The organism is Lentzea flava (genome assembly GCF_014648475.1).
GTDB classification, from domain to species: Bacteria; Actinomycetota; Actinomycetes; order Mycobacteriales; family Pseudonocardiaceae; genus Lentzea; species Lentzea flava.
Window position 1 is genome coordinate 786471 of sequence record NZ_BMRE01000001.1, and the last position, 54024, is coordinate 840494.

Consider the following 54024-nt stretch of genomic DNA (forward strand, 5'->3'; position numbering starts at 1 on the left):
GCCGCGGACGTCGCCTCGAACACGATGTCCGGCAGCTCGTCCTGACGCAGCAACCACTCCGCGCCGTCGACCGACACCTCCAGGCCAAGCGACGCCGCGCGCCTGAGCCCCTCGCTGGCCGGGTCGATGCCCACCATCCAGCGCGGCTGGAGCACCGGCGAGCGCAGGAGCTTGTAGAGCAGGTCGGTGCCGATGTTGCCGGACCCGACGATGGCCGCCTTCACCCAACCACCTCAATCGAATTTCAGGTCTGCGGAGCCGAGTCCGGCGAACTCGGCGTGGAACTCGTCACCCGGCCGCGCGTCGATCGCCCGCGTGCACGAACCGGGGAGCACGATGTCACCGGCCAGCAACCGGACACCGAACGAGGCGACCTTCTGCGCGAGCCACGCCACCGCGATCGCCGGATCGCCCAGCACCGCGTCGCCCCGGCCTTCCGCGACGACCTCACCGTTGCGGCGCAACGTCGCCTCGACGGCGCCGATGTCCAGTTCGGACGGTCGCACGCGCTCGGAGCCCAGCACGAAGCCCGCCGACGAGGCGTTGTCCGCGATGGTGTCCTGCAGACCGATCTTCCAGTCGATGATCCGGCTGTCGATCAGCTCGATGGCGGGCGCGACGAACTCCGTGGCGGCCAGCACGTCCTCGACCGTGCAGCCCTCCCCCGGCAGGTCGGCGCTCAGCAGGAACGCGATCTCCACCTCGACCCGCGGGTACAGGTACGCCGAGGCGTCCGCGGTCCCGGTCAGCTGCATGTCGTCGAGCAGGTGGCCGTAGTCGGGTTCGTCGACGCCCATCATCTGCTGCATCGCCAGCGACGACAGGCCGACCTTGTGCCCGATCACGTCGCGGTTGCGGTGCCGGACGTTGAGCAGCTGGATCTCGTAGGCGTCGACCACGTCGATCTCGGGAAACAGCTCGACCAGCGGTTTGATCGGCACGCGGTCGCGTTCGGCCACACGCAGCAGCTCGGCGGCCGCTTCTCTCTTCTGGATCGTCAGCACGTGGCCTCCCCTGCATCTCTTGATCTGGCGGCGACGTGTTGCCCTGCGCGGCGGCCCGAGAAGACGCAGTCGGCGAGCGCGAGCCCGCTGACGTAGGACTCCGAGCACACCCCGACCGCCGACCGGCCCGCCGCGTACAGGCCGGGAACTCCCTGCACCTGCCCGGTTTCCTCGTCCACGACGAGCCCGCCGAGCGTGAGCATCGGGCACGGGTAACCGAACCCGGCCCTGATCGACACGTTGATCAACGAGTACGGCGGTGTCCCGAACGGTTCGGGCACGCCGATACCCGCCTTCGCCGCCACGTCCTCGATGGTCGGCGCCGTGACCAGGCCGCGTTTCAGGAAGTAGCGGACCTGCCAGCGCTGGAACGGCGCCGTCTGCGTCTTCACCTGGGCCCGCGCGACGCGCAGGATGTCGTCGTCGATCAGCAGCCACGCCTTGCCATCGCGCCGAACGATCTCGCTGCCGATCGCCGCGCCGTATCTCGTCGGATCACCGAAGCTCCGGCCGGCGGAGTCGACGAGCACACCACGCTGCAGCGCACTGGGCGGCGTGATGAACCGCCACACCGAGATCCTGTCCATCCGCGCGGTCGTCCCACCAGCGGCGACACCGAGGCGGATACCGGTGCCGTCATCGCCGGGCGTGCCGAGCGCGAGGCCACCCCGGTACACCGGGCCGAGCCGCCGCACGCTCTCCCGGTCCGCGATGAACCCGCCCGCCGAGATGACGACTCCCCGCCGCGCGGTCACCGTGATCGACCGGCCGAACCGGCGTTCCAGCCACCCGGCCAGCGCGAACAGCCTTCTACCGGCAGGCGGGTAGTAGATCCACGGCTTGGCGCCTGCTTTCGACAACAGGCGATGCAGGGATTGCGGCACACCGGTCAGCGTCCGGCAGCGCACGCCCGTCACCCGGCCGTCGGTGGTGATCAGCTCTTCGGCACGGGTCTGCGGCATGATCCGCGCGCCCGCCCGCCGGGTCGCCTCGGCCAGCCGGGCGAAGAAAACCTTGCCCGAAGTGCCTTTCGCCTTGGTCCGATGACCGCGTGGGGCCGGGTCGGGCCAGGCGTCTTCACTGCCGGACTGGTAGAGGTAGTAGTCGTCCGTCGGATACGACGTCTTGAACGGGCACACGCTCGCGCCGAACGGCACGCCCTGGTCTTCCAGCCAGGCCAGCATCTTGGCGCTGTCCTCGCAGAACCTCCGGAGCGTCGCCTCGGACACCGCGTCCCGGACCTCGTGCTTGAGATACGAGAACATCGCCTCGGGCGTGTCGGTGACCCCGGCCTCGACCTGCTGCCGCGTCCCACCACCCGCGTAGACGACGCCGCCGGACAACGCGGTGGCACCACCGCCGGCGAACCGGTCGAGCACCACCACGGACGCACCGGCCGCCGCGGCTTCGAGGGCGGCGCACGCGCCGGCCGCACCAAAGCCGATGACGACCACGTCAGCGGTGACGTCCACGCATCCCTCCCGAAACATGTTCTCGGTGAGTCGACTTGCCTGGAACTCCTACACCATAGCGCCAAACCGGCTCAGAACTATAACCTGTTCTAGTCTGACATCCGGGGAGGTGCGATGTACGACGTGATCGTCGTCGGCAGCGGCGCGGCGGGCATGACAGCCGCGCTCTGCACCGCTGGGAACGGCCTGCGCACCCTCGTCGTCGAGAAGGCCGAGCACTTCGGCGGCTCGACGGCGCGGTCCGGCGGTGGCATCTGGGTGCCGAACAACCACGTCGTCGCCGCGGCCGGTCAGCCCGACTCACCGGAGCAGGCCAGCGCGTACCTGGAGCACATCGCCGGGGACGTGCCCGCCGACCTGCGCGAGGCGTTCCTCGACGCCGGACCGGCGATGCTGGCGTTCGTCTGCGCGCACACGCCGTTGAAGTTCCGCTGGGTCCGCGACTACGCGGACTACTACCCGGAGGCGCCCGGCGGCCGGCCGCGCGGCCGTTCGGTCGAACCGCTGCCGTTCGACACCAAGCTCCTCGGCGAGGAGATCAAGGACCTCGAACCGCCGTACGTGCCGACACCGGCGGGCATCGTGATCACCCAGACCGACTACCGCTGGCTCACGCTGATCGGACGGCATCCACGCGGCCTGCTGACCGCGGCCAAGGTCTTCGCCCGCCGGTTCCTGCCCGGCAGACGGCTCACCATGGGGCAAGCACTGGCGGCAGGCCTTCGAGCAGGACTGAAAGCGCTGAACGTGGAGGTCCGGCTCAACACCGCGATGACCGACCTGCACTTCGAGAACGGCCGGGTCGCCGGAATCGTCGCCGGCGACAAGCTGATCACGGCCAGGCACGTCGTGCTCGCGTCGGGCGGTTTCGAGCACAACGAGCAGCTGCGCAAACAACACCAGGACATCGGTACGGAGTGGACGGTCGGAGCGAAGGCCAACACCGGTGACGGCATCGAGGCCGGGCTGCGCGCGGGCGGCACGCTGGGGTTGATGGACGAGGCCTGGTGGGGCCCGTCCGTCCCGTTGCCGCGCGGTCCGTACTTCCTGCTCGCCGAACGCTCGCTGCCCGGATGCGTGCTGGTCGACAGCACCGGACGCCGGTTCGTCAACGAGGCGGCGCCCTACATCGACGTGGTGAAGGCGATGAACGGCAAGACCTGGCTGGTGTTCGACCACGCCTACCGCAGCCGCTACCCGTTCTGCGGCATCCCGCCGCGCCGCCCGCTCCCCCGGCGCTGGCGCGACGCCGTGCTGACCGCCCCCAGCCTCGACGAACTGGCCCAGGAAGCCGATCTCCCCGAACTCGTCGAGACCGTGCGGCACTTCAACACCCTCGCCGTGGACGGCACCGACACCGACTTCCACCGCGGCGACAGCGCGTACGACCGCTACTACGGCGATCCGCGCAACCACCCGAACCCGAACCTGGCGCCGCTCATGACCGGCCCGTTCTACGCGGTCAAGATCGTGCCCGGCGACCTCGGCACCAAGGGCGGCCTGCGCACCGACACCCACGCGCGGGTGCTGCGCGAGGACGGTTCGGTGATCGAAGGCCTGTACGCGGCGGGCAACACCACGGCGTCGGTGATGGGACACACCTACGCGGGCGCGGGCGCCACCCTCGGACCGGCTATGACGTTCGGTTATCTCGCCGGACTCGACATCTGTGGAGGAATGCGATGACGCAGGACAGCGTGCGGACGATCGACACCGGCGCACCTCCAGCGCGGTTCGCGCGCGGCTGGCACTGCCTCGGCCTGGCCGACAGCTTCCGCGACGGCAAACCCCACGCCGTCGAGGCGTTCGGCACGAAGCTCGTCGTGTTCGGAACTGAGGACGGCAAGCTCAACGTGCTCGACGGGTACTGCCGGCACATGGGCGGCGACCTCACCCAGGGCACGATCAAGGGCAACACCGTCGCCTGCCCGTTCCACGACTGGCGCTGGGCGGGCAACGGCAAGTGCGTCGACATCCCCTACGCCAAACGGGTTCCGCTGCGGGCGCGCACCCGGTCGTGGATCACGTTGGAGGAGAACAAACAGCTCTTCGTGTGGAACGACCCGCAGGGCAACCCGCCGCCCGCGCACGTCACGATCCCGCGCATCGACGCGGCATTCAGCGACGAGTGGAGCAACTGGACCTGGGACTCGGTGGTGATCGACGGCGCGAACTGCCGCGAGATCATCGACAACGTCGTGGACATGGCCCACTTCTTCTACATCCACTTCGCGTTCCCCACGTACTTCAAGAACGTGATGGAAGGCCACATCGCCTCGCAGTACCTGACCACGCGCGGGCGGCCGGACGTCGCGATGGGCTCGAACTACACGGGTGACGTGGAGGTGCGGTCGGAAGCCTCGTACTACGGGCCGTCGTACATGATCGACTACCTGTGGAACGACTACAAGGGCCTGGAGATCGAGACGGTGCTGATCAACTGCCACTACCCGATCACGCCGACGTCGTTCCGGCTGCAGTGGGGCGCGATCGTGAAGAAGCTGCCCGGTGTCTCCGACGAGCACGCCGACAAGATCGCGGCGAAGTTCGCGCGCGGCATCGGGGTCGGGTTCCTGCAGGACGTGGAGATCTGGCAGAACAAGACGCGGATCGACAACCCGTTGCTGTGCGAGGAGGACGGGCCCGTCTACCAGCTGCGGCGGTGGTACGAGCAGTTCTACGTCGACGTGGAGGACGTCACCGACGACATGGTGCGCCGCTTCGAGTTCGAGGTCGACACGAGTCGTGCCATCGAGGTGTGGGAGAAGGAGGTCGCCGAGAACCTCGCCAAGAGGGAACCGGCACCTCAGGAGCAGGCGACGTGAACGAGCGCGACGAGTTCCTCGTCGGCGGGATGGTGCCGGTGAGGTGCGACTGCGGGAACCGGGTGCTGGTCAAGAAGAACAGCCCGCAGCACACGAGCGTGCAGTGGCTCGCCGACACCAGTTCCTGTCCCGAGTTGTGCGGGCCGCGGTCGGCGTTCGTGCCGACGTGCCTGCGGTTGCGCGACAGCATCGAGAAGGCCGTGCGCGACGGAACGCTGGAGGTCGCCGATGGCTGAGGTGCACCGGCTGCGGGTCGAGGCCGTGATCGAGGAGACCGCGGACGCGCGCTCGTTCGTGTTGTCCGGAGTGGACTTCGCGGTGAAACCCGGGCAGTTCCTGACCGTGCGGGCGGGTGACGTGGCGCGCTGCTACTCCCTGTCCAGCGCGCCGGGTGAGCCGTTGAAGATCACGGTCAAGCGGACGCCGGACGGGTACGGCTCGCACTGGATGTGCGACCGGCTCAGCGCGGGGTGCGAGCTGGACGTGCTCGCTCCGGCCGGGGTCTTCACGCCGTCCTCGCTGGACTCCTCGCTGCTGGCGTTCGCGGCCGGGAGCGGGATCACGCCGGTCATGTCGATCATCCGGGCGGTGCTGACGCAGGGGTCCGGCCGGGTGTTCCTGGTGTACGCCAACAGGGACGAGGACTCGGTGATCTTCGCGCGTGAGCTCGACGAGCTGGCGCGGGCGCATCCGGATCGGCTGGTCGTGGTGCACTGGCTGGAGTCGGTGCAGGGGTTGCCGCACGTGGGTGCGTTGCGGGCGTTCGTGCGTGAGTGCGACGAGGCGTTCGTGTGCGGGCCGACGCCGTTCATGGAGGCCGCGCGCAAGGCCCTGCACGACGTTCCGGTCGTGCACATCGAGAAGTTCGTGTCGTTGTCGAGTGATCCGTTCACTTCGGTCGAGCCGCTGGCGGACGATCGGCCGGACGCTGTCGTCGAGGTCGATCTGGACGGTGAGCAGCACCGGTTTCCGTGGCCGGCGCGGACGAAACTCCTCGACCTGTTGCTGGAGAAGGGGCTCGACGCGCCGTACTCGTGCCGTGAGGGGGCGTGCAGCGCGTGTGCGTGCCGCCTCGTCGAGGGCGAGGTCAAGATGCTCAACAACGACGTGCTCGACTCCGAGGACATCGCCGACGGCATCGTGCTGGCGTGCCAGTCGGTTCCGGTCACCGACGTCGTGAAGATCACCTACGAGTGAGGGGCGCCTGATGCCGATCGACCCGGACGTCGCGATCGGGGCGGAACTGCCCGAGATCAAGTTCTCCTGGACGCAGTCGGACGTGCTGCTCTACCACCTGGCCCTGGGAGCCACGGAACTCCGGTACGTCTACGAGCGGGGGCTGCGGGTGCTGCCGACGTTCGGCGTCGTCGCGCCCCGGTTCCACGAGACCGCGCCGCCCGCCGTGTCGTTCCCCGGTATCGACATCGACCTGGCTCGGGTGCTGCACGGGACGCAGGAGATCACCGTGCACGAACCCGTCCCGGCCGAGGGCGAGGCCGTGCTGCGGACGCGGATCGCCGACGTCTGGGACAAGGGGAAAGCCGCGGTCATCGTGCAGGAGTCGACAGCCGTGACTCCGGACGGGACTTCGCTCTACACCACGAGGTCCAGCATCTTCGCACGTGGTGAGGGCGGGTTCGGCGGGTCGCGCGGGCCTTCCCAGAAGGTCGAGATGCCGTCGCGTGAACCAGACGCGGTGATCGAGACGCCCACGTTGCCGCAGCAGGCGTACCTGTATCGGCTGTGCGGAGACAGGAACCCGTTGCACGCCGATCCGGAGTTCGCGCAGCGGGTCGGCTTCGACCGGCCGATCCTGCACGGGCTCTGCACGTACGGCGTGGTGTGCAAGGCCGTGATCGACGCACTGCTCGACGGGCCGGAGCAGGTGCTGTCGTTCGGCGCGAAGTTCGCGGGGGTGGTGTTCCCCGGCGAGACGCTGACGACGCGGGTGTGGCGGGACGGTTCACGGCTCCTGCTGACGACTTCCGCCGCGGACCGCGCCGTGCTCACCGACGCGGTGCTCAACCTTCGCTGACCGGCGGCCGGCGCTCCAGCGCCGCGAGCCGCAGCTCCAGCTGGTCGATCCGGTGCCGCAGCAGGGTCACCTGCGCTTCGAGCCCGATCTCGCGCTCGGCCCGGCGCTGGATCCGCGGCGACTTCGCGGCGCGCTCCACCACGGCGTCCAGCGGAACCAGCCGCTGCGGGCCGTTCGGTCCGTCGACCAGGCGGGACTCGATCTCACCGTTGCGATACCAGGAACGCAGGGCAGAGCGGGACACCCCGGTCTCCGCCTCGGCCTGCGCGAGCGACACCCACGGCGTGTCCTCCAGCTGCGCGAACAGCTTCAGCTCATCCTGCCAGCGAGCGAGCCGGTCTTCCCATTCGCCTGACATTGGCACACCACCCTGTCAGTGACACAGCATTGACAGGGTCAATCATAGGCGCGCACGCTGGCTTCATGTTCGAGAGATTCACCGGGGAGGCCCGCCAGGTCGTCGTCCGAGCGCAGGAGGCCTCGCGGGAGTTGCAGCACAACTACATCGGGACCGAGCACGTGCTGCTCGGCCTGTTCGACGCGCCGGCCAGCGTCGCGGCCAAGGTGCTCCACCGCGTCGGGCTCACCAAGGAGACGGTGCGGGCGGACGTGGTCGAGATCGTCGGCGCCGGCACCGAGCCGAAGAAGGAGGGGCACATCCCCTTCACGCCGCGGGCGAAGAAGGTCCTCGAGCTGTCGTTGCGGGAGGCGCTCAGCCTGAACCACAACCACATCGGGCCGGAACACGTGCTGCTCGGGCTGATCAGGGAGGGCGAGGGCGTCGCTGCCCAGATCATCGTGCGGCACGCCGAGGACCTCGACCGCGTGCGCAGACTCGTGCTGGCCGAGATGACCGAACCGGCCACCCGCACGCAGAAGTCCACCACGGCGGCGGAGGAGGCGTTCTCCGCCGCGGAGGCGCTGGCCGGCGCGGGCCCGGTCGGCAGCCACCACCTGCTGGAGGCCCTGGTGAGGTCCGAGGGCAGCATGGCGGCCCGCGTGCTCGCCGACCTCGGCGTCGATCCGGAGGCCATCGCCGCGAAGATCGACGAGCTCGACCCGGAGAGCACCACCGACGCCACCCCCGAGGAGGTCGCGGCGCGCAGGATGGAGCTGCGGCTGACCGAGGACGAGGTGCACCTCGTGTTCCGCGACGAGCAGACCCTCGACCTCATGCGGCGCGTCACCGAGCTGACCGGCGGTCCTGTTCGCGGCACCGGTCCCGTCGCCGGCGACTTCGTTCCACTGTGGACGTCGACCAACGAGCTGCTGCACAAGCTGCTCGGGTACCTCCAGCCGGAGCAGGAGAACGAGCCCAAGGGGCTGCTGACCCTGGTGCGCAAGGTCATGCGCGACCGGCTACGACGCGCCTAGCACGAGACCGCTCGTCGGGACGCCGGTGCCGGCGGTGACCAGGACGTGCTCGACGTCCGCGACCTGGTTCACCGCGGTGCCGCGCACCTGGCGCACGCCCTCGGCGATGCCGTTCATGCCGTGCAGATAGGCCTCGCCGAGCTGGCCGCCGTGCGGGTTGAGCGGCAGGTCACCGTCCAGTTCCAGAGCACCGGACGCCACGAAGTCCTTGGCCTCGCCCCTGCCGCAGAAACCCAGCTCTTCCAGCTGGACCAGCACGAACGGCGTGAAGTGGTCGTAGAGCACGGCGACGTCCACATCGGACGGACCGATGCCCGACCTCTCCCACAGCCCGCGTGCCACCACGCCCATCTCGGGCAGCCTGGTCAGGTCGTCGCGGTAGTAGCTCGTCATCGTGAACTGGTCGGGACCGCTCCCCTGCGTGGCTGCCTTGACGTGCGCGGGCTTCTGCGGCAGATCGCGGGCGCGGTCCGCCGAGGTGACGACCAACGCCACCCCGCCGTCGGTCTCCTGGCAGCAGTCGAGCAGCCGCAGCGGTTCGGCGATCCAGCGGGAGGCCTGGTGATCGTCGAGGGTGATCGGCCTGTTGTGGAACCACGCGTGCGGGTTCGTGGCGGCGTGCTTGCGGTCGATCACCGCGATCCGGCCGAAGTCCTCGGAGGTCGCGCCGTACTCGTGCATGTAGCGGCGGGCGAACATGGCGACCATCGCGGCCGGAGTGCCCAGGCCCATCGGGTACGACCAGCTGTTGTCGATGTTCGCGGCGGCCGCCGTCTGCACCTGGCCGAACCGGTGGCCCGAGCGTTCATTGAACGCGCGGTAGCACACGACGACCTTCGCCGCGCCGGTTTCGACGGCCATGGCGGCCTGCTGGACGGTCGCGCACGCCGCACCGCCGCCGTAGTGGACGCGACTGAAGAACGTCAGCTCCGGGATGCCGAGCTCACGGGCGACCGCGATCTCGGCGTTGGTGTCCATGGTGAAGCTGACCAGACCGTCCACATCGGAGGGTGTGAGACCGGCGTCCCGCAGAGCGGCGCTGACCGCCTCGGCGGCCAGCTGGAGCTCGCTGCGCCCGGAGTTCTTGGAGAAGTCGGTCGCGCCGATGCCCACAATCGCGGCGTTCATGCCGGAACCTCGATCTTCACGATGCCGGTGACGTGGTCGCCGTGCCCGGTCCTGCCGACGACCTCGATGGTCAGGTCCTGCTCGTCGCGTTCGACGACCTGGCCGAAGAACTTCAGCGTGTCGTAGGCGTAGCAGGGCGCGCCGAGCCGGATGTTCACCTGACGCACCAGCGCTTCCGGGCCCGCCCAGTCCGTGACGTACCGCTGCACCAGCCCGGTCGTGGTGAGGATGTTGATGAAGATGTCCTTCGAGCCGCGCTTGATCGCGAGGTCGCGGTCGTGGTGGACGTCCTGGAAGTCCCGCGTCGCGATCGCGGTGCTGATCACGAACGTCGGCGTGGCCTCGACGTGCCACTCTGGCAGGGAATCACCGGTCCGCACGGGGCCTCCAGCTCGGCATCGTCAGTTCGTCGTCGACCTTCGTGAACACGACCTCGACCGGCAGCCCGATGCTCGGTTCGCCGTCCAGTTCGCCGAGCATGCGCACGCCCTCGTCCAGCTCGACCAGGGCGATGACGAACGGGGTCTGCTTGCCGGGCACCTGCGGGTGGTGGTGCACGACGTAGCTGTAGACGACGCCGCGGCCGTCCGAGACGAGGTACTTCGGTTTGGTGGCACCGCATTCCGGGCACATCGGGCCCGGTGGGTGGCGCAGGAGGCCGCAGCCGCCGCAGCGTTGGATGCGGAGCTCCTGGTTTCGGCAGCCCTCCCAGAAGTACTCGGTGTCGCGGTTGATCGAAGGGCGGATCGCCTGAGCTTTCTGCGGCTCGGGCTTGGTTTCCTGTTTCTCCGCAGGGCGGAACTTCAAGACCCGGAACCGCATCTCCGCCACGGCCTCGTCCCCCACGTACCAGGTGCTCCTGGTCGTGACGAACCACCCTTCTCCCAGCGCCGTCTTCTTCGGCCCGGTCACATCCTCCAAGCTCGACGTCACCGAAACGTGCTCACCTATGCGCAGGTAGCGGTGGTAGGTCTGGTCGCTGTTGGTCGCGACCACCGACGTGAAGCCGGCCTCGTCCAGGATCTTCATCATCGCGCCGAGCGGGTCGTCCGGCGCGCGCTGGCCGTGCAGGCCGCCCATCGTCCACACCTGGACCATCGCGGGCGGCGCGACCTCGGTGTAGCCGGGGTGCCGGTCGCCGATCACCTCCAGCCAGTTGTTGATCATCGGCAGGTTGACCGGGTCGCGGGCCAGCCTCGGCGCCGATTCGCCCTGTTCGGCGATGCGCGCGGCTTCCTTCTCGATGGCAGTTTTGTCAGTCACCGCACCACCCTGGGAAGTCCGAGGCCGATGTTGGCGATCAGCTCGCGCTGGATCTCGTTCACTCCCCCGCCGAACGTCAGCACGAGGTTGCGCCGTGCCTGAACGTCCAGCCACCGCACAAGTTCGGCGTCGGCACCGTGGCGTCCGACGAGCTCCTCCAGCAGCCGTCCGACGCGCTGGGTGCGGTCCGCGGCGAACACCTTGGTCGCCGACGCGTCCGCGACGGACACCTCGCCGCCGGCGACCTGCCAGTTCAGCAGCTCGTTCACCCGGTGCACCGCCCTGGCCTCCGCCAGCGCCCGCCGCACGTCCGGTTCGTCGAGGAGCTCGCGTTCGGCTGCCCAGCGGTGGACCCGTTCCAGCAGGGCACCGATCCGGCCGGACGGGCCGAGCATCACGCGCTCGTGGTTGAGCTGGGTGGTGATCAGCCGCCAGCCCTCGTTCTCCTCGCCGACCCTGCGACTTTCGGGTACCCGGACGTCGTTGTAGTAGGTGGCGTTGACGTGGTGCGCGCCGTCGCACGTGATGATCGGCGTCCACGAGTAGCCGGGATCCTTCGTGTCGACGATGAGGATCGTGATGCCCTTGTGCCGCGAGTCCGGCGCTCCGGTGCGGCAGGCGAGCCACACGTAGTCCGCGTCGTGGCCGCCCGTCGTGAACGTCTTCTGCCCGTTGACGATGTAGTGGTCATCGACCCGAACCGCCTTGGTGCGCAACGCGGCCAGGTCCGTGCCCGCGTCCGGCTCGGTGTAGCCGATGGCGAAGTGGAGGTCGCCGCTGAGGATGCGCGGCAGGAAGAAGTCCTTCTGCTCCTGGGTTCCGAACGCCTGCAGCGTCGGGCCGACGGTCTGCAGCGTCACGTACGGCAGCGGCACGTCGGCGCGCGCGGCCTCGTTGACGAAGATCTGCTGCTCGACCTGCCCGAACCCCTTGCCGCCGTACTCCACCGGCCAGCCGACGCCGAGCCTGCCGTCGCGGCCGAGCCTGCGCACGAGTTCGCGGTAGGTCGCGCCGTGGCGTTCGGTGAGCATCGCCTCGCGTTCCTCCTGGGACATGAGGTTCGCGAAGTACTCGCGCAGCTCGTCCCGTAACGCACGTTGGTCGGCGGTGAGGTCAATGAACATCGATGGCCCCCAAGCGGTGCTCCACTCCGCCGACGAACCGCGTCAGCTCCTTGGCCATGCCGTAGTAGCGGTGCATCGGGTAGGTGATGTCGAGCCCCAGACCGCCGTGCAGGTGGTGGCAGGTGTGGACGGCCGGGAGCGCTTCTGCCGCCAGCCAGTAGGCGGCGGTGGCGAGGTCGCTGTCGTCGAGGCTCCAGCAGGCGGTCAGCGCCGCGAGGTGGAGGGTGCGGGAGGCGATGTAGACGTCCGCGACCTGGCACGCGGCCGCCTGGAACGCCGACAGCGGCTTGCCGAACTGGTGGCGGGTGCCGACGTGCTGCACGGTGAGGTCGAGCGCTCCCGCGAGGACGCCGTCGGCCACCGCGCACGCGCCTGCCAGGGCGAAGCGGCGCAGGTCCTCGGCCGCGCCGGGCAGTTCCTCACCGCGAGCGCCGTCGAAGCGCACGGTTCCGTCCGAAATGGACACGCCGGGTTGCGCAGGGTCCACCACGTGGACGCCGGTGTCGGTGCTCACGAGGATTCGCCGTGCCTCGGCGGCGTGCGGCACGTTGATCTTCACGCCGAAGATCCCGTCCGGCCCTGCCTTGGTGCTCGGAACGGCCGGCAGCGGCGCCGACGGTTCGCTCAGCGCTGCCGTGAACACGCCGTGCTGCTCGGTGACCAGCGGCAGCAGCTCGTCCTGTTGCTCTTCAGTCCCGTGCGTGACGATCGGCAGCACTCCCAACGCGAGTGTGGCCAGCGCGGGAACGTCCACCGCCCGCCGACCGACCTCGGTCAGCAGCACGGCTGTTTCCAAGACGCCGAGCCCGTCGCCACCAAGCCGTTCCGGAACGGCCAGGGACAGCAAACCCGCCTCCCCCAAGGCCTTCCAGGGGGTGTCGCTCTCGCGGCCCAGCACGTCGGCCGCCAGCGCGGCGATCTCCCGCTGGGTCTCGTCGAGCTCGAAGTCCATCAGCTCTCCCTCGGTAGACCGAGAATCCGTTCGCCGGCGAGGTTCATCAGCACCTGCGTCGTCCCGCCCGCGATGCTCAGGCACCGCGTCAGCAGGAACTCGTGGACCAGGTCGTTGTGCACACTCGCGTCGGGACCGAGCAGCTCGACCGCGAACTCCGCGACGTCCTGCCGCTGCCGCACCCCGACCAGCTTGCGCACGCTGGCCTCCGCGCCCGGCTCCTGCCCGCCCAGCACCCGCAGGTTCGCCCGCAGGTCCAGCGCCGCCACGGCAAGCCCCTGTGCCACCAGTTCGCCCAGCCGTTCCTGGCGGCCGGTCGCGGCAGGGGAAGCCAGCACCCGTTCCAGCGACTCGCCCAGCGACGACCCCATCGCGACCCGTTCGTTGGCGAGCGTCGTGCGCGCCAGCCGCCAGCCGTCGTTCACCTCGCCGACCACGCAGTCGTCGGGCACGAACACGTCGTCCAGGAAGACCTCGTTGAACCGGGCGTCGCCGGTGATCTCCCGCAACGGCCGCACGTCGACACCTTCTGACCGCATGTCCACCAGGAAGTACGTGATGCCCTTGTGCTTGGGCACCGACGAGTCCGTGCGGGCGAGGCAGATCGCCCAGTCGGCCTGGTGCGCGAGCGACGTCCACACCTTCTGTCCGGTGATCCGCCAGCCGCCGTCGGCCCGCACGGCCCTGGTGCGCAACGACGCCAGGTCCGAGCCCGCCTCCGGTTCGCTGAACAGCTGGCACCAGGTGATCTCGCCGCGCAGCGTCGGCCGCACGAACCGTTCCTGCTGCTCGGCGGTTCCGTGCCGGAGGATCGTCGGGCCCGCCCAGCCGCCGATCACCAGGTCCGGCCTGCGCACCCCGGCCCGCGCGAACTCGTCGTCGATCACCAGCTGCCGTGCCGGGTCGGCGTCCAACCCGTACGGACGCGGCCAGTGCGGCACCAGGAAACCGCTGTCCGCCAGCCGTTCCCGCTGCTCCGCCGGTGCCAGCCCGGCGATCTCCTCGGCGAACGCCCGCACCTCCGGATCGCCCGCGATCTCCATGGCGTGGGAGCGACGCATGCCTTGCAGCGCCAGCTCCGCGACCCGGCGCCGCCACCGGGTGATCCCACCGGCGAGCTGCTGCAACGCGAGAGCCCGGCGCAGGTAGCGGTGGGCGTCGTGCTCCCAGGTGAACCCGATGCCGCCCAGCACCTGGATGCAGTCCTTGGCGTTGCGCACCGCCGCGTCCAGTGCCACGGCCGCCGCGACCGCCGCCGCCAGCGGATGTTCGTCTTCACCGACCGATCCGGCCGCGTCCCACGCGACCGAACTGGCCTGCTCGGCCCGGCACAGCATCTCGACGCACAGGTGCTTCACGGCCTGGAACGACCCGATGGCCCGCCCGAACTGCTGACGCTGCTTGGCATACGAGACCGCGGTGTTCAGGCACCACGCGGCGACCCCGCTCGCCTCCGCGGCCATCAACGTGACCGCGAGGTCCGTGGGGTCGCCGACCTCGGCACCGGGTTCGGTCACGACCACCGACCCCAGCGACCGCGAGAGGTCGACGGCGTCGAGCTCGGTCACCTGCGCGACGGGCGCGAGCCGCCAGGAGTCCGTTCTGACCAACACGTGCGTGGCTTCGGCCGCACCGACCACGTGTTGAGACGAGAACCCGAACCCCGCGATTCCCTCGAACTCCGGGACCAGGACGGACACCAGCGCCGTGGGCAGCAACGGCCCCGGCACGAGGTTCTCCGCGGCCCGTTCCAGCATCACCGCGAGATCGACGACGGTGCCGCCCTCCCGCACCACCTCGAAGAACCCGACCCGGACGAGGTCGGCCCACTCGCCCTTCGCGGCGTCCACGCTGTCGCGCAACGCTCGTTGTTCCCCGGTCGCGGCGATCGGCATGCGGCCTCCTCCAAGATGTGAAGGAGTTTATAGAACGTGTTCTAATTCGGGCAACAGATCATGGCCGCCAAACCGATCGAGTACGATGGAGGGGCAGCTGCAACACGTTCCAGGAGGATCATCTCCGTGTCACCTTCGAAGTCGCGCACGGACGCGCTGATGGCGGGCGAGGAGCTCAGCTCCGCTGCCCAGCGCGAACGGCGCAAGCGGATCGTCGACGCGACCATCGCGCTGGCGTCCAAGGGCGGGTTCGACGCCGTCCAGATGCGCGCCGTCGCCGACCGCGCGGACGTCGCACTGGGCACGTTGTACCGCTACTTCCCGTCGAAGGTCCACCTGCTCGTGTCGAGCCTCGCGGTGGAACTCGAACGCGCCCAGGAGAAGATGGACCGCACCACGGTCCCCGGCGACAGCGCCTACGAGCGCGTGCTGTTCGTCCTCGGCCGCATCACCAGGGGCCTGCAGCGCAACCCGCACCTCACCGAGGCGATGACGCGCGCGTTCACCTTCGCCGACGCCTCCGCGGGTGCCGAGGTCGACCGCGTGGCCTGGCTGATGGAGAGCATGTTCACCCGCGCCATGAGCGACGAGGACCCGACCGACGAGCAGAAGGCCATCGCCCGCGTGATCGGCGACGTGTGGCTGTCCAACCTGGTCGCCTGGGTCACCCGCCGCGCCACGGCCACGGACGTCGCGAACCGGCTCGAACTCACGGTGCGCCTCCTGCTCAAGTGAGTCGTTCTGAGGGATGACCTCACAGTCACACCACCGAACGATGCCCGTGCACGCGTGACGCCCTAACGTCTGTCCTATGAAGACGCTCGTCGTGCTGGCGGTGCTGGCCGTGATCGGCACGGGCACCGTCGTCCTGGTCAACCACTTCGGCGGCTGGAACACGCTGATCGGCAAGGCCTGGGCCATCACCTACGAGGTGACGACCGAACCGGCCGCCGACGGCCCGGTGCGGATCGAGTACCTCGAGAACCCGGACCGGTACAAGAAGCAGACCCCGCAGACCGTCACCAAGGCCGTGCCTGTTCCGTTCACGCACGAGGTGGTCATCAACGCCGGCGAGAAGGCGGGCGTCACCGCGTCGCCGAACGGCGACCAGGTGGCGTCGTGCCGCATCCTGCTCGACGGCGAGAAGGTGCTGGCCAGTGCGAAGGCCGCGCCGGGGCAGAAGGTGACCTGCGAGACGGTGACCACGACGTAGGGCGCTCGATGATTCAGCCCAGTGAACGGCCAGCTGCAGACAATCCGGGCAAACTGCCGAGATACATCGGATCTCTTTGTACCGGGACTCACGTTACCGGCCGGATTCGGCACATTGGGCGTTGACCCATCGGAGCAATACTGCTTGTGTGACCCCGAGCACAGGGGGTCACATGACAACCAGCAGGCGGCAGTTCTTCGGTCGGGCGGCGGCGGTCTCGGCCGGAGTCGCACTGACCTCACCACTGGCGGAGGCGATCGCCGCACCGGCCAACGACACCGGCCTCGTCGACGTGGCGTTCCGGGTCAACGGTGAGCGGCGCAGGCTCAGCCTCGATCCGTGCGTGACGCTGCTCGACGCGCTGCGGGAACGACTTCAGCTCACCGGCACGAAGAAGGGCTGCGACCGCGGCCAGTGCGGCGCGTGCACGGTGCACGTCGACGACCGGCGCGTGCTGTCGTGCCTGACGCTCGCGGTGACGGTGCAGGGCAAGGACGTCACGACGATCGAGGGCATCTCGGACGGTGACGAGCTGCATCCCGTCCAGCGGGCGTTCATCGAGCACGACGGGTTCCAGTGCGGGTTCTGCACGTCCGGCCAGATCATGTCGGCGGTCGAGGTCGTCGAGGAGCGCGAGGTCCGCACGGACGACCAGATCCGGGAAGCCATGTCCGGCAACATCTGCCGGTGCGGCGCGTATCCGAACATCCTCGCGGCGATCAAGCAGGCCAGGGAGAGCTGATGCGCGCGTTCGACTACGCCACGGCGTCCACCGTCGACGACGCCCTGAAGCTCGCGCGGCCGGGGTCCGCGTTCCTCGCCGGCGGCACGACGCTGGTCGACCTGATGAAGCTCGACGTCCTGACGCCGGACCGGGTGATCGACGTCAACTCCCTGCCGCTCAAGGGCATTCGGCTGCACGCGGGCGGGCTGCGGATCGGTGCGCTGGAACGGATGAGCGACGTGGCCGCGCATCCCGTCGTCAGAGCAGTCCACCCGATGATCTCGAAAGCGCTGTTGCTCAGCGCGTCCGGCCAGCTGCGGAACATGGCGAGCATCGGCGGAAACCTGATGCAGCGCACGCGGTGCGACTACTTCCGCGACGTCACCTCGGCGTGCAACAAGCGGCGGCCCGGCAGCGGGTGTCCCGCGCTGACCGGCGTGAACCGGGGGCACGCGATCCTCGGCACCAGCGACTCGTGCGTCGCGACCCACGCGAGCGACGTCGCCGTCGCGTTCGTCGCGCTCGGAGCCCAGGTCGTGCTGCGCGGCAAGGACGGCGGCAGAACCGTTGCGCTGGAGGACTTCTACCTCCTGCCGGGCAGCACGCCGGATCGCGAGAACGTGCTCGGACCGGGTGAGCTGATCGCCGAGGTCGTCGTGCCGGTGCTGCCCTGGGCCAGGCACTCCACCTACCTCAAGATCCGTGACCGGCAGTCCTACGAGTTCGCGCTCACGTCCGTCGCGGCGGCGGTCGACGTCAAACGCGGTGTCGTCCAGGACGTCAGGCTCGCGGCAGGCGGCGTGGGGACGAAACCGTGGCGGCTGCGCGCCGTCGAAGAGGCGCTGAAGGGCGGTGTGGCGGTGGAGAGAACGTTCGCCGATGCGGCCGAGTCCGCTGTGGACGGTGCAAGGCCGCTGGCGCACAACGCGTTCAAGACCAGCCTGCTCAAGCGCTCGATCGTCAGGGCCCTGCTCGACGCGGCGGGTGTGCGATGATCGGACAGCCCGTCGACCGCGTCGACGGCCGCATCAAGGTCACCGGCGCCGCGCCCTACGCCGCCGACACCAAGATCCCCGGTGTCGCCTACGGCTACCTGATCACGAGCACCATCGGCAAGGGATCCGTCACCGCGATGGACACGGACGCGGCGCTGGCGTCCCCCGGCGTGCTGGCCGTGTACACGCCGTTCAACCCGCTCAAGCTCTTCGCGTACGTCCAGGAGCAGAACGACGAGCGCTTCCCGCCGTTGCAGGACCGGGAGGTGCGGTTCTTCGGCCAGGCCATCGGGTTCGTCGTCGCGGAGACCTGGGAGCAGGCCCGTGACGCCGCCGGCCTGGTCACCGCCACCTACCAGCAGCAGCCGCCGGTCACGGAGTTCCCCGGCCGCACCGTGCGGAAGTTCGAGGAGGTGGAGGAGGTCGTCGGCACGCAGGACCTGGGCGACATCACCTTCACCGCGAGCTACACCACGCCGTTCCAGCACCACTGCGCGATGGAACCGCACGCGACCGTAGCGACCTGGAACGGCGACCACCTGACCGTCTACACGGTCTCGCAGGGCGCGCTCCTGGTGCAGCGCAGGCTGTCCGAGACGCTCGGCATCGACCCGGCGAAGATCCACGTGCTCAGCCCGCACGTCGGTGGCGGGTTCGGCGGCAAGTGGGGCAACTGGGCGCAGGTGCCGCTGGCGTGCGCCGCGGCCAGGGCGCTGGGCCGGCCGGTCAAGGCGGTGCTGACCCGCGAGCAGGTGTTCGCGATGGCGGGACATCGGCCGATGACCAAGCAAACCCTCACGATGACGTGCACGGCCGACGGCAAGCTCACGTCGATCGTCAACGACGGCGTGACGAGCCGCGGCCTCGGCGGCAACTGGTCGGAGTCCGTCGCGAACTGGACGCTCACCACCTACGCGAGCCCGAACATCCGCGTCACCAAGATGATCGTGCCGCTCAACCTGGGCGCGGCGACCGTGATGCGGGCACCGGGCGAGGCCAACGGCTCGTTCGCGTTGGAGAGCGCGATGGACGAGCTCGCCGGGCAGCTCGGGATCGACCCGGTCGAGATGCGGCTGCGCAACTACGCCACCCTGGTGCCCAACACCGGGAAACCGTGGTCCAGCAAGCACCTCGACGAGTGCTACCGGATCGGGGCCGAGGAGTTCGGCTGGGCGAAGCGGCCGAAGAAGGTGCGCGCGACGGTCGATGGCGACTGGCTCGTCGGCACCGGCATGGCCACCGCCACCTACGGCGCGGGCCGCGGCCAGGCGTCCGTCAAGGTCCGGCTGCACCCCGACGGCACCGCGTCCGTCTCCGGCACCGCCGCCGACCTGGGCACCGGCCAGTACACCGTGTTCGCGATCCTGGCCGCCGACGAGCTGGGCCTCCCGGTCTCGCGCGTGCGGCCCGAGCTCGGCGACTCCACCTCCCCCGCCGCGGCGAACGCCGGCGGGTCGACCTCGACGGGCACCAACGGACCCGCGGTGCAGCTGGCGGCCAAGGCCGTGCAGACCGAACTGATCACCCTCGCGGTCACGAACCCGCGTTCTCCGTTCCACGGCAAGGATCCCGCGTCGGTCGTCTACCGCGACGGCAGCGTGTCGTCCGGCGGCGTGACGATGAGCTTCGGCACGCTGCTCACGACGTGCGACGTCGGTGGCGTCGAGGCGGTCGGCACCTCGCCCCGGCTCGTCGACCCGGAACACGGCTACCGCTCGTTCGGCGCGCACTTCTGCGAGGTGCGCGTGCATCGGCTGACCGGTGAACCGCGTGTCACGCGCTGGCTGTCCGTGTGCGACGCGGGCACGATCGTCAACGCCAAGGCGGCCCGCAGCCAGATCCAGGGCGCGGTGGTGATGGGCATCGGACAGGCGCTGCTGGAGGCCACCGAGGTCGACCACGCCACGGGCCGTTTCGCCAACGCCAACCTCGCCTCCTACCTCGTGCCGGTGCACGCGGACATTCCGAAGATCGACGTCCGGTTCCTGGACCGCCCGGATCCGCTGGTGAGCGGGCTCGGCGCCAAGGGCATCGGGGAGCTCGGCATCGTGGGCGTGGCCGGCGCGATCGCGAACGCCGTTCACCACGCGACGGGTGTCCGGGTTCGCGATCTGCCGATCACATTGGACAAGCTGCTCTAAACGTTGTCGACGTGCTCCACACCGGCGTTGCGGTAGTTCTGCACCGCCGTCTTCACCTGGGCCGGGCTCAGCACCTGGTCCTTGGCGAAGTACACGTAGTCGACGTCCTGCTGGTAGGCCCGCTCGGCGCTGCTGCCCTGCAGGCCGCCCGAGATGAACCACAGGTTGAAGTTGATCGACATCGGCGTCTCCGGGTAGTACCTGTCGCCGTGGTCGGCGACGAGCACGCCGTCGATGAAGTACTTCACGCGGCCGCCGCCGACCTGGAAGACGAGGTCGTGCCATCCCGAGTAGCTGACGCGCTGCTCGTTGTGGACGTTGTCGGACACCCACGGGTCGGCCTGGTAGGTCTCCCACGTGGTCTCGAACATGATGTTCGACGGTTCGCCCCAGCCGCCGTTGGGCAGGTACTCGAAGTCGATCTCGCCGTAGTTCGGGTCCATCGGCGCGTTCAACGGCGTGATGGTGAAGAACGTCTGCACGACGTGGTCGCCGTCCGGGCCGAAGACGGGCGCGTCGCTGAACTTCACCCTCGCCGCGTAGGTGCCCTCGAAGAACTTGCGCTGGTGGAACACCTCGGTCTGCTTTGCGGCGGAACCGTTGTTCCACGAGTCGAGGCGCAGCACCTTCGACCCGTCGACGGTCGGGAACGTCACGCGCGACGGGTCCCACTCGGCGCCCGGCACACCGGGTCCGCCGCCGCCCGACCTGACCGTCCAGCCGCGCTGGCCGATCCGCGCGTCGCTGGAGCTGGTGTAGCTGAAGTCGTCGAACATGGCGGGGCCGTTGGGGTTCGGCGGGGTCGACGTCGTGGTCGTCGTGGTCGGCGGGCTGCCGCCGGGCGGGGTGCCCCACAGCAACGTGCCGCCGCGGTACACGGTCACCTTGGACCACGCCGAGTAGGTGCTCTCACCGCGGAACGAGTAGTCGTCGGACTGCGTGATCGGGCCCCAGTTGGTGCGCCAGAACCGCAGCTGCAGGTCGCCGGAGTCGCCGCCGGGAGCCAAATTGCCCGCGCCGCCGGTGAAGCCGACCTCCAGGTAGCGGTCGGCCGCGCCACCGGTCAGTGTGCCGAACGTGCCGGTGACGTTGGCGCAGCCGCGCACCGCCCAGGAACAGGCGAACCGGTAGCCGACGTCCGGGGTCTCGCTGCGGAAGTAGTAGCGGATCTTCACCTCCGCCAGCGGCACGGTCGTGGTGCCGGAGTTGACCAGCTTGAACCAGGGTTCGGCCTGGTCGGTGGTCGCACCGGACGCGCTGGTCCGGTACTGGGCGGTGATCGCGTCGGCCGCGAAGGCGCTGGGCGCCACCGCCAGCGCGGCCACCGCCACGGCCGCGCAGGACACGGCTAGGAGTGCTCGCAAGGTTCTCTCCTCACTTCGGCAGGGATGGACAGTGCGGCGAGCCTTGATGCGTGGTGACGCATCCGCGTGGTGAAGCCCTTCCACTCGGGACGCTGCGACCAGAGGGTGTCGGCCAGTGCGACGAGACGGGGAAAGGCCAGGTACTCCAGGTGTTCCCTGGTGCGGGCGTGCTCGGTCCACAGCTGGCACTGGGCGCCGAGCACGCCGTCGGGCAACGGCACGTGGTACACGTCGCGGCTGGTCACGACGTGGCCGGGCTGGCCGGGTGGTTCGTGCGCGCCGTCGGACTGCGGGTAGTCGAGGTAGGTGGACGTGTGCGGGGCCATTACGACGGGTTGGCCGCGTTCCAGCGCGGCGGCCGCCTGTGATTCGTCCTTCCACGGCATCACGACCGCGCGGGGATCACCCGTCGGTTCCCACGCGGCCGGGGTGCGGCCGCGGTCCAGCAGGTATTTGCCCGCCTGCCGGAGAAACCTGCCGTGGACGTCCTCCGGCAGCAGGCACTCGTCGCCGCCGAGGTGCACGTACTGGCCGGGAAACACCTCCAGGACCTCGGCCAGCACCTCGCGGACGAACCCGAGTGCGTGCAGGCCGAACGCGGAATCGCTGATGCCCCAGCGCGTCCAGACCGGCAGCGGCTCGGGCGCGACACCCAGGTCCGGGTAGGCCGCGAGGGCCGCGCGGGCGTGACCGGGCATCTCGATCTCCGGCATGACCCGGATGCCGCGTGCGGCCGCGTGCGCGACGAGGCTTTCCAGTTCACCGCGGGTGTAGGCACCGCCGTGCGGGACGCCGTCGCCGTTGGTCTCCGCCCGCCAGCCGCCGACCGAGGTCAGCAGCGGGTGGCTCGGGATCGGCAGGCGCCAGCCCTGGTCGTCGGTGAGGTGCAGGTGCAGGACGTTCAGCTTGTGCAAGGCCATCAGGTCGACGACCCTGCGCAGCACGTGCACCGGCTGGAAGTGCCTGGCGACGTCGAGCATGAACCCCCGCCACGGCAGCCTCGGCACGTCGCGGATGTCGACGCCAGGCACCGTCCAGTCCACATCGGACACCCGGCTGGACTTCAGCGCCTCCACCGGCAGGAGCTGGCGGATCGTCTGGACACCGTGCGCCAGCCCGGCCGCGGTGCCCGCGCGCAGCAGGAGGCCGTGTTCGTTGACGGTCAGCGCGTAGCCCTCCGCGCCGAGCCCGACGAGTCTGGCGTCGAGCGCGATGACGACCTGTCCGTGGTCGGCGATCGGCAGCGCAAGCCCGGTGGCGGGCCGCAGGAGGGCTCGGAGCAGGCGGGCAGCGGGTTCGGCGCCGGGCGTGACGCGGACGGTCGTGCCGCAGTCGAACGTGAAGCCCTTGCCGCGGCGGACGATCCTGGTCGGGAGCGGAACGATCATCCCTTCACCGCCCCTCCCACGATGCCGGTGGTGACCCGGCCCTGCAGCACGACGAAGATCAGCAGGACGGGCAGCATGAACAGCGTCGAGGCGGCCATCGTGGCGCCCCAGTCGGTGCCGAAGGTGTTGTTGAACGAGGACAGCCAGACGGGCAGCGTGCGGTCGTCCTGGTCCTTGATGATCAGCACGTTGGCGAAGGCGAACTCGTTCCACGCGGTGATGAACCCGAACAGCGACGTCGCCAGCAGTCCCGGCGCGAGCAGCGGGAACACCACCCGCCGGAACGCCTGCCCGCGCGAGCAGCCGTCGACCTGCGCGGCCTCCTCCAGGTCGACCGGGATGGCGGCGAGGAACCCGCGCAGCGTCACGATCGTGAACGGCAGCGTGATCATGAAGTAGACGAGCGTGAGCATCCAGAGCGTGTCGAGCATGCCGGTGTCCCTGGCGATCACGTAGATCGGGATGAGCAGCGCCTCCCACGGCGTCATCTGCGCCATGAACACCATGAGCACGAACGCCCTGCGGCCCTTCCACTGCAGCCGGGCCACCGCGAACGCCGCGAGCAGGGCGATCACGAGTGCGAGCAGCACGGCCCCGCCCGCCACCAGAAGGCTGTTGCGCCAGAACGAGAAGAAGCCCTTCGCCGCGACCGCCGTGCCGAAGTGCTCGAACGTGATCGAGGCGGGCAGGAACGTCGGTGTGGCGCTCTGGATGTCCTTGGTGGGCTTGAAAGCCGTGAGCACCATCCAGTACACGGGGAAAACCGAGACGATGAAGACGACGAGAGCGGCGACCGTGCGGGCGGCTCGGCTCATGCCTCACGCTCCTGCCGGTAGAGCTGGCGGAAGTACGCCAGCAACGCGAGCACCAGGAGGAGGACCATGAGCATCGACACGGCCGCGCCCAGGTCGTAGCGCTGCAACGACTGCGCGACCTGGAACGCGTACACCGGCAGCGTCGTCGTCGCCCGGCCGGGACCGCCCTGGCTGATCACCCAGATCTGCACGAACGCCTTCACGACCCAGATCACCTCCAGGCACGTGATCAGGCCGAACATGGCCCTGAGCATGGGAAACGTGATGGTGGAGAACACCCGCCACGCACCGGCGCCGTCGATCCGCGCGGCCTCGTACAGCTCCTGCGGCACCGTGATCATCGCCGCGTACAGCGACAGCGCCGCGAACGGGATCGACTGCCACACGATCAACGTCACGAGAATCCCGAACGTCGCCTCGCCGTCCGCGAACCACGTGTAGTCGCGGAACTCCTCGAAGCCCAGCGTGGTCAGGGCCCAGTTCACGACGCCGAGCCGGGACTGGAAGAGCCACTGGAACACCGTCGTCGCGGCGATGATCGGTGTGGCCCAGGTGAGCACGAGACCGCCCATCACGAGCAACCTGAGCCACTTGCCGAGCCGGACGAGCAACAGCGCGACCAAAGTGGACAGAACCATGATCAGCACCACGTTGATCGCGGTGAACCACAGCGTTCTGGAGACGACGCCCCAGAACTCGGGATCGGCGAGCACCCGTGCGTAGTTGGCGAGCCCGACGAACTTCGCGTCCCCGCGCACCAGCTGCGGCAGCCCGAACTCCTGCACCGAGATGATCACGTTGCGCAGCAGCGGGTACAGCAGCAGGTACGCGGTGGCGAGCAGGGTCGGTGCGATCAGCAGGTACGGCAGCACGACCCGCTTGCGGCGTCTCGGTACGGCCGGTGCGGTGGTGCGCACCGGCCGTTCGGCGAGCAACGTCATTTGCCCGAGTTGAGCGCTTGGGTGATCACTTCGTCGGCCTTGGCGGCGGCTGTCTTCGGGTCGGCACCGGTCAGGACGGCCGTCTGGAACTCCTTGATCGGGTTGCGCGCCTCGACCGCCGCCCAGTTCGGCGAGTTCGGGGTGGCGTGCCCGTTGGCCGCGCCCACCGCCATCGCCGCCGTGCCGGGATCACCGCCGACCTCCTTGGCCAGCGCCTTGCGGTTCGGCACGTAGTTCATCGTCTTGGCCAGTTCGACCTGCCACTTCTCCCCGGCGAGCGCCTTGACGACCTCGTAGGCCGCCTCCTGCCGTTGCGAGGCGAGCGGGATGATCAGGTCGGAGCCGCCGGTGAACACGGCACCGGGCTTGTCCGCGGTCTTGCCGGGGATCGGGAAGAACCCGATCTTGCCGGCGAGGTCCGGGTTGGCCTTGGCCACGAGCTTCGCCGCACCGGGCACCGCGATGAACTGCGCGACCTTGCCACCCGCCACGACGTCGGTCTGCTGCGGCTTGGCCTCGTCGGAGTCCTTCGGCCCGTCACCCAGCGCCTGCAGCTTCTGGTAGAAGTCCATGCCGGCCAACGCCTCCGGTGTGTTCAGCGAGCCCTTCCAGGTGCTGCCGGTCTGCTCGGCGAGGTCGCCGCCCTCGTCCCAGATGAAGCCGGACAGCGTGTACCAGTTCTGGCCCGGCAGGTAGATGCCCTGCTGGTCGCCCTGGTCGAGCTTCGCGGTGGCGGCGAGCCACTCGTCGCGCGTCTTCGGTGGCGTGACTCCGGCGGCCTCGAACAGGTCCTTGCGGTAGATCACCACCCGGTTGGCCGCGTAGAACGGGATCCCGAACTGCTTGCCGTCCACCGCACCGGGTTCGGCGAGGCCGGGAATCCAGTCGTCGCCGCCCAGCTCGCTCTTCCTGCCGCTCAGATCGGTGACGCCCTTGCTGGCGACGTACTGCGCGACCTGGGTGTTGCCGACCTCGATCACGTCGGGCGGATCGGTGCTGGCCAGCGCACTGGTCACCTTCTGCGTGATGCCGTTCCACTCCTGGATCTGGATCTTCACGTCCAGGCCGGTGTGCTCACGCTCGAACTCGCTCTCGAACTTCGACACGAACTCGTCGGTGGCCGTGTCCTTCATGAGCCACACGGTGATCTCCTGCTTCTCACCTCCTCCTGCTTCCGCACCGCAGGCGGACAACGCGAGGGCCAGCACGAGCAGGACGGCGGAGCGCGACACGACTCACCTCTCACCGGGGATGTGACCAATTGGTCAGGTCTGCTGAGGTGAGGTAGAAAGTGGCATAGACCACTTCTCGCGTCAATACCCTGCTAGCACGCGTGAGAGCGCGTCCGATCATGTTCGGGGTGGTTACTTACCACTGGTATGCCATACTGGCCGCCGACGAAGCGGAGAGGCATGGGCGAAGCGATCCTCAAGCGCGAGCGGGTCCGCGACCACCTGCTCGAACTCATCGAGACCCACCCGGCGGGAGCCCCGATCCCCGCCGAACGCGTGCTGTGCCAGCAGCTCTCGGTGTCGCGCCCCACCGTCCGCTCGGCCGTGGAGGAACTGGTCAACACCGGCCTGCTGGTCCGCCAGCACGGCAGGGGAACCTTCGTGGCGCGCGCCAAGATCACGCAGGAGATGGTGTCCGGCACCGGTTCCATGTCACTCCCCCAGGCCGGCGGCACCTGGGAGTCGCGGGTGCTCGAACACGCCCGCATCCCGGCCGGCGCGCGGGTCGGCCGCAGGCTGCGCCTCTCGCCCGCCGAGGAGATCCACTACATCGCGCGGCTGCGCCTCGTCGACGGTGAGCCGATGGCGATCGAGTACCTGCACGTGCCCGCGTCCGTCGCCCCCGGCCTGACGTTGCACGACATGGAGTCCGGTGACTTCTACGAACGGCTGCGCGAGCACGGGGTGCACGTTCTCGAAGCGGTGCAGTCGATCGAGCCCACGGTGACCAACGAGTCGGAGGCGGCCTTGCTCTCCGTGCCCGTGCTCGCGCCCGCGTTGCTGTTCGAGCGGCTGACCACCGACGCCGAGGGGCGCCAGGTGGAGTACGTGCACTCGATCTACCGGGGCGACCGGTACCGGATCGTGTCGCGGTTGACGCTGGGCGCCCAGCCGAGCAACACGGTCGACGTGCAGGCCCGGTTGCGCGACGACCCGTTCTGATCAGCCCGTGAACCGGGTGGACGCGCTGTCGATGAAGATCTGCGCGCGTTCCAGCGTGTGCGAGCCGTAGGTCCCACCCGCGCGGGCGTCCAGCAGGGCGTTCTGCTGCGCCTCCATCATCAGCCGTTGCAGCTCGCGCTGCTGGTGCAAGGGGCTGTCGGGATCGCGCTCGCCCGCCATCTTGTCGATCACCTCGCTCATGACGAGACTGCGCTTCCTGGCCTTGTCGAGGACCTCGTCGTCGAACGGCTTGCCGTTGTCCCGCACCAGCGACGGGCTTTCCAGCAACGCCTGCGTCGCGGTCATCAGCTCACCCGCGAGCCGCGCGTACTCGCGGCGCTCGTGCTCCTCGTCGTTGCCGCGGATGCCGAGCCACCTGATCACCAGGGGCAGCGAGCCGCCCTGCACGACGAGCGTGACGATCGCGACCGTGAACGCGACCAGGATCAGCTCGGCCCGGTGCGGCACGTCCGTCGGCAACGACTGGGCCGCGGCGAGGGTGACGACGCCGCGCATTCCCGACCAGGCGAGCACCGCGCCACCGCGCCAGCCGAGGCCCTCGCTCGCGTAGAAGTTGATGTCGGCCTGGCGGCGCTGGAGGGCACGCGCGGCGCGGTCGAACCGCTCCTCCTCGCCGGGACGCGGCCCGCGCGCGGTGAAGCTGTCCACCCACGACTCCATGCGCCCGGACAGCCGGTCCGCGCGCTTCTGCTGGTGGCGCAGCAACGCGATGAGCGGGACCACGAACGCCACGCGCAGCACGACCAGCGCCGCCGTCACCAGCAGGCCCAGAGCGAGCGTCCGGCTCAGGCCCTCGTCCGCCACGTCGCTCACCACCGACGTGAGCTCGAAGCCCATCAGCAGGAACACGCCGTTCTCCAGCAGCAACTGGATCGTGCGCCAGTTCGTGCGTTCGGAGATCCGGTCGTGCGCGGCGAACCGCCGGGCGCTCTGGTGGCCGGTGATCAGGCCGGCCGTGACGACCGCGATGACACCGGACGCGTGCAGCTCCTCGGTCGGGATGAACGCGAGGAACGGCACCACGAACGAGATCGCGGTGGTGAGCACCGGCTGGCTCTGGATCTTCGAGCGCACCCACACCGACACGACGCCGACGACGGCGCCGATCGCGATGCCGACGGCCACGGCGAACGCGAAGTCGCCGAGAGCGCTGCCGAACGACACGGTGGTCGCGATCGCGGCGATGGCCGTGCGCATCAACACCAGCGCGGTGGCGTCGTTGACCAGGCCCTCACCTTCCAGGATCGTCACGAGCCGCGGCGGCAACCCGAGCCGCTTGCCGATCGACGTCGCCGCGACGGCGTCCGGCGGGCTGATCACCGCACCCAGCGCCAGTGCCGCCGCGAAGCCGATGTCCGGCAGCAGCCACCAGATCAGCAGCCCCGTTCCGAACGCCGACACCGCGACGAGCAGCACCGACAACGCCCCGATGGTCTTGAGGTTGCGCCGGAAGTCCACCACCGGCACGTTCACCGCCGCCGCGTACAGGATCGGCGGCAGCACGACCACCAGGATGAGCTCCGGCTCGACGAACACCCGCAGCGCGCCGGGCAGCTGACTGCACCCCATGCCGACGAGCACCAGCAGCACAGGCGCCGCCACGCTCAGCTTGGGCGCGAGGTACGACACCGCCACGATGATCAGCACGGCCGCGACGGCGAGCAAAGCCAGTTCCTGCATGACGTGCAGTTTGTCTGATGAGGACGGACCTCGCCCGTGGAGGGGGTCAGGCAGGCAGCACGTGCCGCCCGTCGCGGTCCGTGCTCAGGCACAACGAGCAGATCGTCCCGCCGAGCGCGCTGGCCGTCATGTCCGGCCGCTCGTACGACTTCCCGCACACCACGCAGTCGTACGGCGTGCCGCTCGGGTTGCCACCGGCGTCGAGCAGCGGTTCGGAGATGCCGTCGTCGGTGCGGCGCAGGTAGAAACGGCCGCGAGTGAGCACCGCGAGCAACGGCGTGAGCACGACCGGGATGCCGACCGCGACGAGCGGCGAGTACGGCTGGATGGCCGCGCCGAACAGTCCGAAGTAGACGGAGATGGACAGGATCGACGACGCGAGGAACGACCCGACGCCGACCGGGTTGACCGCGTACAGCATGCCGCGGCGGAACTCCGGCTGCTTCGGCGACAGCTTCAGCACGTACTTGTTGATCGCGATGTCGGTGGCGACGGTGACGACCCACGCCATCGCGCAGTTGGAGTAGAAGCTCAGCAGCTTGTTCAGGAAGCTGAACATGTCCGCTTCCATCAGCACCAGCGCGATCGCGAGGTTCACCAGCACGAACACCAGCCGCCCGGGATACCGCTTGGTGACACGGGTGAACGAGTTCGTCCAGGCCAGCGAGCCGGAGTAGGCGTTGGTGACGTTGATCTTCACCTGGCTCAGCACGACGAGCACCAACGCCAGCGGCACCACCAGCCACGGCGGCATGAACTGCTTGAACACCCCGGTGAACTGCTCGATCGGCTCGACCGCGGCGACCGCGCCGACGGCGTCGAGCACGTAGACGGCCATGAACACGCCGATCGCCTGCTTGAGCGCGCCGAACACGACCCAGCCGGGCCCGGCCAGAATCGTCGCGGTCCACCAGGCCCGCCGGTTCTCGTCGGTCCGCGGCGGCATGAACCGCAGGTAGTCGATCTGCTCGCCGATCTGCCCCATCAACGACAGGCACACGCCCGCGCCCAGCATCACCGCTGCCGTGCTCACCCCGTTGTCCCCGTAGGAGAGCCAGCGCTGCACCGAGTCCGGGTCCTCGACGATCAGGAAGACCAGCGGCGCGACCATCAGCAGCAGCCACAACGGGTTCGTCCAGCTCTGCAGCTTCGCGAGCACCTTCATCCCGTAGATCACCAGCGGGATGATCACCAGCGTCGAGGTCGCGTAACCCAGCCACAACGGCAGGCCCAGCGCGTACCGCAGGCCCTGCGCCATGATCGAGCCTTCGAGCGCGAAGAAGATGAACGTGAAGCTCGCGAAGATAACGCTCGTGAGCACCGACCCGTAATAGCCGAACCCGGAACCGCGGGTGATCAGGTCGAGGTCGATGTTGTACCTGGCCGCGTAGTAGGCCAGCGGAAACCCGGTCACGAAGATGACGACCGCGGCGAACACGATGGCCAGCAACGCGTTCCCGGTGCCGTGCGTGAGGCCGATCCCGGCGCCGATCGAGAAGTCCGCCATGTAGGCGATGCCGCCCAGCGCCGACGCCCCGACCACCGCGGGCGTCCACCGCCGGTACGTGCGCGGCGCGAACCGCAGGGTGTAGTCCTCGAGCGTCTCCCTGGACGCTTCGCGTACCGGTGCCCGTACCTCGTCAACGGTCATGAACCCTGACGCTAGGAACCGCGCGTTTCAGTCGATCACCACGTTTTGTGACGACCGCGTGACGCTACGGTCTGAGGTCATGGACGATCTGGTGGCCTTCATGAGGGAACGCAGGCGTGCCGACGAGGCCGCCGCGGCGGCGTGGGCGGAACGCTCGGCGACGATCTCGGCGTGGGCGAAGAAGGTCGCGACTCTGCTGACGCGCCACGACGTCCCGGCCGACCAGACGCTGTTCGACCGGGCCGGTGAGCACAAGGTCCGGATCGCGGCCGGCTGGCTCGTGCTGACGACGAGGACGCCGAGCGCGGGGCATCCCGGCGTGCTCAAGGACGCCGGAATCCTCCTGACGCCGAGCGGTGAGCTCTGGCAGTACGACAACGAGTGGCCGATGTCGGCCCGCCTCACCGCGACGATCCCCGCGTTCCGCACGGCGGAGGGCGCCGCGCTGATGGCCAGGTGCGAGTGGATCCTCGACAACGCCATCGAGGCGTTCGCGGACACGCTCGACCGGCACGGCATCGACGTGGCCGAACTCGAAGCGCTCTAGGGTTCCAGGACGAAGACGGGGATCACGCGGTCGGTCTTCTCCTGGTACTCGGCGTACGCCGGGTACGCGGCGACCGCGCGTTCCCACCACTCGGCCCTCTCGGCTCCGGTGAGCTCGCGGGCCGTCATCTCCCGGCGCACCGGCCCGTCCTGAAGCTGCACGTGCGGGTCGGCCTTGAGGTTGAAGTACCAGACCGGATGCCGCGGGAACCCGCCCTTCGAGGCCACGGCCGCGTACCGCCCGTCGTGCTCCACGCGCATCAGCGGGACCTTGCGGATCTTGCCGGTCTTCGCGCCCCGCGTCGTCATGATGACAACGGGCAGGCCAGTGTCCCACAGCGTCGTGCCCTGCGTGCCGCCCGAACTCTCGTACAGCTCGACCTGGTCGCGGATCCACTTCGCCGGACTCGGCCCGTATTCGCCCTCCACACATCAACCCAAACACCGCGCGACAGCCCGAGGCAAGCGATGCGGCCGGAACGGACCACTACCGCTGCTTCAGCTTCCAGATCCGGATCGACTTGTCCGCACCGGCGCAGGCGATCCGCTCCCCCTTCGGGTCGAACGCCACGGTCTCGATCCGCCCGGCGGCACCGACGACCATGGCGCGCACGGACTTCGAGGCCACGTCCCACAGCTGCACGGCGTTGCCGTGGCCCCAGGTCGCGAGGGTCTTGCCGTCCGGGTGGTACAGAGCCTTCGTGATGATGTCGTCGCCCTCGGTGCGGTCGAAGACGGCCTTGCTCTGACCGGTCGCGACGTCCCAGAGCTGCAGGCTGTTCGTGCCGTCGTCGTCGGGGACCGCGAGGGTCTTGCCGTCCGGGGAGAACGCCACACCGCTCGCGGTCGAGTCGTTGATGGTCCTGACCGTCCTGCCGGTGGCCGGGTCGACGAGCTTGATCTCCTGGAACTTGGTGCCGCCGTGGGCGAGCAGCTTGCCGTCCGGGCTGAACGCGAGGTCGTCGCCGCCGTGGGCGTCGGTCAGGCCGATCTTGACCTTGCGGGTCGCGACGTCCCACACTTTGAGGCCGCCGGTGTGGGTCAGGCCGACGATCGTCTTGCCGTCCGGGTGGAACCGCAGGCACTTCATGATCGACCTGGCGTCCTCCAGCGTGCCGATCTGGGTGCGGTCGGCGAGGTTCCACAGGTACGTGGTGCTGTCGCCGGTGCGGTTGCCGCCCGCCGCGAGGATCCTGCCGTCTGGGCTGATCGCCACCGCGCACGCCGAGGCGCCGCCGGGGCCGTCCGGGTTCTGGACCGTGCCGAGCAGCTTTCCGGTCTCGGTGTCCCAGATGCGGACCACGGCGCCGTCGATGCCGTCGTCGCCGCTGACCAGGATCTTGCCGTCCGGACTCCACGCGATCGACGTGACCGTGTCCTCGTGGCCGGACAGCTGGAGGTGCTCGGTGATGTCCTCCGGCCGAGCCCCGGACGAGGGCGTCGGCTGCTCGGAGCCGCCCTCCTTGGTGGAGGCCTTCTTGTCGTTGCTGGTGGGCAGTTCCGCCGCGTCACCCTGGTTGCTCCGCGAGCCGAGCCACCACGCGGTGCCGCCGCCGATCGCCGCGACGGCACCCGCGCCGGCGAGCAGCACCGTGCGTCTGCTGACACCGGACTTGGCCGCCGGCAGCACGACAGGCGCACCGGCCAGCAACGCCAGCGCCTGGTCCGCGGACGCGCGCTCGGCCGGGTTCTTGCGCAGCAACCCGCCCAGCAGCGACGAGAGGTACCCGGCGCGCACCGGGGGCGGCGGCTCCTGGGTCAGCAGCATCGACAGCGTCGTCATGAAGTCCGGCCCCTGGAACGGGGGTCTGCCCTCCACGGCGGCGTACAGGGTGGCGCCGAGCGACCACATGTCGGTCGCCGGGGTGATCGGCGCGCCCGTGCCCTGCTCCGGCGCCATGTACGCCGGAGTGCCGACGATCGAGCCGTCCGTGGTCAGCGGGACGTCGCCGGTGAGCCGCGCGATGCCGAAGTCGGTGATCACGACGCGCTCGCCGGACAGCAACACGTTGGCGGGCTTGAGATCCCGGTGCACGATCCCGGCCTGGTGCGCCACCCGCAACGCGCTCAGCATCGCGTTCGCGACGTGGGCCACCTGGTCGACGGGCAGCGCACCGCGGGCCTTGATCGCGTCGGACAGCGACCCGCCCCGCACGTACTCCATCACGATCATGGGGGTGCCGTTGTACTCGACCACGTCGTGCACCGTGACGATGCCGGGGTGGTTCAGCTGACCGGCCAGCTGCGCCTCGCGCATCGCGCGCTGGCACAGCAACGCCCGCTGCTGCGCGTCGAGACCGGCGGGCAGCAGCAGTTCCTTGATGGCGACCTCGCGGCCGATGACCTCGTCACGACCGAGCCACACCCGGCCCATGCCGCCGGTGCCGATCACCTGAACGAGCCGGTAGCGCTGGGCCACCAGACTTCCCGTCGCATCTGTCACGGCGCGCAGCGTAGATGAGAACCCGCCCTCGTTCGCGGGTATCCCTCAAGTTCGGGAAATACCGGAACGGTTGGCGCACAAGCAACATCGTGCGCCTTCAATCGGTCGACAATGGACGGAGTCGCTAGTGGACTCTCGCGACCTCGATGCCGACCTCGCCGAAGAACCGCAGCTTCTTCATCCGCGTCGGCTCGACGGTGAACCCCGCCGCGGCGATCCGCTTCGACACCGCGTCACCGACGTTGTCCCGCAGGTGTTCGTGCTTGTGGTCGTGCAGCACGGCGTCGGCGAGGACCAGCAGACCGTCGGGCTTGAGCACGCGGCGCACCTCGGCGAGCATCTCGTCCTTCGACGCGGTGTCCAGGTGGTGCAGCGCCAGGCTGGAGAAAACCCGGTCGAACGAGTGGTCGGGATACGGCAGCTCCTGGGCGTACCCGCGGTCCAGCCGCACCGTCAGGCCGTCCCGCCGGAACTTCCGCTCGGCTCTGGCGAGCATCTTCAGATCGGGATCCAGACCGAAGAGCTCGACGTTGCGATGCCGCTTTCCCGTGGCGCGCAACAGGTTTCCCGTTCCGCAGCCCACGTCGAGCAGGCGGTGGCCGTCCCTCAGCCCGGCCAGCGCGATCATCTGTTCGTGCACCCCGCGCAGCGCGGAAACCCGGTGCACCACGTCGTAGAGCGGCAGCAGGTAGTGCTTCCCCATGCCCGGCAGGTAGTCCCGCTCCTGGGACGATATTTCGGTCATGAACTCATTCTGACCGGGACTTCTGCCTGGTTTCTGTGCCGATTCGCGGTTTGAGTGGGACGATTTGACGGTGCGAACCAGGCGATCACCGCTGCACGGCGAGCCCGCGACCTACCGGTGGCAACCGGCGCCCGGCGAGCTGGCCGTGTCGGCCATGCGGCTCGAACACGACGCCGAGATCAACGGCGCCTTCGAGGCGCACTCCCACGACTTCCCCGGCCTGGCCTACTTCTGGGCGGACGGCGGAATCGTCCGCCACGGCAAGCAGGTCAGGCACGTCGAGGCGGGCGACCTGTTCGTGATCGCACCCGGCGACGTGATGGGCCAGTCCAACCGCGACGACCTCGTCGGCGCGCAGGGCTGGGGCGTGTTCTTCACCGCCGACGCGCTCGGCCCGGACACCCCCGGCGCCCACCTGGCGTGGCGCACGCATCCGTTGCTGTTCCCGTTCGTGCGCGGCGGCGCGGTCACCGCGTTGCGGCTCAAGGTGCCCCCGCAGGACCGCGACGACTGGACCGCCCGCATCGAGGCGCTGCACGACGAGCTGACGCACCGCCGCGACGGCTACCGCGAGGCCGTGTCGGCGCATCTGGTGCTGCTGCTGGTCGGAGTGTCCCGGCTGGCCGCGGACGTGGTCGGCGACCTGCGGGAGAACGCGGAACCACTGCTCGCCGAGGTGTTCGACGTGATCGAGCGGCGCTACCAGGAGCCGTTGTCGCTGCGCGAGGTGGCGGCGGCCGTGCGCATCTCCCCCGGCCACCTGACGTCCACGGTGCGCAAGCGGACCGGGCGCACGGTGCAGGAGTGGATCACCGAACGCCGGATGGTCCAGGCCAGGCGCCTGCTGACCGTCACCGAGCTGCCGATCGGCGACATCGGGCGGCAGGTGGGCTTCCCCGACGCAGGGTACTTCGCCCGCACGTTCGGCAAGCTGCACGGCATGAGCCCGACGCGGTGGCGCCGCGTGAACGGTGGCTGAACTCCTGCGAACGACCTGGCGGCCCACGCCGGTTTTGCCGGGTTCAGCGTTCTCGATCATGGCAATGTCGGCACCATGACCGGCAACACCGTGGCGGACAAGGACTTCGGACAGCGGTTCCACGCGCTGATGGAAGTCGTCGTGAGGCGGCTGCCGTTCGGTCTCGCGAAGGTGGTCGCGCCGAGCTTCCTGGGCTTCGCGCTGATCAACGGGTTCACGTTCGCCGTCGACCTGCTGCTGCTCACCGCGTTCCGCAGCGGGCTCGGCCTGCCGGTGCCGCTCGCGTTCACCGTCGCGTACGTCCTCGCGTTCGGTCTGAGCTTCGTGCTCAACCGCGCGCTGAACTTCCGCTCGCACGCCCCCGTCGGCCCGCAGGCAGGCCTCTACGCGGTGGCGATCCTGATCAACTACCTGGCGTTCATCCTCGGCGTCGGCAGCGCGCTGACCGCGATCGGCGTGCAGTACCTCGTGTCGCGCGTCGTCGCCGGCGCCTGCGAGGCCGCCTTCATGTACAGCGTGATGCGCTGGATCATCTTCCGCGACACGAAGCAGGGCTACTGCAGGTAGCCCTCGACCTCACCGACCGAACGAGCCGGGACGTCGTCCGCGTTCCCACCCTGGTCGCGGGCAGACCGCCGGCGCCGCAGCAGGTCCCAGCACTGGTCGAGGGCTTCCTCCAGGGCACGCAGCCGCGCGTGCTCCTCGTCCGTGCTGATCTCGCCGGCCGCGAGCTGCTGACGCAGCCGGTGCTCCTCGTCGACCAGTTCGTTGATGCGGCCGAGCACGTTCTCGTCGCTCATCTACGCCTGTCCCGTCTCGAATCGGCTGACCTTCCCCGACTCTACGTCGAACCGCCAGTACGTGCGCATCTCGCCCCAGGTGTCGTTGCGGTACCGGATGATCAGCGACTTCCCAACGTCGGATTCGGACTCGACCTCCATGTGCCCGTTGTCGTCGAAGATCTCCTTGGCGGTCCACGCGCGGAGGTCGCGGTCCGTGCCGTCGTCGGACATCGTCGCGTCCGGCGTGAGCAGGTCGAAGAACGCCTTCCTGTCACCCGCGTTGACGGCGGCGATGAAGGCGTTCACGGTCGGGTCGCTGGTCATGGTGCCCAGTCTGGCCGCAACCAGCCTTGTCGCAACTGGACCCGGAGCGGCTACGGCACGGCGGCCAGGGACAAGCTGTTGCCGTCCGGGTCGAGCACCTCGACGTGGCGGACGCCGTTGGAGTACGTCTCCGTCGGCCCGTGAGGCAGGCCGTGCCGGGCGATCCTGGCCATGATCTCGTCGAACTCGGTCCCGCTCACCCCGAACGTGATCATCGACCCGCCGACGCGCCGCGCCCGCACCTCTCGGGCGTCGATGACGACGTACGCGTTCTCCCCCACCCGCCAGAGGTGCTCCTCGCCGATGATCTCGTCCGCCTTGCGGCCGAAGAACACCTCGTACCACTCCATCGACCCGGCGAGGTCACTCACACACATCACGCTGTACAGGTCCACCTGGTCCACTCCTCCCGTGTTGAGAGGGTGGACCAGGCGCAGGCCCCGAACTCATCGCATCAGCTGGTGCGCGGCAGGCTCACGGTCGACGGAACGGAAACGGTGGTGCCGACGGTCCAGACCCCCAGGCCGGACCGGCGGCACGTCGGTGAACTCCCCACCTGTCGAGCGTTGTCCCAGGCCCCTCACCGGGAAAGACGTTCGGACGACCCCGGACAGATCCGGACAGCCGGACCGCCGGTCAGCCCACCCACTTGGAGCAACGGTCCTCACCAGGGCCGAGACACACGCGCGCTTCGAACCAGTCGACGACCACGTCGGCCGGCGCGGCCCACACGACGTCCGTCTTCACGCCGGCACCCGACGCGGTGGCGATCGGTTCCTTGTAACTGACGCCGTTGTACTTGCCGTAGAGCACCCACAGCCGGGCGTCGAAGCCGTCGTCGGCGGTGTCCTTCACGTACGACGGCAGGCGCAACGTCACCGAGCGCTCAGCGAACTTGCCGTCCACCACCGCCTCGCCGCCGGGCAGGCCGGCGTTCAGCACGAACGTGCCCGGTCGTGGCGCACCGGGATCGTAGACGGGATCACGGGCCGCGTCCGCGGCCGGCACGACGAGCACACCGAGGGCCAGGGCGGCGGCGACCGCGGCAATGCTCCTCATCAGCCCACCCACCTGGAGCAACGGTCCTCACCAGGGCCGAGACACACGCGCACCTGGAACCAGTTGACCGCCACGTCGGCCGGCCCGGTCCACTCGACGTCCGTCTTCGCGCCCAGCCCCGATGCGGTGGCGATCGGCTCCTTGTAGAGAACGCCGTTGTACTTGCCGTAGAGCACCCACAGCCGGGCATCGAGACCGTCGTCGGCGGTGTCCTTCACGTACGACGGCAGGAACAACGCCACCGAGTGCTCGACGAACTTGCCGTCCACCATCGTCTCGCCGCCGGGCAGGTCGACCTTCAGCACGAACTTCCCCGGACACGGCGAGCCCGGATCGTAGACCGGATCGCACCCCGCGCTCGCAGCCGGCGCGACGAGCACGCCGAGGGCCAGGGCAGCAGCCACCGACACAGCAAAACTCTTCATCTGTTCCCCCCTTGGACCACGGATGTACCAAGTGCCGTGGCGGCTCACAAGCCGTTCGGACGATCCCGGACACCCCGATATCCGGCGCTCGCGAGCACTTCCTCTGCCCGCAGCCGTGTTTCCGCAGCGGCGGCCGTGTTTCCCTGCGCCTCATACGCCCTGGTCAAAGCCACGAGCGCGAGCCCGGCCAGGATGCTCTGACCGGTGGCGTCCGCACGTTCGTGCGCCTGCGACGCGTCCCTCACAGCGGCCTCGGCGTCACCGGCGGCGAGGTCCAGCCAGGCCAGCTCGACCAACGCGTCCGCCTCGCCGTGGCCGTAGCCGATCGCGACCGCCCTCCGCCGTGCCCTGCGCAGGTCGTCCCTGCGGCCGCGGATCGCGGCGAGGGTGATCAGAGCGTCGATCTCCACCCGGCCGGAGCCCTTGGCGAGCGCGAGCGCCTGGTCCGCGCACCGCAGCGCTTCCTCCTGCCGTCCGGCGTCGCGGTGGACGCGGGCGAGGTCGTCGAGCGCCGCGGCCTCGCTGACCCGGTCCTCGTGGTCGTGGTTGAGCTGCTGGGCCCGCTGCAGGAAGTGCGCGGCCTGGTCGAGGTCGCCGAGGTAGCGGTGCACGACACCGAGCGCTCCGAGCGAGTTCGCGGCGGACCGGGTCTCGCCGATCTCCTCCCGCAGGTCCACGGCCAGCTTCAGGTCGGTCGCGGCCTCGACCAGCCGGCCCAGCCGCATCTCGGTCAGGCCGAGGTTGCCGAGCGACCGCGCGCGCCTCGCCGTGTCGCCGATCTCGGTGTAGAAGGCCAGCTCGCGACGCAGGCAGTCGGCAGCCTCCTCCAGCGAGCCCAGCTCCGAGTAGACGCCGCCGAGGTTGCCGAGCGTGCTGAACTCGCGGAACCGGTCCCCCGCCGCGCGGCTGAACTCGACGGCCTGCTCGAAGTGCGTGGCGGCGGCCCGGTGATCACCAGCGCCCCAGTGCGCGGTGCCCAGCGACAGGTGCATCGCCGCGGACGCGCTCGGGTTCCCCGCGGCGGCGGCCAGGCCGACCTGAGCGATGGCCAGCCATTCCGCGGTGTGGCGGCGCAGCCAGTAGCAGCCGCGCAGCGCGTCGGTCAGCAACCACGCCATCGGCGCCTGTCCCAGCGACTCCGCCTGCTCGACCGCGGTGACCACAGTGGACCGTTCCGCGTCGAACCACTGCAACGCCTCGGTGGCGTTGGCGAACGTGTGCCGCGGCGTGCTGGTCGCGAGCACCGAGAAGTCCGGACGCACGGCGCGTGCCGCCGCCACGGCCATGTCCAGGTATTGCGCGTAGAGACGACTGATCGACTCGTCGGTCTGGTCTTCCTCGGCCGCGTACCGTTCGCGCGCGTAGAGGCGCAGCAGGTCGTGCAGCCCGTACCGGCCAGCGGACCGCACTTCCACCAGGTGTGCGGCGACCAGCGTGCGCAATGCCGCCTCGGCATCCTGGCCGTCGAGCAACGCCGCCGCGGCACGCGCAGGGAGCTCCGGTCCCGGCGCCATCCCCATGCGGCGGAACAACATCCGTGCCGCCGGGTCGAGCGCCGCGTAGGAGTGGTCGAACGTCGTGCGCACCGCGGCGTCGGAGTCGCCCTCCACCTCCAGCGCGGTGAGGCGGTCGCCCGCGGTGAGCTCCGCCATCAGCTCCGCGATCGTCTGATGTGGACGGTCGGCGAGGTTCGCCGCGACGATCCGCAACGCCAGCGGAAGATGGCCGCACAGCCGCACGAGCTCCTCGACGGCCGCTTCCTCGCGCAGCACCCGTTCCGGGCCCAGCACGCCGATCACCACGGCCGGTGCTTCCTCCGGCGTGAGCACCCCCAGTTCCAGCCGGTGCGCGCCATCGCGCGCCACGAGCCCGCCGAGGCGATCACGGCTCGTCACGACGGTCATGCAGCCCGGCCCGCCGGGCACCAGCGGCCGCACGTGTGCGGCGCTCGGCGCGTTGTCCACCATGACGAGAACGCGCTTGTCCGACGTGATCGACCGGTACATGCCGATCATCGCGTCCTGCTGCAGCGGGATGTCCTCACCGGGTACGCCGAACGCGCGGATCGCGAGCGCCAGCGCCTGGTCCGGGGTGACCGGCGGACCGGACGAGTAGCCGCGCAGGTCGAGGTACAGCTGGCCGTCCGGGAACCGGTTCGCCACCTGGTGCGCCCACTGCACGGCCAGCGCCGTCTTGCCCACGCCGGGAATCCCGCACACCACCGCGAGCCTGCTGCCGCCCTCCAGCAGCGCGGTCAGCTCCTTGAACGCCTTGGCGCGCCCGGTGAAACCCGGCACGGCCGCGGGCAACTGCCGCGGCACCACGGCCGGGACGACGGGGGCGCGGGCCGGTTCTGCCTGAACCCGGCGCCACGCGGCGAGCCACGGCTCGATCTCGTCCTCCGGCACCTTGAACGCCCGCAGCAGCCCGCGGAACACCTCGAGCGTCGGCGCGGTCTTCCTGCGCGGGCTGAGCGCGTCGGCCAGCGTGCTGCGGGCGAGCCCCGACAGCTTCTCCATCTGCCGCAACGAGGGATTTCCCGCCCACACCTTCAACGCGCGCAGCGCGGCGATCAGCTCGTCGAGCGCGTGCGCGTCGTCAGGTCTCGGGCCGGCGGACATGCTTGAAGCCTAATGATCGCGCGATCGTGGCGTGGTGTTTGGCGTTCACAGCAGTCGGTCATCCCCCTGAGGTGCATCTGCCAGGGTTGCTGAGAGATCTCGTCGGACTGCGGCGCAGGCAGGTCTGGGCACGGCAGGGGCGGCTGCACGTCGAGGTGCACGGCCTCGACACGCCGCACGCCCTGCGCCTGATCAAGGCTGTCGAACAACGGCTCGAGAGCCTCGACGGCGTGCTGTGGGCGAGGGTCAACGCGCCCGCGCAACGCGTGGTCGTCGCCGTCGACTCGCCGGGGCCGCGCCGCGACGAGCTGATCCGGATCATCGAGCGGGCCGAGCGCCACGCGGCCGAGCACGGCGACGAGGAAGCGTGCGAGGAACTGCACCACCCGTGTGAGGGACCGCGGACCCGCCAGACGGTGTCGGCGCTGGCGGCGGACGCCGTCGGGCTCGGGCTGTCGGCGGTGACGAGGCTGACGCAGTGGGTGCCGCTGCCCACCGAGTTCGCCGCGCTCGGGTCGATCCTCCAGCACCACCCGAAGCTGAAAGCGTTGACCGGCAAGGAGGCCGCGGACTCGCTCCTGCCGCACCTGTCCGCACTGGCCCAGGGACTCGCTGCCGGTGGCGAGGGCATCCTGCTCGACGGCGCCGAGCGGATCGCGCAGATCCGCGAGGCGCGCGCCTACCGGCAGGCCTGGAACGCCGCGGAACCGGAGCTCGTCGCCGGACCGGAGCACGCGGCGGGTGAGCCGGTCCTGCAGCCCAGGCCCGTCGCGTTGCCGCAGGACCCGGTCGACCGGTACGCCGAGCGGGCGATGGGGGTCGGCGCGCTGGCGGCCGCCGCCGCTGTGCCGTTCTTCGGGCCCCGGCGGGCACTGGCGCTCGGGCTGGCCTCGACGCCGAAGGCTCCCGCCGCCGCACGGGAGGGGTTCGCGACCTACCTCGGCCGGATTCTCGCCAAGCGCGGCGTGATCGTGATGGATCGCGGTGTGCTGCGGCGGCTCGGGCAGATCGACACGGTCGTGCTGGACGAACGGGCGCTGCGCACCGGGCACACCGAGCTGACCGACGTCGTGCCGATGGCGGGTGCCGATCCCCGCGAGATCGCGGCGGTGGCGTTCGAGCTGTTCGACCCGCAGGCGCCTGACCAGGTGCGGGAGGCGGACGGCTGGCGGCTCGGGCCGTTGGAGGGCACCCGCGGCAAGCAGGGGGCCGAGCGGCTGCGCAAGCGGGGCGCCGACGACGTGCTGGGGCTCTGGAAACGACAGCGGCTGCTCGCGGTCGTCGGGGTGTCGGCCCAGCACGCGCACGGCGTGCAGGCGATCGCCGCGGCCGCGCGCCGGGCCGGTGCGCGGGTCGTGCTCGCCGCCGACGGCCCGAACGGCAAGTTCTCGTTCGTCGACGAGGTCGTGCCGGGTGGAGCGGACCTCGCCCGTTCGGTGCGGTCGGTGCAAGAGCGCGGCGGGGTCGTCCTGCTGCTGTCCGGTGACCGGCGGGCACTGGGCGCTGCCGACTGCGGGCTCGGGGCTTTCCGCACCGGCGAACCTCCTGCGTGGGGCGCGCACGTGCTGGTGGGACAGGACTTCGAGGCCGCGGCGCTGGTGATCGACGCGGTCGGCGTGGCCTCACGGGTGGACTCGGACGGCATCAAGCTCGCCGCGGGAGGTTCCGGGGTCGGTGCGGTGGCGGCGGTGCAGACGCCGGGTCCGCGGGCGGCCTCGCGCGGGCTCTTCGCGGGCAACGCGGCGGCGGCGATCGGGTTCGCCCTCGGCCATTGGCGCGCTCACCAGCTGCTTTCCCGGCCGATCTCACCGCCGGTGAGCACCACGCCGTGGCACCTGATGCCCGTCGACGTGGTGTTGGAGCGGCTCCAAGCCGACGTCGAAGGGCTGACCGGCAAGGAGGTCCAGCGGCGGGCCCGCGCGTCCGGCACCGGTCAGGAGCCGCTCGGGCTGAGCCTCTGGCAGGCGTTCGTCGAGGAGCTCGCGAACCCGCTGACGCCGGTCCTGGCGCTGGGCGCCGCGCTGGCTGCGGCGGTCGGCTCGCCGATGGACGCGGGGCTCGTCGCGGCCATCACGGGGGCATCGGCGCTGGTCGGGAGCGTGCAGCGGGTGCAGACCGACCGAGCGCTCGCGGACCTGTTCAGGCTTTCGGCGGTCGGGGCGTGCGTGCGCAGGGACGGCGCGGAGGTCACCGTCGCGGCCGGTGACCTGGTGCCGGGCGACGTCGTGGTGCTGCGATCGTCCGACGTCGTGCCCGCGGACTGCCGGATCCTCGAGGCCACCGCGCTGGAGGCCGACGAGTCGTCGCTGACCGGCGAGTCGCTGCCGGTGGCGAAGGACAGCGCCCCGGTGGTCGCCGCGGACATCTCCGCGCGCAGCTCGATGCTCTACGAGGGCACGACGATCGCGACCGGCAACGCGATCGCGGTGGTCGTGGCCACGGGGATGGCGACGGAGGCCGGGCGCAGCATGGCCACCGCGCGCCAGCACACGCCGGCCGGCGGTGTCGAGTCACGGCTGGAGTCGCTGACCCGCACGGCCATGCCGCTCGCGCTGGGCGCTGCCGCCGCGGTCACCGGTTCCGGGCTGCTGCGCGGGATTCCGCCGCAGCAGACGCTGAGCGCCGCGGTCAACCTCGCCGTGGCGTCGGTGCCGGAGGGCCTGCCGTTCCTGGTGAACGCCGCCCAGCTCGGTGCCGCGCGCCGCCTCGCCGATCATGGCGCGTTGGTCAGGAATCCGCGCACGATCGAGGCTTTGGGACGCGTCGACGTGCTGTGCTTCGACAAGACCGGCACGCTGACCGAGGGCAGCCTGAGCCTGGCCAAGGTCGGCACGGCCGACCGGCTCGCCCAGGTGTCCTCTTTGGACGGACCGCTGCGGGACGTGCTGGCCGCCGCTCTGCGCGCCACGCCTGCGGCCCGCAGCCGTGAGGAGCTGGAACACCAGACCGACCGGGCCGTGACGTCCGGCGCGCGCAAAGCACGGGTCGGTGTGCGCACGGGCGCCCGCGCGTGGCGACGCAAGGCGGATCTGCCGTTCGAACCGTCACGCGGCTACCACGCGACAACCGGCTCGATCGGCAAGCGGACGCTGCTCAGCGTCAAGGGCGCCCCGGAGATCGTGCTGGCGCGGTGCGCCCTGGACGAGGACTCCCGCGCCGCGGTCAAGGACCGCATGGAGCAGCTCGCCGGGTCGGGTCACCGCGTGCTGGCCGTCGCCGAACGCGTGGCCGACAGCATCGAGGCCTCCGACGACGCGGTGCGGGACCTTCAGTTCCGCGGTTTCGTCGCGCTGGCCGATCCCGTGCGGGACAGCGCCGCACCCGCCGCGGAACAGCTCGCCGCCGCGGGTGTGAAGGTCGTGATGATCACCGGTGACCACCCGGCCACCGCGGACGCCATCGCCTCGACCGTGCACCAGGGCGAGAACCAGCGCGTGATCACTGGCTCCGAACTGGACGAGCTGGACGACGACAAGCTCGCCGACGCGCTGTCCGAAGTGGACGTCATCGCCCGCTGCAGCCCGACCCACAAGGTGCGGATCATCCAGGCGTACCAACGGGTCGGCCGCACGGTCGCGATGACGGGCGACGGCGCCAACGACGCTCCGGCGATCCGCCTCGCCGACGTCGGCATCGCGCTGGGCCGGCGCGGTACCCCGGCCGCCCGCAGCGCCGCCGACCTCGTCGTGACCGACGACCGGCTGGAGACGATCACCGCCGCCGTGCTGGAAGGCAGGGCGATGTGGTCGTCGGTGCGCGAGGCGCTCGCGATCCTGCTCGGCGGCAACCTCGGCGAGATCGGCTTCAACGTCCTCGCCGCGCTGATCACCGGCCGGTCCCCGCTGAACGCCAGGCAGATCCTGCTGGTGAATCTGCTGACCGACCTCGCGCCCGCGCTGGCCATCGCGTTGCGCCCGCCCAAACCCGACCAGATGGAGAGCCTGCTGCACGAGGGACCCGAGACGTCGCTGGGCGGTCAGCTCGACCGCGACATCCTGCTGCGGGCGCTGACGACCACGTTCGGCGCGAGCACGGCGTGGGCCATCGCACGGCTCACCGGCCGCTCACGCAGGGCGAGCACGGTGGCGCTGGCCGCGCTGGTGGGAACGCAGCTGGGACAGACGCTCGTCACCGGCGGGATGGACCGCCGGGTGCTCGGCGCGAGCCTGGGTTCGGCGGCGGCGCTGGCCGCGGTCATCCAGACGCCGGGCGTGAGCGGGTTCTTCGGCTGCACCCCGCTGGGACCCATCGGCTGGAGCATCGCGGCGGGCGCCACGACGACGGCGACCGCGCTGAACGCCGTGCTGTCCAAGGTGCTGCGCGTCTGAACTCCCCTGCGCTCGGGTACCCGGCGGTTTCGCCACGCAACGAGGAGGCCACGACATGATCAGCCGCTCGCTCCTGCGGCAACTGCCCGCCCGCGTCGCCGCCGGGGCGTTCGTGTTGCATTCAGGGCTCGGCAAGCGCAACGCCGACGAGGAGACGGCAGGACAGCTGCACGGCTGGGCATCGAGCACCTACCCGGTGCTCGGCAAGCTCGACGCACGGCGGTTCACCAGGCTGCTGGCCGCCGGCGAGATGGCGACCGGCGCCGCGCTGCTGATGCCGTTCGTGCCCGCGGTGGTCGCGGGTGCCGCGCTCACGGGGTTCGCCGGGGCCTTGCTCGGCCTGTACGCGAAGACCCCGGGAATGCGGCGCGAGGGCAGCATCTGGCCGACCGAGCAGGGCATCGGGCTCGCCAAGGACGTGTGGATGCTCGGCATCGGCCTGTCCCTCGTGGTCGACGGCGTGACGCGGGACTGACGCCTGGTTGATCCGAGGACGGCCCGGGTAGCCGATTCCAGAGACACGGATTCAGCGGACAGGGAGGCCGAGATGCAACCAGTCCCGTTCGTCCCGTGGGTCTGGAGAGACCCGTCCTGGATGGACGAGCCCGTACCCGACGAGTCGAGGCCCGGCGACGCCGAGCTCGCCCGCCGTCCCGACACCGGCCTGATCGGCTACGAGGTCGAGGCGACCGACGGCAGCATCGGCAAGATCGACGAGGACAACGCCAAGGTGCCGAACGACTGCCTGATGATCTCCACCGGCCCGTGGATCTTCGGGCGCACCGTCGTGCTGCCGGTGGGCACGGTGCGGCGCGTGGACCACAATGAGCGCAAGGTCTACGTCGACCGCACCAAGGAGCAGATCAAGAACGCGCCCGAGTACGACCCTGACAACCACGAGGACTACCGGCGCCGCACGGGCGAGTACTACACCGAGAGCTACCGCGCGATGCCGCCGATGCTCTAGGACCTGAAGGGGGCCGCCGGATGAAGAAGGACAAGGAGCTCAACAGGCAGACCAACGTCGAGCGCGTCGTCACCGCGAGGTCGGGTCTCGGCCTGCTGGCCGGGATCGCCGTGATCTGGGTGGTGCTGCGCTGGATCAGGCACGGTTAGGCGCCGACACGAGCAACGACTTCTCGCGGTCGTGCTGCCACTCGACGAGCAGCGCGCTCGCGTCGTCCTGCAGCCGCCCGTTCTGGTGGTCGAGCACCGTGCGCATCAGGCGGCGCAACGTCTCGGGCGCCGCGCACCCGTCGGCCTCGCGGCGGATCACGAAGTCCGCGAACCGCCGCAGGCCGAACTGGCGGCCGCGCGCGTCCCGCGCCTCGACGATGCCGTCGGTGTAGAAGAGCAGGCGGTCACCGGGTTCGAGGTGTTCGTGGCACAGCACCGGTTTCGAGGGCAGACCGAACCCCATCGGCGGTGCCGGGCGGCACCGCAGCTGCCGCAGCCAGCGGCCCTGGCGGATCAGCAGCGGCGCGGGATGGCCGCGGTTCACCCAGCTCAGCACGCCGGTGCGGTAGTCGAGGTCGGCGAGCACACCGGTGGCGAACCTCCGCCCGCCGAACTGCTCGTTGATCACCTCGTCCACGACGACGCTGGTGTCGACCAGGCTCAGATCACGGCGGCGGGAGTTGCGGCACGCGCCGGTCGCGAGCGCGACCGTCAGGCCTGCGGACTGGTCGTGCCCCATCGCGTCGAACATCGACAGGTGCACCACGTCGCCGGCGACGGCGTAGTCGACGGCGTCACCGCCTATCTCGTACGCGGGTTCCAGCACGGCCGTGAGCACGAGGCTCTCGGTGGCGAAGGTGAGCGGCGGCATCAGCGGCCACACGACCTCGGACGCGATGGTCATCGGCTGGGTGCGCACGAGCCGCTGGTAGGTGTCGCTGTGCTGGCGTTTGCTCACCAGCGTCAGCGCGACCAGCGAAGCCAGCGCCAGCAGCCGGTCCACAGTGGACCTGGTGCTGTCCCGCGCGGTGGCGCCCAGCACGCCGATGCGCTCGGTCCCGTCCAGCAACGGGATCCAGAAGTGACGGTCACCGCCGTGCGGGGTCACGATCAGCGTGACGTCCCGGAACGCCCTGCCCGCGAGGCTCGCGTCCACCGGGAACGTCCGCGTGCCACCGGAGTCGAGCGCGATCAGCGACTGCTCGCGCAGGTCCGCGACCAGGAGGATGACCTCCGAGAACCCCGCGACGGCCGCGTGCTTCTCGACGACGGCCGGTACCTGCTCCAGAGTGATGAGGTGGCTGTCCTGGAGCAGGTTCGCGAGCATCACGAAGGACGGGTCGTCCGTGGCGCTCCTCCTTCCAGGTCCTCTGTGGACGGATCACGCCCTGCCGGACATCCCCGGCGCCTCCAGTGCGTCCGGCACGCACGACCGGACGCCCAGCAGCTCCGTGAGCTCCAGCACCTGCAACGGCCGCAGCACCGCGGGCGTCGTCGCGACGACCATGAGCGCACTGCCCTTGCTCAGGCACATGTCCTGGTGATCGAGCAACACCCCGATGCCGCAGGCACCGAGGAAGTCCACCGCGGTCAAGTCCACCACGACGGGAGCGAGCGGGCCCACCGAGCGCACGGCGCCGCGCAGGCAGTCGGACAGCTCATCGGCCGTTGCGAGGTCCAGCTCGCCGGTGACGTGGACGACGACCGCCGCACCCACGGTCTCGCTCGTGGTGTGGAAAGGAACCTCGTCGGTGTACATGCGGCAACCTCTCGCCGGGACGCACGACCGTCACACGGGCTGGCTGCTCAACCCGACACGACCGTAGCGCAGTACATGTGTGAGTGCGGTCTCGCGGGCGAGGCATCGCCGATCGGGCCACATGTTCCCTCGGATGGACCACAGGGTGCGAGCGTAGGATCGGGCGTCATGCGCACGTCCGGTGTCACCGACGTCGTCGTCGGGCTGAACCCGAACGACCACCTCTGCTGGCCCTTCGACGACTTCGCCGAGTTCCGCGCGCGGGCGGCGGAGTTCCTCGCCGACGGCCTTCAGCTCGGTCAGCGCGCCTGTTACGTGGCACGCGGTGACGACCTCGCCACGCATCTGGAGGCGGAGCCCGTGCTCGCCGAGGCGGTGCGGGACGGCAGGGTCGACGTGGTCTCGCTGGAGTCGCGCTACCGCACCAGCACCACCGTCACGCCGGAGGAGCAGGTCGAGGCGTACGCCGAGGCGACGCGCGCGGCGGTCCGGGACGGCTTCACCGGGTTGCGGGTGGCGGCGGACGCGACGGCTCTGGTGCTCTCGCCGGGCTCGCTCGACGCGTTCTGCCGCTACGAGCACCTCATCGACCGGTACATGACCACGGAACCGTTCTCCGCCATGTGCGCCTACCACCGCGCGGAGCTGTCCGAGCCGGCGATCGCGCGGCTGAGCTCCCTGCACCCGGTCAACAACGCCCGGTGCGCGCCGTTCCGCCTGCACGCCACCGAGGACGGCATCGCGTTGCACGGTGAGGTCGACGGCGTGAGCCGCGAGCTGCTGTCGCTGGCGCTGCGGAACACCGCCCCCAACCAGGGCGCGCTCCGCGTCGACGCCACCGGTCTGCGGTTCATCGACCACCACGGCCTGCTGGCGCTGCACGGGTACGCGCGGGCGAACGCGGCCACGCTCGTGCTCCGCTCGCAGAGGTCCTCGCTGGCGCGCCTGGTGTCGTTGCTCGAGCTCGACGACGTGGAGTGCGTCCGATGACGGGCTTCTACCACGAGACGGCGTTCTACGACTCGGACGACGACTTCCTGACGATCGCGGTGCCGTTCGTCGAAGGCGGTCTACGCGCAGGTCAGCCCACCCTCATCGCGTGCGCGGAGAAGAACACGACCCTGCTGCGCGAGGCACTCGCCGACGACAGCGCGGTCACGTACCTGCCGGGTGCCGACCAGTACGCCCGCCCTGCGGACGCGATCGCGAGCTACCGCGACATCTTCGGCGGTCTCGCCAAGGACGGCGCGACCCAGATCCGCACGGTCGGCGACGTCCCGCACCCCGGCTTCGGCGTGCCCTGGGACTGGTGGGGCCGGTACGAGAACGCGGTCAACCAGGCGTACGCCGAGTTCCCGCTGTGGGGCCTGTGCCCGAACGACACCAGGATCACGCCGGCGGAGGTGCTCGCCGACGTCGCTCGCACCCACGAGTACGTCGCGACGACGGCGGGCGACCACCTGCCCAACCCCGGCTTCGGCACCGGCCTGCCGCTCAGCGTTCCCGTGCCGGACGTGCTCGAACAGGGCACGCCGCTGGTCGTCCTGGTCGACCCGACGCCCGCGGCGGTGCGCGAGGCGGTGAGCGCGTCGATCAGGGGCACCCGGCTCAGCGAGGACGACGCGCACGACGCCGTGTACGCGGCCAGCGAGATCGTCACGAACGGCCTGAGCCACGGCGTCGCCCCGGTCCGGTTCCGGCTGTGGGCGGACGACTCGCGCGTGGTGGTGGCGGTGACCGACCAGGGACCGGGCCCGGCGGACCCGATGGCCGGTCTCATGCCGACCACCGCGACCCGGTCAGCGGGCCTGGGGCTGTGGATCCTGCACCGCACGTGCGACTACGTGTCGATGGGTCGCGACGAGGACGGGTTCACGGTCCGGGTGAGCGTCGGCGGTTCCGGCCACACGTAAGGCAGATCGTCCGGCACGTCCGGGAAGTACCGCCGGTAGTGCCCGGGATCCTTGCGCACCAACGCGGACCGGTGGCTGCGGTGCACCGCCTCGTCGCCCAGCCATTCCGGCAGCTCCCCCGCCGCGGCCAGCTCGTCCTGGGTGCGCACGACCGCGATGCCCTTGGCCCGCACCAGATCCGACCGCATGGTGACCTCGCACGTGTCGGCGAACCCCGCGGCCCGCCACACGGCGCAGATCTCCAGCCCGTACCGCACGAGCGCTTCCTCGCACCCCGTCCACATCTTCACCGCCGGGTGGTGCCGCCAGCCGTGGCCCGGCACCACCAGCGCGCGGTGCACCTGCAGCGTCTCGACGCGTTGCCTGCCGAGCCGCCGCTGGTCCAGCACCCGGGCCGTCGCGGCGAAGTCCGGGTACGGCAGGAACGTCTGCATCTACAGCACGTACCGCGCCGCCTGCGCGGCCCGTTCCTTGTCGACGTGCACCTCGTACCGCTGCGCCTGCAGCGTCATCACGCTGGAGAAGTCGCGCTGCCCGCGGGTGCTCCAGTGCGCGACGAATCCGAAGACAGCGCCCCAGAACGCGCCGATCACCAGGCTGATCAACAGCAGCCAGAGCCACGCCGCACCGGCGGTGAACAGGCCGAACAGCAGCCCGACCAGCACACCGAACCACGCTCCGCTGGCCGCGCCCATGGCTGCCGCCCTGCCCCGCGTCATGCGGCCGGTCACCTGTTCGACGGTCCGGACGCCCTCGCCGACGATCCGCACGCTCTCGACCGGGAAGCCGTCGTCCGACATCCGGTCGACGAGCCGCTGGGCCTCCAGGTAGTCGGAGAAGCTCGCCAGCAGGCTCGACTCGGTCACCCTCTGCTCCATGTCCACACCGAACGGCTACCCGCGCGCACGACGCGCAAACAGGAAGCCGATCATCAGCAGCACCGCCCCGGACGCGAGAAAGCCCAGGTCGTAGGCCAGCTGATCGGGTCCGGGCCGGACGTGGTGAAGGCCGAGGACCTGGTGGTCGACGACTCCTTCGACCAGGTTGAACACGCCCCACCCGGCGAGGATCCCGCCCAGCAGCACCCGTTCGGGCAGCGGGGCACGCCGGTTCAGCAGCGCCACCCCGACGAGCACGATGACCAGGCACAAAAGGTGGAACAGCCCGTCACCGACCATCATCAGCCGCATGTCCTCGCTCGGGTACCACCCGGACAACAGGTGGTGCCAGCCGAGCAGCTGGTGCGCCACGATCCCGTCGAGGAACCCGCCGATCCCGATCCCCAGCACCAGCGCCGCGATCATCAGCCCACCACCGTCCGCACGAGCAGGAACAGGTTCAGCGCGGAGATCACCAGAGCCGCCGCCGCACCGGCCGCCGTCACGCCACGCCGGTTCACCGACGCGCCCATCACGTCGCGGCGCCTGGCCAGCAGCACCATCGGCACCAACGCGAACGGGATGCCGAACGACAGGACGACCTGGCTCAGCACCAACGCCTTCGTCGGATCGATCCCGAGCGCCAGCACCGCGAGCGCCGGGGCCATCGTCACGGATCGCCGCAGCCACAACGGAATCCGGCGGCGCAGGAACCCCTCCATCACCACCTGGCCGGAGTAGGTGCCGACACTGGAGGCGGCGAGCCCGGACGCGAGCAGCGCCAGCGCGAACGCGAGCGCAGCGCCCGGTCCGAGGAGCTGGCCGAGCCCGGAGTGCATGTCCTCCAACGACTCCCGCGGCGCACCCGCCTGGTGGAAGGCACCGGCCGCGACCACGAGCATGCTCACGTTCACCGTCGCGGCGATGCCCAGTGCGACCACGATGTCGGTGCGGCTGGCCCGCAGCACGCCGCGGACGTCACCCGGCCGGTGGTGCCGCTGGGTCAGCGCCGAGTGCAGGTAGATCACGTGCGGCATGACGGTGGCACCGAGCATGCCGGTCGCGAGCAGCACGCTGTCCACCCCGGCGAACCCCGGCACCAGCCCGGCCGCCGCGCCGGTGAGCGGGCCGAGGTGCAGCGTCTGGTAGAGAAAACCGCCGAGCACGATCGCGAGCAGGCCGATGATCACCGACTCGAAGCGGCGCCGCCGCAGCGGTGCCAGCGCGAGAATCCCGAACGACACCACCGCGGTGATGCCGGCCGCGGGCAGCAGCGGCACGCCGAACAGCAGGTTCAGCGCCACCGCCGCGCCCACGAACTCCGCCAGGTCGGTGGCCATGGCCACCAGCTCCGCCTGCACCCACAGCAGGCCCGTCACCGGCCGCGGGTAGTGCTCGCGGCAGAGCTCCGGCAGGTTGCGGCCGGTCACGATGCCGAGCTTCGCCGACTGGTACTGGACGAACATCGCGAGCAGGCTCGCGCTGACGATCACCCACAACAACAGGAATCCGTGCGCGGCGCCGCCCGCCATGTTCGTCGCGAAGTTGCCGGGATCGACGTACGCGACCGCGACGACGAACGCGGGGCCCATGACGACGGCGGCCGACCGGACGCGAGCTGGCACCGTGATGCCGACCATCTCCCACATCCTCCTCAGGTGAGCTTGCGGATCGCCTTCTCGATCAGCCCGAGGTTCGCGGGGCTGGTGGCGTAGAGCAGCGGATCGGGTTTGGGCGCCGATCCCTTGTCGCCCAGCGGTTCCGGGTTCATCACGTAGGAGAACTCGTGCACGCCGTCCGGTGCGGTGCCGGACGCCCAGCCGCCCTCGGCGCCCGCGGGCCCGTCGGAGTTGTGCCAGATCGTGCCCGCGTGCTCGGCGTACTCCTCGTCGAACAGCGCGCTCGGCGAGATCGGGCCTTCCAGGCCGTCCTCCTGCAGCTCCTCGATCGCGGCGAGCCACATGTTCTGGTGCGCCGTGTCGCGGGCGAGGTTGAACTTCAGCATGTCGCGCACACCGGTGTCGTCGGTCATGTTGTACAGCCGGGCGGTCTGCAGCCTGCCCTGTGCCTCCGCCGCGACGTTGGCGCGGAAGTCGGCCATCAGGTTGCCGCTCGCGACGATGTAGCGGCCGTTCCACGGAACGCCGTTGCTGTCGGACAGCGTGGGCCCGCCGCCGCTCACGATCACCTGCTGCGGGTCCATCCCGCCGATCACCGCGGCCACGACCGGGTCGTCGGCCACCGCTGAGGCGGTCACCTCGGACGGCGCGTTGTCGAGCAGGCGCGCGACCATCGTCGCGAGCATCTCGACGTGGCCGATCTCCTCGGTGGCCACGTCCATGATCAGGTCCTTGTACTTGCCCTCCATCCGGCAGTTCCAGCCCTGGAGCAGGTACTGCATCGTCACCGTCATCTCGCCGTACGCGCCGCCGATGAGCTCCTGGAGCTTGCGGGCGTAGTGCGCGTCCGGGCGGTCTGGTTTCGCCTCGAACTGCAACCTGCTGGTGTGCAGGAACATCTCGCCTCCCTGGCTCGGGGTTCACCGCGAAGCTAGGCAGCGCCCGTGACCCGGACGGCTCGGCGCGGCCACGCGCACGACACGGCCGCGTCACCGCCGCTGGTCAGGACGGAGCAATTTCGCCGGGAAGGTGTGTGAGCCCGCAACTACCGGGCACTCGGGCAACCATGACGCGGTTGCACATCCAGCTGCTCGGCGGCTTCCGGTTGGACTGCGACCGGGTACCTGTCCACGTCGTGCCCGGTGCGCGCAGGCTGCTGGCGCTGCTCGCGTTGCGCGACTCACCGGTGCCGCGGCCGGTCGCCGCCGCGCTGCTCTGGCCGGACACGACCGAACGCAGGGCGGGCGCGTGCCTGCGGTCGTCGTTGTGGCGGCTGGTCAAACCCTCGACGCCACTGGTCGTGGTCACCGAGGACACGCTGGTGCTGGGCGCCGACGTCGAGGTCGACTTCCGGCGCGCGTGCGCGTTCGCCGCGGCGCCCGGTGCCAGCCCCGAGGCGGTGACGATGCTGAAGGCGGACCTGCTGCCCGGCTGGTGGCAACCGTGGGTGCAGGCCGAGCGCGACTGGTGGCGGCAGGCCCGGCTGCGCGCGCTGGAGGTGCTCAGCGACAGGTTCCGCTCGTGCGGAGATCATCACCACGCGCATCAGGCCGCGCTCGCCGCCGTGCAGACCGACCCGCTGCGGGAGAGCGCGCACCGCACGCTCGTCGAGCTGCACCTGGCCGACGGCAACCCGGCGCAGGCCGTGCGCCAGTACCAGAGCTACCGCGCCCGGCTGCGCGCGGAGCTGGGCCTGGAACCGTCGAGGCACATCCACGAGCTCGTGCGGACTCTGCTGCGGTGAGGTTCGAGGAGCCTCGGTCCTGGCTACTCCACGACCATGGACCACAGCAGAGCACCGGTGCTGGAAGCGTTGCAGGAGTATCGCGAACGCGGCTACGTCCCGTTCACCCCGCCCGGCCACCGGCAGGGCAGGGGCGTCGACCCCAGGGTTCTCGACGTGCTGGGCAGAGAGGTGTTCGAGGCCGACGTGATCGCGCTCAACGGCCTCGACGACAGGCTCATGCGCGGCGGCGTGATCGAGCACGCGCAGGAGCTGATGGCGCACGCGGTCAACGCCGAGCACGCGTTCTTCTCGACGTGCGGCAGCTCGTTGTCGGTCAAGAGCGCCATGCTCTCGGTCGCGGGGCCGCACGAGAAGCTCATCGTGCCGCGGCACGCGCACAAGTCCGTGGTGTCGGGCCTGATCCTGAGCGGTGTCTGTCCTGTGTGGATCAGTCCGAACTGGGACGCCGAACGGCACCTGGCCCACCCGCCGGGCGCGGACCGGGTGCGCGAGCTGTTCGAGGCCGAACCGGAGGCCAAGGGCATGCTGCTGGTCACGCCGACCGACTACGGGACGTGCGGTGACATCCAGGAGATCGCCGACGTGTGCCACGAGTTCGGCAAGCCGTTGATCGTGGACGAGGCGTGGGGCGCGCATCTGCCGTTCCACAAGGACCTGCCGCCGTGGGGCATGGACGCGGGCGCCGACGTGGTCGTGACGAGCGTCCACAAGTCCGGTGCC

The 54024-nt window shown here is 70.1% G+C and carries 56 protein-coding genes and 1 pseudogene (2 of these 57 running past the window's edge); 24 read left to right on the forward strand and 33 right to left on the reverse strand.

The window, feature by feature from the left end; all coding sequences use genetic code 11:
- The 3 genes in view from IEZ09_RS03835 to IEZ09_RS03845 are tightly spaced (at most 9 nt apart) and all read right to left on the reverse strand, a layout consistent with a single transcriptional unit that may run on beyond the window.
- A protein-coding gene (locus IEZ09_RS03835; protein WP_189252085.1) for an acetaldehyde dehydrogenase (acetylating) crosses the window boundary here: on the reverse strand, window positions 1-224 show its 5' end (the start). The gene continues 670 nt to the left of window position 1, outside the view; 224 of the gene's 894 nt are visible here — the first part of the coding sequence; it begins with the start codon at window positions 222-224; the stop codon falls past the left edge of the window.
- 9 nt (window positions 225-233) lie between these two features.
- Window positions 234-1004: a 2-keto-4-pentenoate hydratase gene (locus IEZ09_RS03840; RefSeq protein WP_189252086.1), complete on the reverse strand. Its 771-nt coding sequence runs from the start codon at window positions 1002-1004 to the stop codon at window positions 234-236.
- Window positions 998-2476: an FAD-binding protein gene (locus IEZ09_RS03845; RefSeq protein WP_229812214.1), complete on the reverse strand. Its 1479-nt coding sequence runs from the start codon at window positions 2474-2476 to the stop codon at window positions 998-1000. Before IEZ09_RS03845 ends, IEZ09_RS03840 begins: the two co-directional genes overlap by 7 nt.
- 114 nt (window positions 2477-2590) lie before the next feature.
- Here IEZ09_RS03845 and IEZ09_RS03850 point away from each other — a divergent pair, with 114 nt between their 5' ends.
- The 5 genes from IEZ09_RS03850 to chsH3 are packed head-to-tail and all read left to right on the forward strand — an operon-like array spanning window position 2591 to window position 7336.
- A complete protein-coding gene (locus IEZ09_RS03850) occupies window positions 2591-4162 on the forward strand; it encodes an FAD-dependent oxidoreductase (RefSeq protein ID WP_189252088.1) in 1572 nt (523 codons plus the stop codon).
- Window positions 4159-5301, forward strand: coding sequence for a 3-ketosteroid-9-alpha-monooxygenase, oxygenase component (locus tag IEZ09_RS03855; protein WP_189252089.1), 1143 nt, complete (start codon window positions 4159-4161; stop codon window positions 5299-5301). Before IEZ09_RS03850 ends, IEZ09_RS03855 begins: the two co-directional genes overlap by 4 nt.
- Complete coding sequence (locus IEZ09_RS03860; RefSeq protein ID WP_440590317.1) at window positions 5298-5537, forward strand: hypothetical protein; 240 nt, start codon at window positions 5298-5300, stop codon at window positions 5535-5537. The genes IEZ09_RS03855 and IEZ09_RS03860 overlap by 4 nt, the downstream gene beginning before the upstream one ends.
- Entirely contained in the window at window positions 5530-6498 is a 969-nt protein-coding gene (locus IEZ09_RS03865) for a ferredoxin--NADP reductase (protein ID WP_189252090.1), read from the forward strand. The genes IEZ09_RS03860 and IEZ09_RS03865 overlap by 8 nt, the downstream gene beginning before the upstream one ends.
- A gap of 10 nt (window positions 6499-6508) precedes the next feature.
- Window positions 6509-7336 carry an enoyl-CoA hydratase ChsH3 gene (gene chsH3, locus IEZ09_RS03870; protein ID WP_189252091.1) on the forward strand — a complete coding sequence of 276 codons (828 nt, stop codon included), beginning with the start codon at window positions 6509-6511 and terminating at the stop codon, window positions 7334-7336.
- Here the strand turns inward: chsH3 and IEZ09_RS03875 are convergent.
- The gene (locus tag IEZ09_RS03875) at window positions 7323-7694 is read right to left on the reverse strand and encodes an excisionase (protein WP_189252092.1); all 372 of its coding nucleotides are present in this window, start codon (window positions 7692-7694) and stop codon (window positions 7323-7325) included. The genes chsH3 and IEZ09_RS03875 overlap by 14 nt on opposite strands.
- Before the next feature lie 65 nt (window positions 7695-7759).
- On the opposite strand from IEZ09_RS03875, the pseudogene IEZ09_RS46190 reads away from it, so the two are divergent.
- Window positions 7760-8179: pseudogene (locus IEZ09_RS46190) on the forward strand (Clp protease N-terminal domain-containing protein); the annotation flags it as partial.
- Window positions 8180-8185: 6 nt separating this feature from the next.
- On the forward strand, window positions 8186-8710 hold the full coding sequence (locus tag IEZ09_RS46195) for a Clp protease N-terminal domain-containing protein (RefSeq protein WP_268247598.1): 525 nt from the start codon (window positions 8186-8188) through the stop codon (window positions 8708-8710).
- Here the strand turns inward: IEZ09_RS46195 and IEZ09_RS03885 are convergent.
- The 6 genes from IEZ09_RS03885 to IEZ09_RS03910 are packed head-to-tail and all read right to left on the reverse strand — an operon-like array spanning window position 8696 to window position 15072.
- Entirely contained in the window at window positions 8696-9838 is a 1143-nt protein-coding gene (locus tag IEZ09_RS03885) for a lipid-transfer protein (RefSeq protein WP_189252094.1), read from the reverse strand. The genes IEZ09_RS46195 and IEZ09_RS03885 overlap by 15 nt on opposite strands.
- A complete protein-coding gene (locus tag IEZ09_RS03890; protein WP_189252095.1) occupies window positions 9835-10218 on the reverse strand; it encodes a MaoC family dehydratase in 384 nt (127 codons plus the stop codon). Before IEZ09_RS03890 ends, IEZ09_RS03885 begins: the two co-directional genes overlap by 4 nt.
- Window positions 10205-11101, reverse strand: coding sequence for a Zn-ribbon domain-containing OB-fold protein (locus IEZ09_RS03895; RefSeq protein WP_189252096.1), 897 nt, complete (start codon window positions 11099-11101; stop codon window positions 10205-10207). Before IEZ09_RS03895 ends, IEZ09_RS03890 begins: the two co-directional genes overlap by 14 nt.
- On the reverse strand, window positions 11098-12225 hold the full coding sequence (locus IEZ09_RS03900) for an acyl-CoA dehydrogenase family protein (RefSeq protein ID WP_189252097.1): 1128 nt from the start codon (window positions 12223-12225) through the stop codon (window positions 11098-11100). Before IEZ09_RS03900 ends, IEZ09_RS03895 begins: the two co-directional genes overlap by 4 nt.
- Window positions 12215-13177 carry an acyl-CoA dehydrogenase family protein gene (locus IEZ09_RS03905; RefSeq protein ID WP_189252098.1) on the reverse strand — a complete coding sequence of 321 codons (963 nt, stop codon included), beginning with the start codon at window positions 13175-13177 and terminating at the stop codon, window positions 12215-12217. The genes IEZ09_RS03900 and IEZ09_RS03905 overlap by 11 nt, the downstream gene beginning before the upstream one ends.
- The gene (locus IEZ09_RS03910) at window positions 13177-15072 is read right to left on the reverse strand and encodes an acyl-CoA dehydrogenase family protein (protein ID WP_189252099.1); all 1896 of its coding nucleotides are present in this window, start codon (window positions 15070-15072) and stop codon (window positions 13177-13179) included. Before IEZ09_RS03910 ends, IEZ09_RS03905 begins: the two co-directional genes overlap by 1 nt.
- A gap of 159 nt (window positions 15073-15231) precedes the next feature.
- On the opposite strand from IEZ09_RS03910, the gene kstR reads away from it, so the two are divergent.
- The 5 genes from kstR to IEZ09_RS03935 all read left to right on the forward strand — a co-directional run bounded on the left by kstR (window position 15232) and on the right by IEZ09_RS03935 (window position 20145).
- On the forward strand, window positions 15232-15807 hold the full coding sequence (gene kstR, locus IEZ09_RS03915) for a cholesterol catabolism transcriptional regulator KstR (RefSeq protein WP_229812232.1): 576 nt from the start codon (window positions 15232-15234) through the stop codon (window positions 15805-15807).
- A gap of 76 nt (window positions 15808-15883) precedes the next feature.
- Window positions 15884-16285, forward strand: coding sequence for a hypothetical protein (locus IEZ09_RS03920; RefSeq protein WP_189252101.1), 402 nt, complete (start codon window positions 15884-15886; stop codon window positions 16283-16285).
- 172 nt (window positions 16286-16457) lie between these two features.
- Window positions 16458-17027, forward strand: a complete 570-nt coding sequence (locus IEZ09_RS03925) for a (2Fe-2S)-binding protein (protein WP_189252102.1) — start codon at window positions 16458-16460, stop codon at window positions 17025-17027.
- On the forward strand, window positions 17027-18004 hold the full coding sequence (locus IEZ09_RS03930) for an FAD binding domain-containing protein (protein ID WP_189252103.1): 978 nt from the start codon (window positions 17027-17029) through the stop codon (window positions 18002-18004). The genes IEZ09_RS03925 and IEZ09_RS03930 overlap by 1 nt, the downstream gene beginning before the upstream one ends.
- Complete coding sequence (locus IEZ09_RS03935) at window positions 18001-20145, forward strand: xanthine dehydrogenase family protein molybdopterin-binding subunit (RefSeq protein ID WP_189252104.1); 2145 nt, start codon at window positions 18001-18003, stop codon at window positions 20143-20145. The genes IEZ09_RS03930 and IEZ09_RS03935 overlap by 4 nt, the downstream gene beginning before the upstream one ends.
- On the opposite strand, the gene IEZ09_RS03940 is transcribed toward IEZ09_RS03935, so the two are convergent.
- From IEZ09_RS03940 to IEZ09_RS03960, 5 genes are read right to left on the reverse strand one after another with little or no spacing between them, the layout of a single operon-like run.
- Entirely contained in the window at window positions 20142-21509 is a 1368-nt protein-coding gene (locus tag IEZ09_RS03940) for a cellulose binding domain-containing protein (protein WP_189252105.1), read from the reverse strand. The genes IEZ09_RS03935 and IEZ09_RS03940 overlap by 4 nt on opposite strands.
- Window positions 21494-22897 carry a beta-N-acetylhexosaminidase gene (locus IEZ09_RS03945; protein ID WP_189252106.1) on the reverse strand — a complete coding sequence of 468 codons (1404 nt, stop codon included), beginning with the start codon at window positions 22895-22897 and terminating at the stop codon, window positions 21494-21496. The genes IEZ09_RS03940 and IEZ09_RS03945 overlap by 16 nt, the downstream gene beginning before the upstream one ends.
- Window positions 22894-23712: a carbohydrate ABC transporter permease gene (locus IEZ09_RS03950; RefSeq protein ID WP_189252107.1), complete on the reverse strand. Its 819-nt coding sequence runs from the start codon at window positions 23710-23712 to the stop codon at window positions 22894-22896. Before IEZ09_RS03950 ends, IEZ09_RS03945 begins: the two co-directional genes overlap by 4 nt.
- Window positions 23709-24653: a carbohydrate ABC transporter permease gene (locus IEZ09_RS03955; protein ID WP_189252108.1), complete on the reverse strand. Its 945-nt coding sequence runs from the start codon at window positions 24651-24653 to the stop codon at window positions 23709-23711. Before IEZ09_RS03955 ends, IEZ09_RS03950 begins: the two co-directional genes overlap by 4 nt.
- Window positions 24650-25885 carry an extracellular solute-binding protein gene (locus IEZ09_RS03960; protein WP_229812215.1) on the reverse strand — a complete coding sequence of 412 codons (1236 nt, stop codon included), beginning with the start codon at window positions 25883-25885 and terminating at the stop codon, window positions 24650-24652. The genes IEZ09_RS03955 and IEZ09_RS03960 overlap by 4 nt, the downstream gene beginning before the upstream one ends.
- A gap of 180 nt (window positions 25886-26065) precedes the next feature.
- On the opposite strand from IEZ09_RS03960, the gene IEZ09_RS03965 reads away from it, so the two are divergent.
- Window positions 26066-26827 (forward strand): GntR family transcriptional regulator, encoded by a 762-nt coding sequence (locus IEZ09_RS03965; protein ID WP_189252109.1) that lies wholly within the window; start codon window positions 26066-26068, stop codon window positions 26825-26827.
- Here the strand turns inward: IEZ09_RS03965 and IEZ09_RS03970 are convergent, their stop codons facing one another.
- On the reverse strand, window positions 26828-28528 hold the full coding sequence (locus IEZ09_RS03970) for a cation:proton antiporter (RefSeq protein WP_189252110.1): 1701 nt from the start codon (window positions 28526-28528) through the stop codon (window positions 26828-26830).
- 46 nt (window positions 28529-28574) lie between these two features.
- Complete coding sequence (locus IEZ09_RS03975) at window positions 28575-30179, reverse strand: purine-cytosine permease family protein (RefSeq protein ID WP_189252111.1); 1605 nt, start codon at window positions 30177-30179, stop codon at window positions 28575-28577.
- Between the two features lie 79 nt (window positions 30180-30258).
- On the opposite strand from IEZ09_RS03975, the gene IEZ09_RS03980 reads away from it, so the two are divergent.
- The gene (locus IEZ09_RS03980) at window positions 30259-30726 is read left to right on the forward strand and encodes a hypothetical protein (RefSeq protein ID WP_189252112.1); all 468 of its coding nucleotides are present in this window, start codon (window positions 30259-30261) and stop codon (window positions 30724-30726) included.
- Here IEZ09_RS03980 and IEZ09_RS03985 read toward each other — a convergent pair.
- The 3 genes from IEZ09_RS03985 to IEZ09_RS03995 form a co-directional block, all read right to left on the reverse strand.
- Entirely contained in the window at window positions 30723-31154 is a 432-nt protein-coding gene (locus IEZ09_RS03985; protein ID WP_189252113.1) for a nitroreductase family deazaflavin-dependent oxidoreductase, read from the reverse strand. The genes IEZ09_RS03980 and IEZ09_RS03985 overlap by 4 nt on opposite strands.
- Window positions 31155-31212: 58 nt before the next feature.
- Complete coding sequence (locus IEZ09_RS03990; RefSeq protein ID WP_189252114.1) at window positions 31213-33168, reverse strand: WD40 repeat domain-containing serine/threonine protein kinase; 1956 nt, start codon at window positions 33166-33168, stop codon at window positions 31213-31215.
- Window positions 33169-33292: 124 nt separating this feature from the next.
- Complete coding sequence (locus IEZ09_RS03995) at window positions 33293-33913, reverse strand: class I SAM-dependent methyltransferase (protein WP_189252115.1); 621 nt, start codon at window positions 33911-33913, stop codon at window positions 33293-33295.
- Between the two features lie 70 nt (window positions 33914-33983).
- Here IEZ09_RS03995 and IEZ09_RS04000 point away from each other — a divergent pair, with 70 nt between their 5' ends.
- Window positions 33984-34892, forward strand: coding sequence for an AraC family transcriptional regulator (locus tag IEZ09_RS04000; RefSeq protein ID WP_229812216.1), 909 nt, complete (start codon window positions 33984-33986; stop codon window positions 34890-34892).
- 75 nt (window positions 34893-34967) lie between these two features.
- Entirely contained in the window at window positions 34968-35459 is a 492-nt protein-coding gene (locus IEZ09_RS04005) for a GtrA family protein (protein ID WP_189252116.1), read from the forward strand.
- On the opposite strand, the gene IEZ09_RS04010 is transcribed toward IEZ09_RS04005, so the two are convergent.
- The 6 genes from IEZ09_RS04010 to IEZ09_RS04035 form a co-directional block, all read right to left on the reverse strand.
- Entirely contained in the window at window positions 35447-35692 is a 246-nt protein-coding gene (locus IEZ09_RS04010) for a DUF2630 family protein (RefSeq protein ID WP_189252117.1), read from the reverse strand. The genes IEZ09_RS04005 and IEZ09_RS04010 overlap by 13 nt on opposite strands.
- Complete coding sequence (locus IEZ09_RS04015) at window positions 35693-35998, reverse strand: nuclear transport factor 2-like protein (RefSeq protein WP_189252118.1); 306 nt, start codon at window positions 35996-35998, stop codon at window positions 35693-35695. It abuts the gene before it with no gap.
- Between the two features lie 50 nt (window positions 35999-36048).
- Complete coding sequence (locus IEZ09_RS04020; protein ID WP_229812234.1) at window positions 36049-36375, reverse strand: VOC family protein; 327 nt, start codon at window positions 36373-36375, stop codon at window positions 36049-36051.
- Between the two features lie 259 nt (window positions 36376-36634).
- Entirely contained in the window at window positions 36635-37057 is a 423-nt protein-coding gene (locus tag IEZ09_RS04025; protein ID WP_189252120.1) for a hypothetical protein, read from the reverse strand.
- A complete protein-coding gene (locus tag IEZ09_RS04030) occupies window positions 37057-37482 on the reverse strand; it encodes a hypothetical protein (RefSeq protein WP_189252121.1) in 426 nt (141 codons plus the stop codon). The genes IEZ09_RS04025 and IEZ09_RS04030 overlap by 1 nt, the downstream gene beginning before the upstream one ends.
- Window positions 37483-37526: 44 nt before the next feature.
- Window positions 37527-40103 carry an ATP-binding protein gene (locus IEZ09_RS04035; RefSeq protein WP_189252122.1) on the reverse strand — a complete coding sequence of 859 codons (2577 nt, stop codon included), beginning with the start codon at window positions 40101-40103 and terminating at the stop codon, window positions 37527-37529.
- An 86-nt stretch (window positions 40104-40189) separates the two neighbouring features.
- On the opposite strand from IEZ09_RS04035, the gene IEZ09_RS04040 reads away from it, so the two are divergent.
- From IEZ09_RS04040 to IEZ09_RS47385, 4 genes are all read left to right on the forward strand, one after another.
- The gene (locus IEZ09_RS04040) at window positions 40190-44431 is read left to right on the forward strand and encodes an HAD-IC family P-type ATPase (RefSeq protein WP_229812217.1); all 4242 of its coding nucleotides are present in this window, start codon (window positions 40190-40192) and stop codon (window positions 44429-44431) included.
- A gap of 55 nt (window positions 44432-44486) precedes the next feature.
- Entirely contained in the window at window positions 44487-44906 is a 420-nt protein-coding gene (locus tag IEZ09_RS04045; protein ID WP_189252124.1) for a hypothetical protein, read from the forward strand.
- Between the two features lie 72 nt (window positions 44907-44978).
- Entirely contained in the window at window positions 44979-45398 is a 420-nt protein-coding gene (locus IEZ09_RS04050; RefSeq protein ID WP_189252125.1) for a PRC-barrel domain containing protein, read from the forward strand.
- 20 nt (window positions 45399-45418) lie between these two features.
- Window positions 45419-45547, forward strand: coding sequence for a hypothetical protein (locus tag IEZ09_RS47385; RefSeq protein ID WP_268247596.1), 129 nt, complete (start codon window positions 45419-45421; stop codon window positions 45545-45547).
- On the opposite strand, the gene IEZ09_RS04055 is transcribed toward IEZ09_RS47385, so the two are convergent.
- The gene (locus tag IEZ09_RS04055; RefSeq protein WP_189252221.1) at window positions 45534-46715 is read right to left on the reverse strand and encodes a PP2C family protein-serine/threonine phosphatase; all 1182 of its coding nucleotides are present in this window, start codon (window positions 46713-46715) and stop codon (window positions 45534-45536) included. The genes IEZ09_RS47385 and IEZ09_RS04055 overlap by 14 nt on opposite strands.
- A gap of 54 nt (window positions 46716-46769) precedes the next feature.
- A complete protein-coding gene (locus IEZ09_RS04060) occupies window positions 46770-47147 on the reverse strand; it encodes an STAS domain-containing protein (RefSeq protein WP_189252126.1) in 378 nt (125 codons plus the stop codon).
- Between the two features lie 168 nt (window positions 47148-47315).
- Between IEZ09_RS04060 and IEZ09_RS04065 the strand changes: the two genes are divergently transcribed.
- Window positions 47316-48137, forward strand: a complete 822-nt coding sequence (locus IEZ09_RS04065; protein ID WP_189252127.1) for an MEDS domain-containing protein — start codon at window positions 47316-47318, stop codon at window positions 48135-48137.
- Window positions 48134-49060: a sensor histidine kinase gene (locus IEZ09_RS04070; protein WP_189252128.1), complete on the forward strand. Its 927-nt coding sequence runs from the start codon at window positions 48134-48136 to the stop codon at window positions 49058-49060. The genes IEZ09_RS04065 and IEZ09_RS04070 overlap by 4 nt, the downstream gene beginning before the upstream one ends.
- Here the strand turns inward: IEZ09_RS04070 and IEZ09_RS04075 are convergent.
- Genes IEZ09_RS04075 through IEZ09_RS04095 form a run of 5 tightly spaced genes read right to left on the reverse strand, consistent with a single transcriptional unit; the run spans window position 48988 to window position 52456 of the window.
- Window positions 48988-49494, reverse strand: coding sequence for an MSMEG_6728 family protein (locus IEZ09_RS04075; protein WP_189252129.1), 507 nt, complete (start codon window positions 49492-49494; stop codon window positions 48988-48990). The two genes, IEZ09_RS04070 and IEZ09_RS04075, sit on opposite strands and share 73 nt — an antisense overlap.
- Window positions 49495-49938, reverse strand: a complete 444-nt coding sequence (locus IEZ09_RS04080) for a YflT domain-containing protein (protein ID WP_189252130.1) — start codon at window positions 49936-49938, stop codon at window positions 49495-49497. It lies immediately after the preceding gene.
- A gap of 15 nt (window positions 49939-49953) precedes the next feature.
- Window positions 49954-50364, reverse strand: a complete 411-nt coding sequence (locus tag IEZ09_RS04085; RefSeq protein ID WP_189252131.1) for a DUF2243 domain-containing protein — start codon at window positions 50362-50364, stop codon at window positions 49954-49956.
- On the reverse strand, window positions 50364-51587 hold the full coding sequence (locus IEZ09_RS04090; RefSeq protein ID WP_189252132.1) for an Nramp family divalent metal transporter: 1224 nt from the start codon (window positions 51585-51587) through the stop codon (window positions 50364-50366). The genes IEZ09_RS04085 and IEZ09_RS04090 overlap by 1 nt, the downstream gene beginning before the upstream one ends.
- 5 nt (window positions 51588-51592) lie before the next feature.
- A complete protein-coding gene (locus IEZ09_RS04095; protein WP_189252133.1) occupies window positions 51593-52456 on the reverse strand; it encodes a manganese catalase in 864 nt (287 codons plus the stop codon).
- Between the two features lie 167 nt (window positions 52457-52623).
- On the opposite strand from IEZ09_RS04095, the gene IEZ09_RS04100 reads away from it, so the two are divergent.
- Window positions 52624-53301, forward strand: a complete 678-nt coding sequence (locus tag IEZ09_RS04100) for an AfsR/SARP family transcriptional regulator (protein WP_189252134.1) — start codon at window positions 52624-52626, stop codon at window positions 53299-53301.
- 36 nt (window positions 53302-53337) lie between these two features.
- A protein-coding gene (locus IEZ09_RS04105; protein WP_189252135.1) for an aminotransferase class I/II-fold pyridoxal phosphate-dependent enzyme crosses the window boundary here: on the forward strand, window positions 53338-54024 show its start. Its footprint extends 786 nt past the window's final position; 687 of the gene's 1473 nt are visible here — the first part of the coding sequence; it begins with the start codon at window positions 53338-53340; its stop codon lies off the right edge, out of view.

What these genes read in the sequence shown, in the direction of transcription:
- IEZ09_RS04060 (WP_189252126.1), bottom strand. Translation starts at nt 47,147, where the DNA reads ATGTACACCGACGAGGTTCCTTTCCACACCACGAGCGAGACCGTGGGT.
- IEZ09_RS04010 (WP_189252117.1), bottom strand. Translation starts at nt 35,692, where the DNA reads ATGAGCGACGAGAACGTGCTCGGCCGCATCAACGAACTGGTCGACGAG.
- IEZ09_RS04090 (WP_189252132.1), bottom strand. Translation starts at nt 51,587, where the DNA reads ATGTGGGAGATGGTCGGCATCACGGTGCCAGCTCGCGTCCGGTCGGCC.
- IEZ09_RS04055 (WP_189252221.1), bottom strand. Translation starts at nt 46,715, where the DNA reads ATGCTCGCGAACCTGCTCCAGGACAGCCACCTCATCACTCTGGAGCAG.
- IEZ09_RS03905 (WP_189252098.1), bottom strand. Translation starts at nt 13,177, where the DNA reads ATGGACTTCGAGCTCGACGAGACCCAGCGGGAGATCGCCGCGCTGGCG.
- IEZ09_RS04035 (WP_189252122.1), bottom strand. Translation starts at nt 40,103, where the DNA reads ATGTCCGCCGGCCCGAGACCTGACGACGCGCACGCGCTCGACGAGCTG.
- IEZ09_RS04085 (WP_189252131.1), bottom strand. Translation starts at nt 50,364, where the DNA reads ATGATCGCGGCGCTGGTGCTGGGGATCGGGATCGGCGGGTTCCTCGAC.
- IEZ09_RS04025 (WP_189252120.1), bottom strand. Translation starts at nt 37,057, where the DNA reads ATGAGGAGCATTGCCGCGGTCGCCGCCGCCCTGGCCCTCGGTGTGCTC.
- IEZ09_RS03965 (WP_189252109.1), top strand. Translation starts at nt 26,066, where the DNA reads ATGGGCGAAGCGATCCTCAAGCGCGAGCGGGTCCGCGACCACCTGCTC.
- IEZ09_RS03975 (WP_189252111.1), bottom strand. Translation starts at nt 30,179, where the DNA reads ATGACCGTTGACGAGGTACGGGCACCGGTACGCGAAGCGTCCAGGGAG.
- IEZ09_RS04095 (WP_189252133.1), bottom strand. Translation starts at nt 52,456, where the DNA reads ATGTTCCTGCACACCAGCAGGTTGCAGTTCGAGGCGAAACCAGACCGC.
- IEZ09_RS04075 (WP_189252129.1), bottom strand. Translation starts at nt 49,494, where the DNA reads ATGCAGACGTTCCTGCCGTACCCGGACTTCGCCGCGACGGCCCGGGTG.
- IEZ09_RS03920 (WP_189252101.1), top strand. Translation starts at nt 15,884, where the DNA reads ATGAAGACGCTCGTCGTGCTGGCGGTGCTGGCCGTGATCGGCACGGGC.
- IEZ09_RS03980 (WP_189252112.1), top strand. Translation starts at nt 30,259, where the DNA reads ATGGACGATCTGGTGGCCTTCATGAGGGAACGCAGGCGTGCCGACGAG.
- IEZ09_RS03910 (WP_189252099.1), bottom strand. Translation starts at nt 15,072, where the DNA reads ATGCCGATCGCCGCGACCGGGGAACAACGAGCGTTGCGCGACAGCGTG.
- IEZ09_RS04050 (WP_189252125.1), top strand. Translation starts at nt 44,979, where the DNA reads ATGCAACCAGTCCCGTTCGTCCCGTGGGTCTGGAGAGACCCGTCCTGG.
- IEZ09_RS04080 (WP_189252130.1), bottom strand. Translation starts at nt 49,938, where the DNA reads ATGGAGCAGAGGGTGACCGAGTCGAGCCTGCTGGCGAGCTTCTCCGAC.
- IEZ09_RS03865 (WP_189252090.1), top strand. Translation starts at nt 5,530, where the DNA reads ATGGCTGAGGTGCACCGGCTGCGGGTCGAGGCCGTGATCGAGGAGACC.
- IEZ09_RS04005 (WP_189252116.1), top strand. Translation starts at nt 34,968, where the DNA reads ATGACCGGCAACACCGTGGCGGACAAGGACTTCGGACAGCGGTTCCAC.
- IEZ09_RS03950 (WP_189252107.1), bottom strand. Translation starts at nt 23,712, where the DNA reads ATGAGCCGAGCCGCCCGCACGGTCGCCGCTCTCGTCGTCTTCATCGTC.
- IEZ09_RS03850 (WP_189252088.1), top strand. Translation starts at nt 2,591, where the DNA reads ATGTACGACGTGATCGTCGTCGGCAGCGGCGCGGCGGGCATGACAGCC.
- IEZ09_RS04015 (WP_189252118.1), bottom strand. Translation starts at nt 35,998, where the DNA reads ATGACCAGCGACCCGACCGTGAACGCCTTCATCGCCGCCGTCAACGCG.
- chsH3 (WP_189252091.1), top strand. Translation starts at nt 6,509, where the DNA reads ATGCCGATCGACCCGGACGTCGCGATCGGGGCGGAACTGCCCGAGATC.
- IEZ09_RS03945 (WP_189252106.1), bottom strand. Translation starts at nt 22,897, where the DNA reads ATGATCGTTCCGCTCCCGACCAGGATCGTCCGCCGCGGCAAGGGCTTC.
- kstR (WP_229812232.1), top strand. Translation starts at nt 15,232, where the DNA reads ATGGCGGGCGAGGAGCTCAGCTCCGCTGCCCAGCGCGAACGGCGCAAG.
- IEZ09_RS03875 (WP_189252092.1), bottom strand. Translation starts at nt 7,694, where the DNA reads ATGTCAGGCGAATGGGAAGACCGGCTCGCTCGCTGGCAGGATGAGCTG.
- IEZ09_RS47385 (WP_268247596.1), top strand. Translation starts at nt 45,419, where the DNA reads ATGAAGAAGGACAAGGAGCTCAACAGGCAGACCAACGTCGAGCGCGTC.
- IEZ09_RS04065 (WP_189252127.1), top strand. Translation starts at nt 47,316, where the DNA reads ATGCGCACGTCCGGTGTCACCGACGTCGTCGTCGGGCTGAACCCGAAC.
- IEZ09_RS03935 (WP_189252104.1), top strand. Translation starts at nt 18,001, where the DNA reads ATGATCGGACAGCCCGTCGACCGCGTCGACGGCCGCATCAAGGTCACC.
- IEZ09_RS04020 (WP_229812234.1), bottom strand. Translation starts at nt 36,375, where the DNA reads ATGTGTGTGAGTGACCTCGCCGGGTCGATGGAGTGGTACGAGGTGTTC.
- IEZ09_RS03930 (WP_189252103.1), top strand. Translation starts at nt 17,027, where the DNA reads ATGCGCGCGTTCGACTACGCCACGGCGTCCACCGTCGACGACGCCCTG.
- IEZ09_RS03995 (WP_189252115.1), bottom strand. Translation starts at nt 33,913, where the DNA reads ATGACCGAAATATCGTCCCAGGAGCGGGACTACCTGCCGGGCATGGGG.
- IEZ09_RS03885 (WP_189252094.1), bottom strand. Translation starts at nt 9,838, where the DNA reads ATGAACGCCGCGATTGTGGGCATCGGCGCGACCGACTTCTCCAAGAAC.
- IEZ09_RS03900 (WP_189252097.1), bottom strand. Translation starts at nt 12,225, where the DNA reads ATGTTCATTGACCTCACCGCCGACCAACGTGCGTTACGGGACGAGCTG.
- IEZ09_RS03925 (WP_189252102.1), top strand. Translation starts at nt 16,458, where the DNA reads ATGACAACCAGCAGGCGGCAGTTCTTCGGTCGGGCGGCGGCGGTCTCG.
- IEZ09_RS03955 (WP_189252108.1), bottom strand. Translation starts at nt 24,653, where the DNA reads ATGACGTTGCTCGCCGAACGGCCGGTGCGCACCACCGCACCGGCCGTA.
- IEZ09_RS04100 (WP_189252134.1), top strand. Translation starts at nt 52,624, where the DNA reads ATGACGCGGTTGCACATCCAGCTGCTCGGCGGCTTCCGGTTGGACTGC.
- IEZ09_RS03855 (WP_189252089.1), top strand. Translation starts at nt 4,159, where the DNA reads ATGACGCAGGACAGCGTGCGGACGATCGACACCGGCGCACCTCCAGCG.
- IEZ09_RS04030 (WP_189252121.1), bottom strand. Translation starts at nt 37,482, where the DNA reads ATGAAGAGTTTTGCTGTGTCGGTGGCTGCTGCCCTGGCCCTCGGCGTG.
- IEZ09_RS46195 (WP_268247598.1), top strand. Translation starts at nt 8,186, where the DNA reads ATGACCGAACCGGCCACCCGCACGCAGAAGTCCACCACGGCGGCGGAG.
- IEZ09_RS04045 (WP_189252124.1), top strand. Translation starts at nt 44,487, where the DNA reads ATGATCAGCCGCTCGCTCCTGCGGCAACTGCCCGCCCGCGTCGCCGCC.
- IEZ09_RS03970 (WP_189252110.1), bottom strand. Translation starts at nt 28,528, where the DNA reads ATGCAGGAACTGGCTTTGCTCGCCGTCGCGGCCGTGCTGATCATCGTG.
- IEZ09_RS04070 (WP_189252128.1), top strand. Translation starts at nt 48,134, where the DNA reads ATGACGGGCTTCTACCACGAGACGGCGTTCTACGACTCGGACGACGAC.